The sequence below is a fragment of the Desulfosporosinus sp. genome, from assembly GCF_014237355.1.
Lineage (GTDB): Bacteria > Bacillota > Desulfitobacteriia > Desulfitobacteriales > Desulfitobacteriaceae > Desulfosporosinus.
Map to the genome: position 1 here is coordinate 1 of NZ_JABZFS010000042.1, position 57,671 is coordinate 57,671.

The window sequence follows — 57,671 nt, forward strand, 5'->3', positions numbered from 1 at the left end:
GTTCGACTTGCATGTGTTAGGCACGCCGCCAGCGTTCGTCCTGAGCCAGGATCAAACTCTCCAAAAAAAGTTATTTCACTTCTTCTAGAAGAAGATGATTGACTCATGATTTATTTTGAGACTCTTGCGAGTCTCTCTCATTGGCTGTCCTTGTTGTTTAGTTTTCAAAGACCAAAGACCATCATTTTTTCTTGCCCCGTTTGGGCCGGAATCACATCTTAGCATTTTCAACTTATGTTGTCAATAGCTAGTTTTGCTTTGGATTCGATTAAAGATCCTAAGTATTTATCTTATAACCATTTAATCCCTACGTGTCTTGTGACACTCAGTTATAATACCATTTTCAGCGCTTGCTGTCAACAAGTATTTCACTGTTTCCACATTATCTCTTCCAAGGTTTTACCCCCCCAAGAGCGACATTTGTTATATTATCACGTTCCTATGAAATGGTCAATACCTTTCTTCTCGAAAAGTGTCATTAGAAATCGAAAATACTTCAGTGTCTTACACAGAATCAACACATATTTAATTCTGCCAATAAATTATGGAGTTATGAAGCTTTTCTTGTCTTAATCGGAAAGAACAAAACTAGGATGAAACTTAAGATTGCAATAATAAAGATACCATAAAAGACATACTGAAGTGATATTGTTAAACCTGATGTCATTAGGTTAATAACCTTATCTGGAAGTGTTCCTTTCTTAACTGGGTCAAGTAAAACGTTAATAACATCAGTATTATATGATCCTTCACCGACACTCTTTAAATAACTTGTCAGTTTGGTATTTAAAACTCCACCTAAAAGAGCTGCACCCATTGTATTTCCTAATATGTTCATAAACATATTAGAAGCTGTCGCTACTCCACGCATTTTCCACTCCACGCTGTCTTGAATACCGACTATAAAAACAGTTCTAGCTAATCCCATTCCAATACCAATTAAAAGCGAGCCTGCTCCTGCCCAGAGCCAACCTCTTTCAGGTCGCATTGCTGTTAAAAACAGGGTACCCATCAGAACCCAAAACCCTCCTGCGATGGCGATACGTCTAAATCCGAATTTAAACATAACCTTACCAGCTAACATTGCACCAATCAGCCAACCCATTGTCATAAAAGCAATCACAAAACCAGAAATGATTGGAGACTGTCCCATTACACCTTGAATGTAGGTGGGTAGAAATGATGAGATGCCAATGATCACAATACCCGTCGTTAAAGTTGCTACGTTTGAAACCACAAGTAAAGAATCGTTCCAAATCTCCAAAGGCATAATTGGCTCTGCGGTACGTCTTTCCTGCAAAATGAAAAGATAAAATCCAACGATAGAAACCCCAACTAAAAGAATCACTGGCGCAGAGTACCATCCCCATACAGTTCCCGCTTGGATAAAGACAATCATCAAGGCACTGATCGAAACGAAAATAAGTCCCGAGCCTATATAATCAATGCTATGTTGTCGCTTATGTACAGTCTCCCCTAGGAAGAACCATATCCCCGCTACCGCGAACACACCAATCGGCACGTTTACCCAAAAAATCCACGCCCAATGAACATACTGAACAAAGAAGGCTCCAAGGGCTGGGCCAATAATTGAAGAAACTCCCCAAACACTAGAGACATAACCTTGGATCCGAGCACGTTCAGAAAGATTAAAAATATCCCCAATAATTGTGGTGGCAATAGGCTGCACCGCTCCTGCACCTAAACCTTGAATCAATCGGAAAACTATGAGCATATTCATTGTTTTAGCTAAACCACAAAGCATAGACCCAATCAGGAAAACTATAATTCCGAAGGTAAAAATGGGTTTTCTTCCGTACAAATCAGCAAGTTTCCCATAAATCGGGATTGTGACTGCTTGAGCCAAAAGAAAGGACGAAAAAACCCAACTAAATAGAGAAAAACCGCCAAGATCTGCTACAATACTAGGAATCGCCGTAGCCACGATCGTCCCTTCTATGGCAGCTATAAAGATAGCTAGCAAAACACTTGCTAAAACAACAGATCGGTTTGTCTTCATAGACTTATTAATATGAACTTGATCACTTTCTTGCATGACACGGAAACTCCTTCTATGATATGGCTCCAACTACTACTTAGGGAATCAAACTAAATCCTTCCCTCGCTCTCACACTTTAGCGAAAGAAGGATTTTAAAGTTACTGATCACTACCTCCTACAACTTTGTGCTTCTCTAAAACAGCCCGAATCGTAAACCACTCGACTTCATCTGAGAGAAGATCTTTAATAGGACGTAATCTCTCTCCACCCACTTGCTGGATTGCTTCCAAAATTTGAGGTTCCTGTTCAACCGGAATAAAGTCATCCCACGGTACAACCTGCCCATCAAGACCACAACGCACAAGATGGTTTTGAATTGTAATCGGGGTAACCTTTCTAATGTTCGCAATTTCCTCTAAAGAGTGTCCTTCTCTGTACATAAACAATGTTTGTAGATGAGAAGGTTGGTTATTTTTCGCCGGCGGTTTCTCTAATTCATTAATCTCAGAACGAGTCTCTTCAGCTTCCTGATTCTTACAAGCATTTCCTATTACAGCTAGAAATTCATCCCCGTATTTTTCTAGCTTTCGTTCTCCCACTCCACTGATTCGAATCATAGCCCGGTGATTTAATGGACATATTTGTGCCATTTCCCTTAAGGTACTATCTGCAAAAATCATATATGGCGGAAGGTTTTCGCGAAGGGCTATTTCTCTGCGCAGCGCACGCAAACGATCAAATAAACTAACCTCTTCTGATTCCTGTCGAGAAGGCTTCGGCGATACTTTTCGAGTCACCTTAGCTTCCCCTTTCAGAACAGAAACTGCGTTAGGCAAGAGTTTTACTACTGGATATTCTCCATTTGATAATTGCAGATAGCCCTCGGCTACTAAACAGTTGATAAGATCTTTGATATCCTGAAGGGCGACTTCTTGCATAATTCCATGTGTTGATAGTTCATCAAAGCGAAGTTCTCTGATCTTTGCTTTGCGTGATCCTTTTAATACCTCAGCCACTAAACCGATACCAAACCGTTCTCTCATTCGATAAATACAGGAAAATACTTTTTGGGCCTCTAAGGTAATATCAACAGTATCCCGCTCGTCATTACAACTACTACAGTTATTGCATTCTTCCCGGACATCTTCTTCTCCGAAATACTCTAGAATCGACTTGCGTAAGCACCGCGGGGTATGACAGTAATCCACCATTCCTTGAAGTTTCTTAAGTTCATTCATTTTCCGTTCCGGTTGGAAAATGCTTTGTTCAATTAAATATCTTTGCAACACCACATCTTGAGGTGAAAATAACAAGAGACATTCTCCCGGTTCTCCGTCACGTCCGGCACGCCCCGCCTCTTGATAGTAGGCTTCCATATTCCTCGGCATATTATAATGGATTACATAGCGTACATTAGATTTATCAATTCCCATCCCGAAGGCATTGGTCGCCACCATCACAGTTATTTCATCAAACAGGAAATCCTCTTGGCTTTTTTTGCGATCTTCATCCGTCATACCCGCATGATACTTTCCAACCTTTAAGCCACTCTTCATTAAAAAGCTCTGGAGATTGTCAACTTCTTTACGGGTCCCTGCATAGATAATCCCAGGCTGGTCAGCATGAGTTTTAGTATATTCAAGCACAAAATCCTTTTTATTTTCCCCTCGAAACGTAGAAAAGGTAAGATTGGGACGATCAAATCCAGTCACAAATATCCCCGGTTTACTTAACCCTAACAGTCGTATGATATCCGATTGGACCTCTTCAGTTGCTGTTGCAGTGAACGCTCCGATCAGTGGTTTCTGAGGAAGGGACTTAAGGAAAGGCCCCAACTGAAGGTAACTTGGCCGGAAATCATGCCCCCACTGAGAGACACAATGCGCTTCATCGATGGCTAAAAAGGTAACCTGCAATGACTCTAAAAGGCTACGGAAACTATCCGACTCTAAGCGCTCAGGAGCAACATACAGAAGCTTATACTTCCCATGTGCAGCCAGCTCAATCCGGGACCTGACTTCCTTGAGAGATAGTGAACTATTGATAAAGGTTGCCGGGACTCCATATTGTTGCAGGGCATCTACCTGATCTTTCATTAAGGAAATTAGGGGTGATATGACAAGAGTTGTTCCTTTAAATAAAAGAGCTGGAATTTGATAGGCGAGGGATTTCCCGGCTCCTGTCGGCATAATAGCTAAGGTATCCGAACCTTGGAGTAAACTAGCGATCACTTTTTGCTGGCCATCTCGAAATTGCGTATAACCGAAATACCTTTGCAATACCTCCAAGGCTTTCTTTATCATAATAACGAACATCTCCTTAAAGTTATTATACTTTCTAAAGCTGTCCCTATTATATCAAAAAAAAGCTGGGTAAAGGGATTTAACTAAAGTTTCCTACATCATCTTGGTTCCAACCCTTTGTTCCAATAAGAGGAACAAAACGCACTGCTCCTAAATTATCTTCTATTAATTCACCGTCAATCGTTTTCTTAACACGTAATAAGTGTTGTTCCCCCTGATCTCCTACCGGAATCACCAAGCGACCTCCAAGGGCTAGTTGTTCTATTAAAGGAATAGGTATCTTCGGCCCTCCTGCAGTAACCAAAATGGCATCAAACGGTGCCTTTTCAGACCAACCAAGAGTGCCATCACCAACAAGGACGTCAATATTATTATACCCTTGGCTCCTGAATCGTTCTTTAGCAAGCTCAGCTAATAAGTCGTGCCGCTCGATTGTAATGACTTTCCTGGCCATGCGGGATAGTATCGCTGCCGAATAACCGGAACCCGTTCCTATTTCTAAAACTTTGTCATTTGCTTTCAACTCTAAAGCCTGAGCCATAAGAGCAACTATATACGGCTGACTGATGGTTTGTTCTTCCTCGATTTCTAGGGCTGTGTCATAGTACGCTAACTCTTGCTTATCCTCCATAACAAACTTATGTCTTGGAACAGACAGCATACTATTAATGACGGCTTCATTCGTTATGTCACGACTCATAATTTGTGTCCGAATCATCCATTCGCATTCTGCCTGTCTATCATTTGAAGTATCTTTCATATAATAATCGTTTGCCACTATCATCTACCTCTCTTTATTTATGTAAATATCAGTTTTCCCAAACAGCTTTAAATTTACTAAACAAAAAACTCGTAGGGGCAATTCATGAATTGCCCCTACATACTTTAAGATATTGTTACAAAGAAAAAAGGGAGAGCTCTGTTTTTGAACTCTCCCTTTTTGCCTTTGGGCGAACCACACTTCCAGCACGACACCACACTAGCTCTTCTCAATCTTCGCTACAACCTTTATGATCTCAAGCAGTAAATTTGTTGTCTTATACAAATCCTCTTCCTCGATCCATTCCTCAGTGGTATGAGGCTTGTGCATCCCCGTTCCTAAAACCGCGCAGGGTACACCATAGCGATTAAAATAGTTAGCATCACTACCACCGCCAGTTACCCCAGTGATGACATTTAATCCAGCAGACCTGGCTGCCTGGCTAGCAATAGCTACCACTTGAGAATCCTCAGTCAGCGTAAAGGGTTCATATAAACGGATGACCTCAATTTCTGCAACAGCGCCCATTTCCTCAGCGCATCGCTGGAACGTTTCGCACATATGAGCTGTTTGATGTTCTAGTTTCCATAAGTCTCTGCTTCTTGCTTCACAAGTTATGTCAACTCTGTCAGCCACGATATTCGTTGCTCTACCGCCCTGAATCGTTCCGATATTTGACGTAGTTTCCTCATCAATCCTGCCTGTTGACATACTCGAAATTGCCTTAGCTGCGACGACAATTGAGCTGATTCCATCTTCTGGGGCAAAACCAGCATGAGCCGCCCTGCCCTTGATCATCACGTTGAGACGATCTTGACCTGGGGCAGCTAAAATTATTTCTCCTGGTCCACCAACACAATCCATGACAAATCCAAGGTCGGCTTTCAGCAGCGCTTGATCTAGGTTCTTAGCGCCCTTGAGACCCCCTTCTTCTGCTACACTAAAAATAATCTGAATATCCCCATGTGGGACATTTTGCTCTTTGATGGTTCTTAGTGCTTCTAAAATCGGTGCTATCCCTGATTTATCGTCAGCTCCTAGGATTGTTGGCCCTTTCGAAGAAATTACGCCTTCATGCAACACGGGTTCAATATTTAGGCAAGGGTCTACTGTATCCATATGGGCCGAAAATAAGATGATCGGAGCTTTTGGCAGGTTGCCTTTTAAGTAGGCAAAAACATTACCGCTGTTGCCCCCAATCCTTTGGCCTACATTGTCCTCTGTTACGGCCAGACCCATGCTTTGGAGACGGCCTTTAAGTACATCCGCTATTTCACGTTCATTCTTTGTCGGAGAATCAATTCTAATGAGCTCGAGGAACTCGGCCAACAACCTTTCCCGGTTGATCATGCTATGAATGCCACCTCACAGTTCCTGCATCTCCATTGTAACGAGGAATGACATGTATATGCCAATGAAATACTGTCTGACCAGCAGCAGTCCCTACATTAGCTCCCACATTATAGCCATCAGGATGGAACCTCTCATCTAACAATTCTTTAACTTTGGTAAGAAGTTCACCGACACTAGCCATTTCTTCTGCAGTCGCATTAAAGAAACTTGAAGCATGCCTTTTGGGAACGATTAGGACATGTCCCTTGCTGACTGGATACTTGTCATAAAATGCCCGGGCTAGTTCGTTTTCTACAAGGTTGACGGTCTCTGGTAGTGTGCAAAATACGCATTCGTTCATCCGTATTCCTCCTACTAGTTGATCCTTACAAATGCCTTTAGTTTAATCTTGCTTATTTTCCTCTTAAAGTCAAGTAACTAGTTACGTTTTTACAAATTAATTACCTTACTTTTTTAGTTCTGCCATACACTGCCCAACCAAACAGCATAGCTGTTACGATAATAAATGCCGGGTGGATATTAGCCAAATAAAGCAGCGCCACTGTCACAACAGCAATTCCCCAAGTACTGCTGGATGGGAAAGCCTTCTTACCCATATCATACGCTGTCTCCGCAACAAGCACAACTACTACAGGCCGAACGGCTTTGAGCATCGCTTGAAGTTCTGGAGAATTTGAATATTTCACAATTAGACTTCCTAGTAAAACTACAACGATTACGGTAGGAGCAACAGTTCCAATTGTGGCTGCTAAAGCACCTAACCAACCCGCGACTTTATATCCAATATAAGCTGCCATCTTAGTGGCGATTGGCCCTGGTAAAGCATTACCAATAGCAAGGGCATCCGCAAACTCTTCGTTATCCATCCAATGATAGCGATCCACCGCTTCGGCTTTTACGAGAGGAATGAGTGAAGGACCACCACCAAACCCCAGGTTTGAAGCTCGGGTAAAGCCAATAAATAGGTCCCATAAGTTTCTAAACACGAAGAGCCCCCCCTTTCAAAGGTTGATATACTACGTAAATTACTCCGAAATATAAGTCATTAGGTATTTAGCAGGATTCTAAGATTTAACGAAAAACTAATAATCCAAAACCCATAGAAGCTAAGATAATAAGTGCGGGATGCAATTTTAACCAGAATACAGAAACAACGGTCGCCAAAGCAATTCCCCAAGTCGTAAGGTCGGGGAAGGAGCCAATACCCATATCATAGGCGGTTTGAGCTATTAAAACGACTACAACTGGACGTACTCCCTTAAGCATTCCTTTTAAAACCGGAGAATTAGAGTACTTCATTAAAAACCGGGCCAGTAAAATGACGGCAAGGGAGGTTGGTAAAATAACACCGATATTCGCCACTAAGGCCCCTAACCATCCGGCTTCTTGATAACCAATATACCCTGCTAATTTTGTGGCGATTGGGCCTGGCAAAGCATTTCCGACGGCAAGTGCATTTGCAAATTCCGCGTTAGTCATCCATTGATACCTCTCTACGACTTCAATCTTGATGAGAGGAATGACTGCGGGTCCGCCACCAAAGCCTAAGTTACTTGCCCTAGCGAAAGCAATTAAAAGATCCCAAAGCTGTGTTAACATTATGCATTTCCATCTCCTTTCTCTAGGTATTTACAAACCCCTTGGCCAAGCATATATAGAAACTAGATGACATAGTGCTTAAGATGCTTTCTTAGCAATGACAAAAGCGTACTGGATTTTTCGTTCATCAGTGGTGCCGCGCAGCGGAATGGGGGTCTGGTAGTACCACTTACTCTTGAGAGTTTTCTTACGTAAAGTATATAACCTTAGACTCTGTAATTCAATAGATTTGGTATACCATATGATTAATTTTTGTATACCAAAATAGTGTAATTGAACCATTAAGGCTTAATATCGTCGGCCAAGAAAGCCATTTCCAAATAAGCCTTACATGAATTTTCCGCGTGGCTTTTGGCAGCGACTTCGGCTGCAGAACTGTCATGTTTACGTAAAGCCTCGATGATAGCATTATGCTCCACCCATACTTCTTCTGGCCGACCAGGTTTAGAATAGGCAACTTGAGTGAACTTAGATATATACTCATGTAATGTATTAAGAAAACTATATACTCGTGGGCTTTCTGCCGATCTATATATTATTTCATGGAACTTATCGTTTAATTGATTGGACTTTTTAAGGTTTCCTTTCCCATGTTCATCTGAAATTTGCTTAGCTAATGACTCCAAACGCTTTAATTCCCGTGGTTTTATTTTATTAGCCGCAATACTACAAATAAGCGCTTCCAAGGATGTTCTAATGAACAGGATCTCTACAATATCTGCTTTAGTAAATCCGGATACTACTACTCCCTTACGTGGTATATGAGTTACCAGTCGTTCCAATATAAGCTTGTTTATTGCTTCACGAACCGGGGTCCGACTAATACCCATTTGTTCTGCAATAGTACGTTCTACCAGCCGCTGTCCTGGTTCTAATTTCTTATCTAAGATTGCATTTCTCAGAATGGAGAACACCGAATCTCGGATATGGCCATTATCATCGAACTTAATAGGTGAAAAATGATGCGCCACTTTCCTTCTCCCCTTTGCATTATTATAAGTCTACCGTGCAAGGCAATTATAATTCTTTCTATAAGATAAAGGCAAGGTTTTTGGTATACCATATTCCAAAACTGATTGTGGTTTTCCTAAGACCACTAGCACGAGTATAAATACCATAAAATTAGAGCAAGTCTGTTTCTTGAATTGAAACAGACTTGCTCAATTAAACTCAGAACTAATAATTTTTTCATCCCATATCACAACTCGGTCGTTTTTATTGATTGTATTGGGGTTCCTGACTCTTAATGTATTGTTCCCTACCTTTTAACTCATTGAGAGCCGTGTCAAAGGTTTGCGCGAGTTGCTCAAATGTTTTTTTAGCCTGTTGATCCTGAGTTTCTAAAGAAAACGTCTTCATCGTGGCTGCTGCATTTTGCACTGTAGCAATAGCTTGTTGCATTTGTGTTCCAACGGTCATATTTTTCACCTCCTTAGCAAAGTAGTTTAAACGTTTTAACCTTTGGGTTTAAATATAAGCGCTCCAATAAACCCAAAGATGATGGCTGAAGATATGCCACCACTAGTTATCTGGAAAATACCGGTCAAGACTCCTATCGGACCAGTCGATTCGTATTCCTGTAATGCACCCTTGACCAAGGAATTGCCAAAACTGCTAATCGGCACGGTAGCTCCTGCACCAGCAAATTTCACAAGAGGTTCATAAAGGCCAAATCCTCCAAGAATGGCGCCTGCTACAACTAAGGTACATGTCGTATGGGCAGGAGTTAGTTTAAGACCATCGAGCAATAACTGTCCAATGACGCAAATCAAGCCGCCTATTATAAAAGCCCACAACAATTTCTCCATTTTAAGACAACTCCTTTAAATCTCGATGCTGACTGCATGGGCAATAGCAGGGATACTTTCTTTCTGTTGGTAGGACATGGGGGACAATAAGGCGCCAGTCGCAACAACTAATATTTTCTTTAGCTCTCCCTTGCGCATACGATTAAGAAAATGCCCAAAGGTTGTTACTGCACAACAACCACATCCGCTTCCTCCAGCCAGGACAACCGGTTGATCCTTACTGTAAATTAAAAGCCCACAGTCTGTTAGAAGCTCTTCTGGAATATTTAGGCCATGTTTTTTCAGTAAATCTCCTGCAATCCTATGTCCTACACGTCCCAAGTCGCCCGTTGCGATTAGGTCATAGTAACTAGGGTCCCGACCTAGATCTCTAAAATGGGCTTCAATAGTATCTACGGCTGCCGGAGCCATTGCTGCCCCCATATTGAAGGGATCACTAAGGCCCATATCAATAACTCTTCCGATAGTTGAGGCAGTTACTTTAGGCCCCTCTCCCTGATCAGCAACCAAAGCGGCACCAGATCCTGTCACAGTCCATTGGGCAGTGGGTGGTTTTTGGGAACCATACTCAGTCGGATACCTGTACTGCTTTTCCGAAGCTGCATTATGACTGGAAACGCAAACTAAAGCATTTTTAGCAAATTTACTTTCAACAAGAAGAGACGCCAAAGATAATCCTTCCATAGAAGTAGAACAAGCACCATAAAGTCCCAGAAAAGGAATCGATAAAGTACGAGCCGAAAAACTGCTAGGAACAATCTGATTGATCAGATCTCCACCAAATAAAAACTGAATATCTTCCTTTTTCAGGTTAGCTTTTTTTATTGCGGTCTCACAGGCCTGTTCCTGAAGCTTTTGTTCTGCTTTTTCGAAGCTATCTTGTCCAAGTCGGATATCCCCATGAAGAAGATCAAAATCGGAAGCTAAGGGACCCTTTGCCTCATAAGGTCCCCCTACAGCGGCTGAAGCGATAATGGTTGGTTTTGTCTCAAAAACCCATGTTTGATGACCTTTTAACAATTACATCACACCCAATGCTCTTAAACTTATTACGACTAGGGAAACGACAAACGCAGAAAAAACACCAAAAACGATAACCGGGCCTGCAATTTTAAACATATTCCCTCCAACTCCCAGAACATAACCTTCGGTTCGATGTTCAATAGAGGCTGAAGCTATGGTATTAGCAAAACCGGTAATTGGAACAACTGTACCTGCTCCGGCAAATTGAGCAATGTGGTCAAACACGCCCAAACCTGTGAGTATGACAGTAATGATAATTATAACCGCCACCTCAGGATTTCCTGAACTTTCTGTAGAAAAATGAAAATACTTAATAAAGAACATCTGTAAAACTTGTCCAAAGGTACAGATGAGGCCTCCTACAAAAAAGGCCTTAATACAGTTCGATAAAATAGGTCGTTTCGGTTCTCTTGCTTGGGCAAATTGTTGATATTCTTGTTGAGTAGGGGAAAGCTTCTTTTTCTTTTTGATCGACATTCCAGCACCTCTTATCGTAATAAGTAAGGACGTAATCTAAGGAGGAGGTCTTCAAGTCTTCTGGAATTATTAGAAAACATAGCTTTGGCTTCTGCATCCTCGGTTTGTAGCGCATAGGTTGCAAGGTCAGCCTGGCTTTTTTCAAGGGTAGCATAGAGCATTTCTTTTACTTTCGGCTGAGGTAGTTCGACGGCATCGTCAAAGAGGTCAAGATATAAATCCCCCGATGAATCAACTTGAGCAAGAAATACATTTTCTAAGGAAACCCCGATCTTATCGAGCTCAGTAGAAAGCCACTGTGGGTTTAGGCCTAAAGAGGCGAGTGGCTCTTCCAACATATTGCCGTCTAAAACGATGGTTTGAGGTTCAGCCTGAGGAGCAACCTTAATTCCAAGGTCATGTGGTGTAACCGGTTTTTTGTCTGACTTTAAGTAAGGATTGATAGTACCATTTGTTTCCATTACCGCAAATTCTACATCTGCTATATTGAAGGCGTTTTTAGCACGTAGTTGAGCTAAGAGGTCCTCTCCTGTCATTCTTACACTCATCAAGTTTTCTTCCATGATCTTGCCATGTTTTATTAACACGGCTTCTTTACCGTTGATTAACTCATGCATTACTTTGCTCTTGATTGCCAGATAATCTAAGGCTATAGGAAATGCAACCCATACTAGTAACGCTGTAAAACCATAGATTAAGTTGATCATATTAATTGACATTAAAGCTGCCACAATGGCAATGACAATGTAACTTATAAAACTAAAGGGACTGATCTGGCTCATAGTTCGTTTGCCCATTATCCTGGTAGCCGCCCATATGATAAAAAACAGCGAAATTGATTTAAAAAGTATTTGTGCCGATACCTGCATATATACACCTACCTTTAAACCTTTTAATTTCCTTTATACTGAGGTTCTTCAAACTCGAGAGTCTGCAACCTTTTTTCCAGATCCTCGATAATTGAATTAGTTTCTTCGAGTGCACCCTCAAAAACAGATCGTGTCTCATTATCTCTAGTTTGACTACTATATACCCTTAAGGTTCCACGAGCTCCTTTTAAACTTGCAATGGTTTGTTTAACCTGAGAAGCAACAGTCATATTATCAACCTCCTCGTACAGTCGGTATTATGCCTCTTTCAAAAATATCAATTCTCGTAAGATTAGGTAAATTAAGGAAATTAGCCATCCTAAGGAAGGTTCGAAAATTGTAAGTATCTAAACCAAAGCTAAAAACAAGTTCCTCACCAGATACAATAAAGAGGAACCAGAAGTACCTTAATACTATCTAGTTCCTCTTTAATTTAACCGGTTAAGATATCGATGTGTTCCGATGATCTTTAGTACAATGACTTTTTATAATTCACTCACACGTTCTAAGTCTTTGTCTTTAGCCAATTTATCCTTAATTTGTGATTGTACGGCTGATTCAAAAATCAAAGGATATATCTTCTTTACTAAGTCAGTGGGGAGTTGTAACTCCATGGCCTGGTTCACTAAACGCTGAAGAATCTCTTTTTCCCGGTTAGTATCCTTAACTCGATCCAGACGTTTTTGGTCCCCAACTTTTCTGACAATCTCCATCCGGGCAGCCAGACTTTCAATAATTGCTTGATCGATACTATCAATTTGAGTGCGCAAGGATTCAAGGGTGTCCTGACCACTTTTTAAGCTCTTCGCGAAAACCCTATTCACTGATTGAGCAACTACTCCAAGTTCTCCCGCGAGTTGGATGAACTGCTCTGGGGTTAAAGACTGAGGTCCATCGCTGACCGCCTCGGCAGGATTAGGGTGAGTTTCAATCAACAAACCGTCTGCTCCCATGGCAATAGCGGCCTTTGATAAGGAAGCAATCAGATCTCTTCTGCCCGCTGCGTGACTAGGATCAACAATCACCGGAAGGTGAGACAATTCTTTGGCTACTCCAACAGCACTTAAATCTAAAGTATTTCTAGTACTGGGTTCGTAGGTGCGAATCCCTCGTTCACAAAGAATGACCTGAGGATTCCCAGCCGCTAAAATATATTCGGCAGCCAACAACCACTCCTCTATGGTTGCCGATAAACCTCTTTTAAGGATGACCGGTTTTTGAATTTTACCGGCTAATTTTAGCAGCTCAAAGTTCTGCATATTCCGGGCGCCAATTTGAATAATGTCCACTTTGTCAATCACTAATTCCAAACTTGGAGCATCAATTACTTCCGTAACACAGAGAAGGTCCTGTTCTCGAGCAGCTTGAACCAAATAGTTAAGCCCTTCTAGGCCCAATCCTTGGAAACTATAGGGAGAAGTGCGGGGTTTGAAAACTCCACCGCGCAGGATCTTTCCGCCTGCCTTTTTTACCGTAATAGCGGACTGACTCATTTGAATACTTGATTCCACCGCACAGGGTCCACCCATAAGAATAATCTCTTTACCGCCTAAAGTTACCCCGTTAATCTCAATAGAACTCCGTTCTGCCTTTAGTCCTGCTAATTTTAAATCTTTCATAGTAAATGCCTCCCTTTAATTTTGTAAATAAAAAAAGTCCACGGCACATCCCATTTAACAGGGACGAAAGCCGTGGACTTCCGCGTTACCACCCATTTTGGCCAAATTGGCCCACTCAACAAAAGGTACAGCATATCAAACTCGTGTTTGCCAAGTTAAAGTCAGATCTACAAAATAAAAAACTTCTCATCCCTTGCAGGGACGAGAAGTTATATCTCGCGTTACCACCCAACTTAAGCCAAAAAGGCCACTCGACAAAGGTACGGGAATTGATATCCGATACCCCCTTCCTTCTAACGGTGAAGAACCGTCCTAGCCTACTTGATTTCGTTCAGCCGGCAGCTCGGGAGGGAACTTCATCTATTACTACACATAGAAGAGTTTACAGTCGAGACTCTTCCTCCCTGAAAGGTAATACATAGACTACTTTTCTCCGTCTTAGCCTTTAAAGATTTAATTAACTGTATTATAACACATCACGTATCTTTGTCAACTCTAATCATTTTCCGCAATTTCCGATTTACCTTTGGTCGGTTGGTTACGTGTTGCTTTAATGATCAGATAAATACCTCCTAGGATAAGCAAGAAAGGAATAAAGCTTGCTCTGAGAAAGTTATAATAATCCCAGTTCCCAATCAGTCGGGGCAAGAAGGAATATCTGTCTATTTGCCGCAGAAGACTGAGAATACCTATGACGATTATTGTGTATCCGATTGCACGAGGATTCTTGAGCAGTGGAGTATAATCAAACATTTGATGGTTGAAGAGATCCTGATCGACAATAGTCTGCCCTTTTTCAACCTGTCTTCTTAAGTGATGGCTTTCAAAGAAGCTGAAGAACCATGCTGGTATTACAATGAAAGGAATGAGAAAATCTAAACCAATAAAATTGATTAGGGCAATTCCGCCAAAGGTGATAATCATTAATTGTAGACCACGTCGAAATAATCCTTGATGCATGTGTGCGGCTCCAGGAATCAGACTGAAGCATAAAAACAGCAATTTCTCCAGAAAGGTTTTCCTAGGTAGGCTCGTAGGCAGAGCTGATACTTGGTTGGAACTTAAGTTTTCTTCAAGGCACTGGCGGCAAGCTGTTTTATCGTTTATTTTGACTGTACATTCTAAACAAATTGGATTTTTACATTTAACACATATGGCTTGGGCTTCTTGATGTGGGTGATAGTTGCAATTCATGAGTAGTCCTCCTCGTTATTTGGTCAATCCACCTTTGATTTTGTCAATGTCAGATTCGATTTTTTCAAACGTGTCGTTAGCTAGTTGACTTATTTTGTTGATAGGAATAGTCATTTGCTTACTTAGTATTGATGGCAATTCGATCATCTTACCGCCTTCAAAATTGGGATTTAAGGCGGCTAGGTTTAGGGCGAAAAGGAAGATTCCTGTAGCTATCATGCTAAAGCCCCAGGTTTTCAACTCAAATAGGCGAAAGGAGTTGAGGCTAACTAGGTTATTTAGGTATAGGCTCTTGTCGATAGCCTTCATAACGTTCATTTTGAGATCAGCAGGAGGATTGAGGATTACTTGTTTTTTGGTCAAGTTGTCTAAGGTTTTCTTAATAATTGCAACGGTACTGCGGCATTTAGAGCAATGCGCTAGATGAGAAGCCATTTCGTCTAGTTCCGCCTTACTCAAACTATGCTTAACGTAGCTATGCCAGTTATCCCGGCTTCGATAACAGGTCATGCCCTTCACCTCCAGAAGACATAGAATGGAGTTTTTCTCTTAACATTTTTCGACCCCGAAACAACCGAGTTTCCACCGTTCTTTTGGGAGCGTCAGTTATCTCGGCAATTTGTTGGGGACTGAAGTCTTGAAAATAGTATAGGATAAGGACCGTGCTGTAGATTGGTGGTAGGCTAGCGACTGCTGTTTGTACCTCAGAGGCAATTTCCTGCTGTAGAAACAAGTCTTCGGGGCTATCTTCCTCAGTGCAAAGATTATCAAAGCAGCTGGCCTCAACATATTGAGGTTTTTTCTTCCGACACCAATCAAGGCAATGATTGACAGCAATTCTGTAGAGCCAAGTGGAAAACGCCGACCCCTGTCTGAATACGGTAAGATTATTGTAAGCTTTAATGAAAATATCTTGGGTAAGGTCCCGGGCGTCTTCAACATTTTGAGTATAATAATAGGCGGTCCGGAATAATCCCGTCTGATAACGCTCCACGATATCGGCATACCCCTCGCCATTTCCTGCTAGGATAGCTTGAATTAATTCTTCATCCCCTTTGATGATGTTCTGAGCTTCATTGTCATGCAAATATCGTTCACCGCCCTTGCTATCCTTTAGACGTATGGATGCTCGTTTATACTTCAAAGAATATATTAGTTTTGCAAAAATATCTTGCCTTTACTCATAAAAACAGAGCCCAACTAGGACTCTGTTATGAGCTTTGCTTAGTAAGTAAATTCCCAATGCAAATGCAAAACTAACTGGGTTCCCATGAGCCGGCGGCGGCCTTAGTATTGACACTCAGGACATTCCCGTTGGCATCCAGGCTGTACGTGGCCAGGTTTCCGGCGTTGTCGGTGACGGTATTTAGTCATGGCGAAATAAGCTTATGGTTCCGCGATAGAAGGACCGAGGCGCAAATTTTGCCTCGGTTTTCGGTACTCTGCCCCTTTTTAGTTGCTCGTATTAATCCTTAAATTTGTCTTGATAGCAGGAGGCCATTCTTTCACCATATTGGCCATGTTTTGAAGCATCTCCTGGGCGGCGGCCCTGTTTATTTCCTTTTGCACCGGGTCCGTTTTGGCTAAGGCGGTAAGAGTTCTCAGTAACTCATCAAAAGCCTTGCGGATGTTTTCACGGTGAATGGAAAATTGGGCATCGGAGGATATGCTGGAGGTTTTGGCTTGTACCGTTTTGAGTTTTTCTTCCAGCTCGCTGATTTTCTCGGCTGAGGGGGCAGCTTCTGCAACTTCTTTCAGTTCCGGCTGCTTTTCAGTGACTTTATCAAGCTCCTGTTGATACTTTAGTTTAAAGTCCTCTACCTGTTTCTCCAGATCTCGGGCTTGTTCGGTTAAGCTGGCAATTTCCCTGTCTTTGCCGTCCAGTTCTTTTTTAAGGACTTCTTTCTCCTCAATGACCTGAGTTTTCTCCACTTGAGCTTTATCTCTGTCCTCAATCGCCTGGTTCTTTTCATTAACCGTCTGCTGCAGCTCCCGGGAGGACATGTTTTCAATATCATTGTCTTTAACGAGTTCCTCTCGCTCTTCCTCCGGGACACCTAAGAGAATAAGGGCTTGGGAGTAAGTCAAATTGTGCAACGTTGCATAATTTGAGCTGTCGTCTCCTTCGGATAAGCCGAGGAGTTTAGGGCCGTACTCCTTATAGATTTGCATTAGTCTTGTGGCGGTGCTATGGGAGTAACTGACTGATTCTTTCAGCCACTGACCCCATTCCCCATGCTTAAGCAATGCCTTGGCTTCCGTCAGGCGCTGGCCGATCTCAACAGCGTTGGTAAGCACGGTTTTCTGGGTGTGATGTTTAATCATATTGATCTCCGCTGCAATCACCTGGGGCGTACGTTCGTTGACCACATTATTCATCTTGGTTTTCCATCCTTTATTTAATAACCATATTAATAGAATATGTGGTCGGGCCTTTGAAGGTGCCGGCATATGCCGAAGCTTAATTTTTTGCCTGCCTGGATAGCATTGTTTCCTGCCAGCTTGCCGCCGGACATATGGAAGATATGCGACATCCGCTAGAGACCCGGCCGGAGGATGCTCAGGCGGAATGGACCTGTCGGGATGATATAATAGTAATTGTAATAGTCCCCGACCGGGCGGTAGATATAGATCGAAAGCAGTTTTCCTTCCGGTGTTCGGGTATAACGGGCAGTATATTTTTCAGGATACTGATCGGAGGTTTCGTACATCAGCTGACCTTTAAAATAATGTCAGATCCCACGGTTTTGGTGAGGCGCTGGCCATCCCCATCATAGGTGTATCTGGCAATGACGGTACCTGCTCCGGCGCCTTCTTTAACGGTGGTTAACCGATTAGCCGCATCATAGACGTACTGCTGGGTTTTGCCATTAACTGTCAGCTTGGTGAGATTCCCGTTGGCATCATAACTTACATTGCCAGCCGACCCGTTGATGGCACTGATCTTATTATTCCTATCATAGACGAAGGTATTTGTTTGCCCAGAGGGTACGTTCATGGACTGAATGTTTCCTGCCGGATCATAGCTGTAATTAAAGGTCTTATCCCCAGAGCCATCGTTAATAGTGGCCTTGGTGAGACGGTTTAAGTTTTCAGTTCCAGCAACATCGTTGTAAACATAGTCTGCCGATGGACTTCCCGGGCCGTTACCGGTGATGGTTTTAAGTCGTCCATCATCATCATAAACATACTTGCTCGACCACATCTTTGTCCCACAGGAATTAACGGTCGAGGTTTCGGTAAGCTGATTACCCTCATTGTAGTCGAAACGATCTTGGACGCCGTTGGCATTGGTCTGGATTTTCAGCTTGCTGCCCTCATCGTATTTAAAGAGGGTGTCTTTGCCCGCCGCAGAGACTTTTTCGACTAACTTGTTCGATGAATAGAAGAAGGCATAAGGGATCGCAGTGCTTGTTTTATACTTTATGTTAAAGCCGATGAGTTGATCCGTCTTGGAATACATTCCTCCCGGTGAAGGTTCCGTGATACTCCCCAGAATATTCCCACTGCCATCTTTTTCTACATAGCTGATGAGATTTCCTACCTCATCATAACCATAATCGAATTTATAAGTGATGGTAGGACCATTAGCGACCGTTGCTTCCTTTCGCCGTCCTTCTAGATCATAGTTGAAGCCGTAGGTTTAATTGCTCGAGAATCTGAGAGTTTTCAGCAGTCCTAACGGACCATAATCTAAGCTGACTGTGCTTCCGCTGGCATTTGTTTTCTGGGTAAGCCGCCCATTCAAATCGTAAGCATAACTGCTAACGATCGTGTTAGAAGCGTCCTTTTCTTCTTTGAGATTATTCTTATCATCATAAACAAAGGAACTTTGGTTGTAGATCGTGCCGCTGGGAGCCTGGGTGTTGACACTTAAGACATTTCCGTTGGCATCTAGGCTGTACGTGGTCAGGTTTCCGGCGTTGTCAGTGACCGTGCGCAAGCGCTCTTGACCATCATAAGCGTATTGAATGACTTCTCCGGTCGGAGAAGTGACCTGCTTTGCTTGTCCATAAGCGTCATTTACATAGCTTACGGTTTTGTTAAGCTGATTCCTGGTTTCGACGACATAATTATTCGATGAATCATACGTTGAGGTGGCTGCTTCACGACCGTGACCAAAGCGAATATTATCAAACTTGGCCATCCCTTTAGCACTGGTCATGTTTAAGCGGACCTTAGCGGTTCCGTTAACGGAGGATTTAAAAGGTACGACGTATTTGGTCCAGTAAGAGTTTTCATAAACAACTTTGGATTTAAAGGTTTCTATGGGTGTCCCTGATTCATTGTAGATTGTAACCTTTAGCGAGGCTCCATTGCCTGAAGCCGCGCTCATTTTTTCGGTGGTAAGATTTCCGCTTAAAGTATAGTCTTGGTTTTGTTTAACCGGAATCACGGTTTGAGATTCCAGGTAAGAGCTTCCGGTGGAGGGGAGATTGATAACCCCTACTTGGGATATGACATCTGCGTAGCTATTGGAGCGAATCCATTTAGAGAGTCCGTTGACAAAGGAGGAGTTTTGCAGTTGGTTATACCCTCGGATTTGAGGGCTTTGTTCAAATTGGATGTTGTCAAAATAACCCGTCGTTCCATTATAGGTGATCGCCATGATACGGGCGTAAACAGCATTGGCCGGAGGTTGAATATCCATAGCTGTATAACGCTGCCAATCTTCGTTTTTAACCTGAAAATACAAGTTTGAGCTTGGACTTCCGGTGGGCTGTTTTGAGACACAACATTATTCGCTTTTATTAGTAAATTCCTTTTTTTATCATATATGTAAGTTATTCCAATTGCATATGCTTTTCCGTAAAGTGTACTTACAACATTGTTCAGGAGTATATCTTAGTGAGTGTTTGGTCTAATGAATTCTTCTGCTCGCTCATTTCTCTTTAAGATTTAATGCTTAGTTGAAATAAATAAAAGAAAGGGGATGTAACAAAACAAAGTTACATTCCCCTTTATATAATCTCTGAGACTTCTTCCTAAGTCGCATATATTTATACATAGTTTAAAAGCCTACATCATAACAATACATGCCAATTTAAGTTTACGTATGCTTAAACCTGCCTGTACACATAAAAACAGAGTCCAATCAAGGACTCTGTTAGATGACTTATTCACGTTCTACTTAGGATTTGGACCAAGCCAATATGGCTATAGCTATTGTAATCAATGCCAAGGCAGTAATATAACTTGTCAATCAGTCTGAATTTGCCATGAACTTCATCTCAACAAATAGCATATCCTATTCATTCAAGTTTTATACATGAGCTCCAAAAGTTTTTTTATCCTACCCTAACTCATGAATAAACAATCCACTTCTCAGTTTAGGTTCAAACCAAGTCGATTTTGGCGGCATCAATTGTCCTGCATCAGATACTGCAAACAACTCATCAATTGAAGTGGGAAACATGGAGAATGCAAGTTTCATATCACGATTAGCCCGTTTTTCAAGTTCTTTAAGCCCACGTATACCACCAACGAAGTCTATTCTTTTATCTGTTCTTATGTCTTTAATGTTGAGAACGGGAGTTAACAGCTGATTTTGAAGCAATGCTACATCAAGTCCCTCTACAGGATCCGTTGAGCGGATTTCATCCTTTGCCGTGAGCTTATACCATACGCCTTCTAAGTACATTCCAAATGTACCCTTTTCTGAGGGTTTAAAAGGCTCTGCTCCCATTTCTTCTACTAGAAAGGAATTAGCTGCTTGTGTTAGAAACTCTTCTTTGCTATGCCCATTTAAATCTTTCACTACGCGGTTATAGTCTAAAATCATCAATTGATCATGGGGAAAAAGAACGGATAGGAAGAAGTTAAATTCCTCGTTTCCTGTATACCCTGGGTTTTCCTCTCTTCTTTTTAAGCCGACTTTTACTGCCGAAGCCGTTCTATGATGCCCATCTGCAATATAGATGCTTTGTATCGATTTGAACCCAGTATAGATCGTTACTAAGTCACTTGTTTTATCTATTTTCCAGACGGTATGCTTAACTCCATCAGGAGCAATAAAATCATATAATGGGGGCTCTTTTTTTATCCCCTCTACCACTTGATTGATAGTTTCTTGTGAACGATAGGCTAAGAAAATTGGTCCAGTTTGAGCATTGCAGATATCGACGTGCTTAATTCGGTCGATTTCCTTATCCTCTCGTGTTTTCTCATGCTTTTTAACAACATTATTTAGGTAATCATCGATGGCCGCGCATCCTACTAAACCGGTTTGGGAGCGGCCATTCATTGTTAGTTCATAGACATAGTAGCAGTCCTTACCTTCTTTAACTAATATTCCTTCTTCGATCATTTCTTGAAGAAGATCTTTTGCTTTCTCATAGACTTTGGCATCATAAGGGTTAAAGTCCATATCAAATTGTGTTTCTGCTCTATCAATTTTTAAAAAAGATAAAGGTTCCTTTAACACTTCTTGTAAAGCTTCTTCGCGATTATACACATCATAAGGAAGTGCTGCCACTTTACTTGCGACATCTTCTCTCGGTCTTAAGGCATTAAATGGTCTTATAGTAGCCAAATGCTCTTCCTCCACTCCAAAAAGTTCTCCTAAGACTCCTTTAGATCATTTCATGTTTCATGCCGCCTAGAGCATGAAGTATAACTAGGGAAAACAAGGTTTCTGCCCCTATCAAAAGCATGTGGCCTTGTTTAACCTCATCGGTGATTTTTGCTTAAACACCTTATGACTGATGTGAAACAAGGTTCCTGTCCCCGCGTTTTCCCGCGTTTCAGGTTCCCTGAAACAGGGAACCTGTCCCCCTGTTTCATCCCCCTGTTTCACTTAATCACTCTGACTTTTAGAACTCCGTCGATTTCTCTTAGTCTCTTGATTATTTCTTCAGTGGAGGGGGGTTCAATATCGAGCAAAGAATACGCCCATTGCCCTTTACTCTTATTTGTCATGTCCGTAATATTAATATTCTCCTTGGCAAAGGTTGCCGTGAATTGACTGATCATGTTGGGGATATTTTTGTGGAAAATAGCAATCCGTCCAGCCTGAGTACAAATCCCCATATCACAGTTCGGGAAATTGACCGAGTTCTTAATATTTCCATTTTCTAAGTAGTCCATTACTTGTCTTACTGCCATGATCGCGCAGTTATCTTCTGATTCACTGGTTGACGCTCCTAAATGGGGAATGGTGATGACTCCTTCTACGCCACATACGTTAGGATTGGGGAAATCTGTTACGTATCGATGAACTTTTCCAGACTTCAAGGCTTCAATCATATCCTCATCAACTACCAAAGTATCTCTTGAGAAGTTAAGTATTTTAACTCCATCTTTCATGATTGCAAAGGTTTCTTTGTTGAACATGCCCTTTGTTGAGTCGGTTAACGGGATATGAACCGTGATAAAATCACACTCTCTGAAGATCTCGTCTAAAGACTTTATTTGTTTAATAAATTTGGAAAGTTTCCAGGCCGCATCTACTGAAATAAATGGGTCATAACCGTAGACTTCCATTTCAAGTTTATTCGCCGCATTAGCAACTAAAACTCCAGTCGCACCAAGTCCAATAACTCCTAGTTTTTTCCCTTTCACTTCTGTCCCAGAAAACTTTGATTTATTTTTTTCAACAAGTTTAGCAACCTCTGGATCTTGCCCACAAGAATTTACCCAGTTAACTCCTCCTACAATGTTGCGCGCAGCAATAATCAAGGCAGCGATGACCATTTCCTTTACTCCATTAGCATTTGCGCCAGGAGTATTAAAGACGACTATTCCACGTTCAGCACATTTATCTAGAGGAATATTATTGACTCCTGCTCCTGCTCTTGCAATTGCATCTAAGGTCGGAGGCAGCTCTAAGTCATGAACACTTGAACTTCTTACAAGTACAGCGTTGGCATCAACGAAATTATCTACCATTTTATAATTATCCGTAAAAAGATCTAATCCCACATTGGCTATCTTATTTAAACAGTTTATTTTAAACATAACTTATCCACCCCTTAATCTTTTTTAGTTATTTTCTGCTTCAAATCTCTTCATGAAATCAACTAAGTCCTTAACCCCTTTAATTGGCATAGCATTGTATATACTTGCTCTCATACCACCAACAGTTCTATGTCCTTTTAAATTTTCAAATCCAGCAGCTTTTGCTTCTTTGATGAATTTCGCATCTAATTCATCGGATCCCGTAACAAAGGGAACATTCATTAACGACCGATCCTTCTTTACAACAGTTCCCTTAAATAGCTTACTGGAATCGAGATAATCGTATAAGATAGCAGCCTTTTCTAAATTGATTTTCTGCATTGCCTCGAGCCCGCCCAGTTTCTGAACCCACTTAAAGACCTTTCCGCAAATATAGATCCCATAAGCTGGAGGGGTATTATAAAGAGATTTGTTGTCTGCGTGAATTTTATATTTCAACATTGTTGGAGTACCCGGCAAGACGTCATCCGTAATTAGATCTTCACGGATGATAACCACAACTACTCCTGCAGGACCAATATTTTTTTGAACACCGGCAAAAATAAGTCCGTATTTTGTTACATCTACTGGTTCCGATAGGATATCTGAGGACATGTCAGCGACTAAGATTTTCTCCCCAGTTTGAGGTAATTCGTTATATTTGGTTCCATAGATTGTATTATTATGGCAGATGTAAACATAATCAGCATCCTCAGAAATCGTCAAGTCCTTTAGATCCGGAATATATGAAAACGTCTTATCTTCAGAGGAAGCTATAACATTGATCTTCCCAAATAATTTACCTTCTGAAATCGCCTTTTTTGCCCATTGTCCCGTGTTAATATGATCGGCTACTCTATTTTTCATTAAGTTCATAGGAATCATGGCAAACTGTTGCGAGGCTCCACCTTGAAGGAACAGAACCTTATAATTATCCGGAATCTTCATAAGATCCCGCAATGTTTTTTCGGCATCCGTAATGATTTGTTCAAAGGCTTTTGAACGATGGCTCATCTCCATAACGGACATGCCTGTGCCCTGGTAATCTAGCATCTCTTCAGCAGCTTCTTTAAGAACCTCTTCTGGTAATACAGCTGGACCTGCAGCAAAATTGTAAACTCTTTTCATAACAAATCCTCCCTTTCGTTCTTTATCCAATTATCACGACTCTCACTTGACGGCGAAGGAGGTAGTCCCCATCCTACGTTGCGGTAGTATTCGGGCTAACATCCTAAATTATCAATATTTATATAAATATTCCTCCTTTTATAATTTAATAATAAAATGTATAATTTTGGATTTCAAAAGTAAAAAACAAAACCCACCCCATCATTGGGGCGGGAATTCCGCGGTGCCACCCAAGTTCTAACCAATTATCGGCACATGAAAGTAGACGCATTAAAATAAATAAAACCCCTCATCCCAATTAGGGACGAGAGGTTATTCCCGCGTTGCCACCCATGTTGCCTTATCGGCCAACTTATGTCCGCGTTATCGGGCGGAACCCGTCACAATTCATCATTGGCCACTCCAGGATGGAATCCTTCGACTCATTAGACTGACTTTCACCAACCGTCAGTTCTCTTAACTCTATAAGCCGGGGACTTCCCTTCATCGTGTTTGGACCGTTTTGAATTATTTAGATTCTAATCGATTCCGAGCATAGTGTCAAGCATTATTTTTGAATTATTTTCTATTATTTGTTTTAACCTTCCCACCGTTTACCCTTATCATATTCAATGCTGAATTGGTCTAATATCTTCATAACATGATGGTTGATGATATCTTCGATGCTCTGGGGATTATTATAAAAAGCTGGCATAGGCGGAACGATTCTCACTCCAAGTCTTGATAACTTAAGCATGTTTTCTAAATGGATAGGACTTAGAGGGGTTTCTCTAGGACTTAATATTAGTTTTCTTCCTTCTTTGAGCATGACACCCGCTGTTCTTGAAATGAGGTTGTCATCATAACCATTGGCAATCGAACTCAAGGTTTTCATACTACAAGGCACAATGACCATTCCATCAGTAATGAACGATCCGCTCGAAGTTTTTGCACCCAAGTTTTTATTATCATAGACTACCTCAGCTAATCGTTCAATATCTTCCAGCGAATACTTCGTTTCAATCTTCAAATTTTCCTTGGCCCAATCGCTCATAATGAGATGAGCGTTCACCTTAGGCGTGTCTTTCAAAGCTCTTAATAATCTCATTGCATAGATCGTTCCCGTTGCCCCAGTTACTCCAACTACAATTTCCATTGTTCATCCCTCTTCATATAAATGTTCATAGGTCATCATGCAAAACCTTAACCTTTTGATATTCACTATATTACCACAGTCTTGGACGTCCATCTGAAGTTATTTTAATCATGTGTTAATTACTAGCTTTATTATAGTCTACAAGTTACGAGGGGCTAATTCTTTGTTTTTCGATATTAAGATAATTATTTTACTGATTGTCAGAAAAAATCAGGTATGATATCATCATATATAACATATTTTGGCAAACAATATAAAAGGGGAAGTGTTTATGGAAACTATACTAGCTTCCAAATCTCTATACACCTACCAAGACTACCTGACTTGGCCCTCAGATGAGCGATGGGAACTTATTGATGGTATTGCTTATAACATGACACCGGCACCCTCATCAAACCATCAAAGGGTAATTAGAGAACTCTCTACAATATTTAATATTTTTCTAAAAGGAAAAAGCTGCGAAATCTTTCCTGCACCCTTTGACGTCCGCCTCCCTAAACAAGGCGAGGATGAACAGCTCGCCAAGACTGTAGTACAACCAGATCTTACCTTGATTTGTAACAAGCAATTTGTTGACCGAAATGGCTGCACTGGCTGTCCTGACTTAGTCATTGAGGTTACTTCTCCCTCAACCATGCAATTGGATTTAAAGGTTAAATTTCGAAGATATGAAATAGCTGGTGTTAAAGAGTATTGGATTGTTCATCCTGAAGGTAGAACGATTGTTGTCTATATTCTTGGTTCAGATGATAAGTACGGTCGACCAAATGTCTATACAACTAACGATCAGCTTCCAGTCAACGTCGTTCCCGACTTAATTATAGATCTTAAGGACATCTTCCAAGTTATATCCGATGAATAATCGGACGTAATTATCATGAATACTTAATTCTTTATATTTATCCCTTGCATTGTGGTTTGTTTTTGGGATACTATTATAATGAATAGACTTAATTCACCTTGCATTTCAGCAATTATAACGCAAAGCAAAGGCGCTTTGGATTTACTCGACACGCACGAGTATTTCTGAAGCGCCTTCCTTTTATCTTTAGTTGAACTAGTTCACTCACCATCAGCAGTCCTTAGCAATTAATTACAAGGAGGTAATTAATATGGAAAATTCCCAAAAAGCGAGTACTGGCTTTACAGCATTAGATGACGTGATCCAACATCTGCGAATGGGAGATAACGTCGTTTTCCAGGTTAGGGACATTGATGTATACAAAAGATTCGTTAAGTCTTTTATCGAAGAAAATAAGGTAAATGCCAAGAAAATCATCTATATTTGCTTTACACAAAACGCCCCGCTTATAAAGACTATGGATGAAGTTGAGGTTTTTTCGGTCGATGCCAATAATGGGTTTGAAGAGTTTTGTTTCCAAATCCACGAAAAGATCACACAGGAAGGACAAGATGTTTTCTACATTTTCGACTGCTTATCTGAGCTATTAGATGGTTGGGCTACAGATTCAATGATCGGAAACTTCTTCAAGGTAACCTGTCCCTATCTATATGAACTCAATACCATCGCCTATTTTGCAACCTTCAAAAATCACAACTCGTATCATAGTACCGCTGTAATCCGCGATACAACTCAAGTATTATTTGACGTTTTTGAAATCGAGGATAAAACCTATGTACATCCATTAAAAGTCTGGGATCGCTACACTCCAACTCTATTTCTTCCCCATGTGATGTACCAAGATCAATTTTTACCTATAACCAACAGTGGAGATGTTGCAGCTCTCTATTCTCAACTTGGTGAAGACGACGAAAATCCTGAAAGAGATCTCGATTATTGGGATCGTCTATTTATCAAGGCTGGCAAACTACTTTCTTCCTCCTCTTCTACTTCCGCCGAAGTAAAAGAACGACTCCGTCAATTATCTCTAATATTTCTAACACGCGACAAGAAAATCCTTGAACTAATCTTTAAATATTTTTCTCTCCAAGATATCTTGTCCATAAAATCACGTTTAATTGGCTCTGGATTTATTGGTGGTAAAGCCATAGGAATGCTTCTGGCACGAAAAATATTAACTCAGTCGGCTGGAACCTGGAACAGAATTCTTGAACCACATGATTCGTTCTATATCGGCTCAGATGTTTACTACTCTTTTCTTGTGGATAATAATTTGTGGAAACTTAAGCTAGAGCAACGACGATCACCCGATTTATATCTAGAAAAAGCTGCTTATCTTCGAGATAACATTCTCAAGGGAAGGTTTAACGAGTCTATAAAAAACAAATTTCTCAGGATGCTGGAATATTTCGGTCAATCTCCGATTATTGTTCGTTCTAGCAGCCTTTTGGAAGATGGCTTTGGAAATGCCTTTCCAGGTAAATACGAAAGCGTTTTTTGTATCAATCAAGGGACCCTTGAGGAACGTTACCACAACTTCACAGAGGCGGTTCGAAAGGTCTTTGCGAGTACATTAAGCGAAGAAGCGCTGGCTTATCGTGAAAAACACGGTCTAACCAAGACAGAAGAACAAATGGCTCTCCTTGTCCAAAGGGTGTCTGGATCAAATAAACAGAATTACTTTTTTCCTGATCTAGCAGGGGTAGGCTTTTCGCACAACATGTATGTTTGGGATTCTCAGATGAATCCCCACGCTGGAATGATTCGGCTTGTCCTTGGCTTGGGCACCAGAGCCGTTGATCGGCTTGAAGGGGATTACGCCAGAATTGCCGCTTTAGATCGGCCCCAATCAATGCCCTACGATGGTCTTCGAAGTTTTAAAGCCTTTTCCCAGCAAAAAATGGATGTCTTAGACATCCGCGGAAACCGCCAAGAGTGTCTTGCGATTCAAAATCTCATGGATCAACAGATTGATTTACACCAAACAAAAATCGCCGAGCGAGACCTTGAAACAGAACAAAGAATGAAACAACTCGGCTTAAATCGCAAAGAGTCCTGGGTTTTTAGTTTCAACCCCTTATTCTCCGAAACTGATTTTGCCTCGACCTTTTCAAAACTTCTTAGAACTCTTGAAACAGCCTATAATCATCCGGTGGATATTGAATTCACTGTTAACTTTAAAAACAATGGCAAGTATCGAATAAACCTTTTACAATGCAGGCCTTTACAGGTTCAAGGTTTTAAGGACCACGTGGAATCTCCCCAAGAAATTCCGCCCGACCGAATTCTTTTTAAAAGCAAAGGACACTTCATGGGTGGCAATATATCTACAAACATTCACAAGGTCATCCTTGTAGAGCCACACGCCTATAACCAACTCAGCCAATCTGAGAAATATGAAACTGCTAGGATCATTGGGAGACTGAATAAGCAAATCCATAAAGAAACTACCAACGTCCTGCTCCTCGGTCCAGGAAGATGGGGCTCGAAGATTCCTTCTTTAGGAGTTCCAGCTGCATTTGCAGAGATAAATCACATTTCTATTTTAGGCGAGATCGGCTACCATCAGACTGGATTCCTCCCTGATGTCTCGTTTGGAACTCACTTTTTTCAGGACATGATCGAAAGTGAAATAGTCTATCTGGCCCTTTTCCCCGAAAAAAAAGAAACTATTTATCAGTTAGATTTGCTAGATAACTTCGCTCAGATCTCACTTGATATAGTTCCGGAAAAATCTAATCTAAGAGAGGCTTTAAAGGTCTATGACCTCGTACCTTCGCAACTAAACTTACAAGTAATTTCAGATATTACTAAACAAGAGATTCAATGCTTTTTCTACTAAACTCAAAGGGGTATCCGGCCTTAATGCCAGATACCCCTTTAAGTCAACGTTGATAATCTCGACTAAAATAGGATTCACTTCACCTACCAAACTATATGCTTACTCGAACTCCTTTATAATCTCTTCCGCGACTAATGCTTGCGAGAGACGCATGTCCATCGCTCTTTTCTGAATAAGACGAAAGGCTTGGGGCTCACTCAAGTTTAGCTTTTCAACAAGGGTCCATTTGGCTTGTTCAAGGATCTTACGCTCGTCAATCCGCTTCTTTAATCTGTCCCGCTCATTGATTAATTCCGTCATCGAATTCCTCACAGTTAGCGCGAATCGGGCAGTCTGAAGCAAGGTTAAACGGTTTATTGGCTTAGGCAAAATCAGGGCACCAATTTTCTCAAGACTGCATTGCATGTCTAGCAACTGCTCCGGTCTTGAGATCACTATAATACCAGCAGATGTTTTTTCACGGGTATCAAATACTAAATCCGTTCCTTGTTCATCGGGTAGAGGAGTGCTTATAATGACTAAATCCAATGACATATTTAAAAAGGCTCTTCTTGCTTCATTGGCTGAATGAGCGCAACTTACCGGATAAAACCCTTCCTTGATAAGCATTGCCTGTATGCTGCTTGCCATTTCAGCTTTTCCACAAACAATTAAAACACTCCCTGCGCTCATTACAATCACCCCTTTGTGCAGGGTAAAGAAAACTTAACGGTGCCCACTAGCAGCGATGCGAAGACTTAATAAGATTTTAAATACTTTTCAACTTCCCACTTGTGTATTGAGTTATCGTAGGATTCCCATTCTAAAGCCTTAGTCGCTAGGTATTTATTAAACGTATGCGCACCAAGTGTCGAGAGAATTAATGGATCTTTTTTCATCTCTTCAAGAGCGAATAAAAGATTTGAGGGCAGCCGCTCAAGCCCGAGCTCTTTCTCCTGTTCCGCCGTCAAAGTATAAATATTGACATTAATAGGATCTTCCAATGGCAGACGCTGGTGTAACCCATCAAGGCCCGCCTCTAAAACTAAGGCTAAGGTCAGATAAGGATTACAGGTAGGATCAGGACTTCTGAGCTCAAGCCTTGTTCCTTCTCCCCGGGGCGCCGGAACCCGCAACAAGGGACTGCGATTCATGTGGGACCAGGCGATATGCACAGGTGCTTCAAAGCCTGGTTTTAAACGCTTATAAGAATTCACAAGTGGATTAGCGATGGCGGTAATTCCTTTAATATGTCTCAACAAACCAGCAGCAAAAAATTTGGCAGTTTCAGATATATCGGTTGAACTATTTTCTCCCTTAAAGAGGTTGATTCCATTTTGGGTTAGTGACATATTAATATGCATTCCCGAACCATTAACGTTGGGGAGGGGTTTGGGCATAAAGGTGGCATGAAGCCCATTTCGTTGGGCGATGATCTTAACCACCATTTTAAAGGTCATGATATTATCTGCCGCGGTGAGAGCATCTGTGTATTTAAAATCAATTTCATGTTGCCCTGCGGCTGTCTCATGATGTGACGCTTCAATTTCAAACCCCATTTCCTCTAAGATCATGCACATCTCACGCCGGGTGTTTTCCCCCTGATCGATGGGTGCTAAATCACAATAACTGGCTGAGTCATGGGTCTTCGTGGTTGGCTGACCTTCATCATCATTGTAAAACATAAAAAACTCACATTCCGGACCGACTTGAAAGGTATAACCTGAGTCTTGCGCTTTTTTCAAGGTTCGTTTTAGAATATAGCGGGGATCTCCTTCAAACTGAGAACCATCGTGGTTTTTTACATCGCAAATGATTCTTGCCACCTTGCCCTGTTGCGGTCTCCAAGGAATGATTGCAAAGGTAGATGGATCGGGGAAAAGAAACATATCAGAGGATTCGATGCCGGAGAATCCTGCCACGGCCGAGCCGTCGAACATGACTCCATTATCGAAAGCGCTAGCAAGCTGTTTATCCATGATCGCGATATTCTTCATATTACCGGCAATATCCGTGAATTGGAGACGAATAAATCGAACATCATTTTCTTTAACATAGTTAAGACAATCTTCTTTAGTAAAAAACAATTGAGGTGCTCTCCTTTCTCAAGTAAAGAAATGAACTAAGCATTATTTTAGCCTTATTATATCCTAAAAAGTCTGATCCGCCTGCCTTTAGTTCGAAAATCCTTTACCAGCCACAATAAAGATTGCCATATGGTCGTTTATTATACGGAATCAGTTTGGAAAATGGTTTTGCTAGAATATCTTCATAACTTCCTCCAAAATAACCTACATAATCTTTAACATAGCGATTGATCTGCTCATGATCCTTCTCCGTAAGCGCTACCACTTTGACTTCTTTTCCGAGTTTGTAGCCATCTACTTCACCACGGATATACATAACTCCTCCATGCATCCCCGTACCGCAATAGGATCCAACAATTTCCTCACTTTCTTCTAAATCTAGACCGAGCACAACAATCACTCCGCCAGCCATATATTCTCCTAAGAAATCTCCTGCCTTTCCTCCTAAGACAATAGCCGGAATCGTTTCTTGGTATTCCTTCATATGAATTCCGACCCTATATCCACCATTCCCCCGAATGTAGATTTCTCCACCCCGCATGGCATAACCGACAGTATCCCCTGAACTTCCGTGAACTACAATCCTTCCATTATTCATTGTGTTACCGATACTATCTTGGGTGTTACCTTCCACAAATAACTCTAAGCCATTCATAAAGGCTGCCATATCATTGCCAGGAGTTCCTTTAAGAGTTAAACGGGCCTTACCTGTGATTCCATCTCCGATATAGCGTTGACCATTCACATTTTTGACCACAATATCTTGCGAACCTGTAGCGATCTCCTCACGAATCTTACTGTTCAGTTCTCGATAATAGAGTCCTTTGGCATTGAGTACAATCATTTAATTCACTTCCTTAGGGAAAGTCTTTGGCTGCGCAGTTCCTTTGGAAAATGGATATAACCAAAATCCTCTTTTAAGAGATGTTCCTGAAAAGGCGTCACATCAACTTCTTGGTCCATAAGTCCGGTAAGAATTCCAGCCCGATCCACAGTATTTAGGGCGATATACCCAACAAGTTTTCCAGCCCTCAGGACGATCTTCTTATAATTTTGCTTCCCTGGATCGAGTCGAATATATTCTTGAAAACCGGGAGTAGTTGGTTTAATAATCCCTGCTGTGAGCATAGGAAGATCAAAAAATCCGATGGCGTTCATGGCAAATCCACCTTGGAATTCTGAGCTTCCTCCAGCCATGTTTACCCCTGCTGTAAATCCCTGCTTATAGGCGTTCGGCAAAATCGGCAAGACACGATTCTCTTGATAGATCTTGTCATAACCTTCTGAGACATCCCCCGCAGCAAATACGTCATCCACACTTGTCGCCATGTGTGAATTGACCAGGATACCCTGATTGAACTTAAGTTCGGTATCTCGAACAAGGTCTAGGTTTGGTCTAACCCCGATGGCTAAAATTACTTGATCACACTCTAGCTCTTCTCCATTCTGGAGACGAACCCCGGTGACCTTACCCTCTTCACCTAAAATCTCGGCTACCGTATTATTTAACTGAAACTTCACACCTTGTTCTTCAAGATGAGTCTGAACAATTCTGGCCGAATCTTCATCAAGAATGGCGCTCAAGATGCGGTTTGATAGTTCAGCCACTGTCACAGTCGCTTCTCTTTTTACCAAGGCCTCTGTTGCTTTAAGACCAATAAGGCCCGCCCCAATAACCACCACTTTGATTCCTGGAAAGAGTTCTTCTCCTAAATCCTTCGCATCGTCCCAAGTTAAGAAGGTTGAAACTCCAGAATACTCTCTGCCAGGAATCGGGGGGGTAATAGGTTTACCGCCAGTTGCGATTAAAAGACGATCAAAGGGCACCTTATCCCCAGTCGATAGTTCTATTGTCTTATCTTCAAACTTTATCGCTTCAACTTTTTTTCCAAGAGAAGTTTCAACTTGCAGGCGCAGGTAAAAATCGGGATCTCGGTAATACATCGTTTCTGGGGCAACTTTACCTGAAAGATAATAGGAAATAAGAGGACGGGAATAGGCAGGATACGGTTCCCTGGAAAAAAGCGCTATTTTTCCTACTCGATCTACACTACGGATGCCTTCCACTGCACCAATCCCAGCAGCGGAATTGCCGATGATTACATAATCCATGCTACTCCTCTCCCTCTACAACGCTATCCATAAACTGTAGGGCACGATTAGGACAATTTTGAACGCAAACCGGCACATTTGAGAAGCTTTCCGTATCTGTTTGGTCTGCCACATTAGAACAAAGGTCACATTTAGAAGCCACTTTGTGTCCCTGGTTATCCCTCCCAATCGCACCGAAAGGGCAGACAAGGATACAAGTCCAACACCCTACACATCGACGTTCATCATTGCTTACAATTCCCGTTACAGAATCTTTCTGCATAGCTCCAGTTATACATGCTTTGGTGCAGGGTGCCTCATCACAATGCCGACATTGGAGCGCAAAGGATATGGATAAATTGTTCTCTACCAAAATTCTTGGCAAGGGCTTCATCTTTTGTTTCAAAAATGCTTTAACAAGGTCCAACGGATACTCCGAATGGGCCGTCGCACAATATACTTCACAAAGTTTACAGCCCATACATACTTCTTCCCGGGCATAAACACGTTTCATCCGAAATCCTCACTTCCTCTCCTTACTCGCCAGCGGCTAAGACTCCCAGGATATTTAACTCACGATCAGATAATCCTATTCCTCTAAGCATCAGGCGATTTCCGCGCAAACTTTCAATGGCATTAATGCCCATACCGCCTAGGATTTCTTTAACCTCATGTTCCCAAGCTTTTAGAAGATTCGTTGCTCTTTCTGCTCCAATCTCGGGATTCAGTCGTTTGACTAATTCTGGTCTTTGGGTGGCAATTCCCCAGTTGCATTTTCCGGTATAACATTTCTGACACATATGACAGCCAAGAGCGAGCAGTGCCGAACTAGCTACATAAACAGCATCTGCGCCCAACGCAATTGCCTTAATGATATCCGTGCTATTCCGGATACTTCCTCCAACAACGAGTGAGACCTGATTCCGAATTCCTTCTTCGCGCAGACGACTGTCTACGGCAGCTAAAGCAAGTTCAATAGGAATTCCGACTGAATCACGAGTCCTAAGGGGAGCGGCTCCAGTACCGCCACGAAAACCATCAATGGCAATGATATCGGCGCCCGCCCGAGCAATCCCTGAAGCAATTGCCGAGACATTATGAACAGCAGCAATCTTTACAATCACCGGTTTTTCATAATTCGTAGCTTCTTTTAACGAAAAAATAAGTTGAGTTAAATCCTCGATGGAGTATATATCATGGTGGGGAGCTGGTGAAATAGCATCGGATTGTTCTGGAATCATCCGGGTTCGGGATACTTCTACACCGACTTTTTCGCCCGGTAAATGCCCGCCAATTCCTGGTTTAGCTCCCTGACCAATTTTTATCTCGATTGCTGCACCCGCATTCAAATACTCTGAGTGAACTCCAAACCGACCAGATGCCACCTGTACAATTGTATTTTTCCCGTATTTATAGAGGTCTTCGTGGAGACCTCCTTCTCCAGTATTATAGAAAGTCCCTAGAGTTTCTGCCGCTTGTGCTAAGGACTTAGCTACATTGAGACTAATAGAACCAAAGGACATTGCCGAGAACATGATCGGTAGGTCAAGTTCAAGCTGGGGTGGGAGAGCCTCTGCAAGCTTTCCATTTATCACGCGAAGTTGCTCAGGTTTTCGGCCTAAAAAGGTTTTCAACTCCATGGGTTCTCTAAGCGGATCAATGGAGGGATTAGTTACTTGGCTAGCGTTTAGTAACAATTGATCCCAATAAACGGGGTAAGGACGATCCGTCCCCATACCTGTCAGCAAGATTCCTCCAGTTTCCGCTTGCTTGTAAATTGCTTTCATTGTACTTGCAGTCCAATTGGCGTTCTCACGAAATTCCAGAGGAAATTTTCGAATGGAGAGGGCATGGGTGGGGCACATTGTCACACACCGATGACAATTGACACACAAGGCGTCCTGGGAGAAAACCTTTTCTTCTTCGGCATCCCAACCATGGGCCTCATTGGCACATTGTCTTACGCAAACCTGACAATTAATACAACGCTCTTTATTTCGTTCAATAAGAAAGTCCGGCGTATTCATACTCAGTGTCATACCCTTGTACTCCCCTCTTCTCGAGTGTTGCAATCACAGGTTCTCCACCACGGGGAGCCCAGACCTTTTCAGGCTGAGGACAAACTTCCCGGATAGCAGATTCTTCAGATGCAAGATAAAGGAATTCTCCTTTCGTTGCCGCAACCATCGATCGCAATTTAAGTCGATCATTAAGTGCGATCAAGCCTTGACTTGAGCCCAAAATTATTGAAAAAGGACCATTCATTAATAAATTCCCATACATGGCACGCACTGCTTTAAGAAGTGCCCGTTTCTCAGAGTTCATCCGTTCGATATCTCTCCAAAAGGGTGCTGCTAAGGTTGCTATAGCTACATCCATAGGCAATTGCTGCTTACGGACCAAATAGTCAAAAGCATAGGTAATTGCCTCAGTGTCTGTTTGCATAGATAACTTATAACCATACATTTCTAAAAAACGACGATTTGCCCCATAGGATGAAATTTCACCATTATGCACGATTGACCAGTCAAGTAGGGTAAATGGGTGTGCTCCCCCCCACCAGCCAGGAGTATTGGTGGGGAATCGTCCATGGGCCGTCCAGCTATACCCATGATACTTATCTAAACAAAAATACTCTCCAATATCCTCAGGGTAACCCACCCCTTTAAAAGCCCCCATATTTTTGCCGCTTGAAACAACAAAGGCTCCCTTACACTCGGAATTGATGTACATAACACTGCGTACCACAAACTCATCTTCATTTTCTTCTTCCAGTAAATAGCTTGGTTTAGGTCGGACAAAATATCGCCAAGCCAGCGGAGGATTCTTAATTGACCGGGTTTTCTTCGTCGGTATTTCCCCGCTTTCCGCAACATGGAAAAAGTAATTAAGATAACTCTCTGTTTGTTCTCTTCCTTCTGCCCCTTCGTAATACAAGTGAAAAGCATAATAATCCTCATACTCCGGATAAATGCCATAAGCGGCAAATCCTCCACCTAAGCCATTGGAACGGTCATGCATCAAGGCAATGGACTGAAGTATATCTTCTCCGGAAAAAACCTGTCCGCTGCGATTGATAATTCCACTGATCGCACAACCAGACGGGATTCGAACGTCACCTTCTCTAAGCATCTATACGTCTCTCCTTTCCTCTCATCACATAGGACTCTTCGAGTGGGAGTTAATAAGAAAAAGACGCTCCTAAGAAACTGTACTTTTATCAAGTACAAACTTCCTAAGAGCGCCTTTGCTCTATTCGTATTGGTTTATATTTAAATTAACATAGAGACTAGCTTACATTCAACCGTTTCAAGCAATGTATACAATATTAAATTTTCCAAAGGCATTTAATCAAACTTTTTTAAAACTCTAAAGTTAATTGTCACTATTGTGTAACAATTGATTACTTATGTCTATATCCAAAAAATCGTATATGATTATGTTTTTAGTAAATACAATTGTTCAATGATGGCCGAAAATGCTACCGGAAGAGGAATTGCCCTTAAATCTTTAATAGAAACCCAGCGTTCTTTGTCTAATAGATATTGCTCAGACAAATCGACGACTGTCCAGATGATTTTCCAACGTCGGTGGCTAAAGGTATACCAAACAGGGCCCTGCCAAAGTAGCCCTCGCTGGAATTGGTCCTTTACTCGATTATCAAAAAACACCTCTTGCGGGACCGCTTTTTGAAAAAGATCAAAGGATTCCTCACTATCAATAAGAGGAAGATCGTCGTGTAAGCTATGGCTATCGCCCTGACTTAATTCTACACCCGGAAACTCCCAGAGATCAGCCAATAACCCCCTGGAAGAGCGTTTTTGTAAATAAACCTGGTTCCCTTTGCGCAGGACAAAGGTTAAGCGCGTCACGACTTGGCGCTGTGCCTTAGGCTTCTTTACAGGGTAACGCAGGAAGTCTCCCTCTAAGTGCCCCTTACAAACGTCAGCGAGAGGGCAACGCAGGCAGGCTGGTTTGGTGGGAGTACAAACCAAAGCTCCTAGTTCCATTAGGGCTTGATTAAAGTCCCCTGGTTGTAGAGCTGACTGCCACGTCATTAAGGTGTCTCTAAGGTGACGATAACTGCGAGCAGTTTCTACAGGTTCGGACCAGGCTAGAAGGCGAGAAACTACCCTCTTTACATTTCCATCGATCGCTACTACGTTCTGTCCGAAGGCAATACTAGCTATGGCTCCGGCAGTATAATCTCCTATTCCCGGAATCCGTAATAGAGCATCGTAATTCCTAGGGAATTCCCCCTTAAGTTGTTGAAGAATATAGTTAGCCCCTTCCCACATACGGCGGGCTCGAGAGTAATACCCTAGTCCACTCCAAATGGTTAAGACATCTTCAAGGCTAGCCTTTGCCAGTTGTTCAACACTGGGAAAACTATGCAAAAATCGTTCGTAATAAGGAATCACAGTCTTTACTTGGGTTTGTTGTAACATGACTTCGGATACCCAAATGGCATAAGGATCTCCCGTCTTCCGCCAGGGCAAATCTCTTTTTACATCTGAAAACCAGTGTAATAATCGATCAGACAGACTCTGTTCCGAAGCTGTATCCTTTAAGCTATCCCTTAATAAATCCATCTTATGTCTCTCCTAATGCTGCAATTTGCAAGTAAATGGACTCAACGAACAGGACGTTCATAGTGCATCTGTAATGATTACTTGTTTATTAGCACCAATCCCACCAAGCAAAAAACCACTCCAATTATTTGGTTAACCGCAAAGCCCTCTTTGTATAGGAGTATACCTATAGGGATAAGCATGATAGCAAGAATAATATTTGCCACTAACGATCCGACACTGATATTCCACCCCACTCTATATGCCAGCAAATAACCCAATTCAAGGCCTACTATGGCAAAACCTAAGGCAAAACTAGTCCAATTTAAGTCATTGAAGGATTGAAAAAAGCCCTTATCCGTTTTATAAAAAGGAAATGCCACAAGGGTTAGAATAGCTGCCGTTAAATATGTCATTAGCAATGCCGAAAAAGGATTGGCACTATGAGGTGTGGATTTCTGACATACATTATAAATAACGTTGGAGGTTACAACGAGTGCAATTGGGAAAAAATACATAAACATATTAAGACCTCATTAATTCTTTTATTATTTTTAAAATATTAGAAACAAATGAGAGACGAAGGGCTCTTTGAGGCTCTTTTAGGTTCTTCCAGGATAAATTTCACCCATATAGTAAATTCTATTAAAGCACAATAAAAGGGGGGGAATTTTAGATGGCCGAAAAGAATATTATTGCTTACTTTAAAAGTCCAGAAGAAGCTAATAAAGTTGCGGATCAAATGAAAAGCCTAGGAGTTGAGGATATACAAATAGATCGTTTTGGCAAGTATCCCCTAGGAAGTGCTGACCAATTATCGAGCCCTGGAACCGGTGAACTATCTAGCCAAGCAACATTAACTCTAGGTGCAAGTGAGGGTCGAGATACTGGGATCTTAGCATCTGCAGATGTTAGTGCCAGTGGCATGAGCGACGGGGGAGAAAACCCAATTTCTGGGCGAGACATTGTTTTAGCTGCGATTGTCGACCAGTCTGTCTTTGATAAAGCAAAACAGTTTATTAAAGATGCCGATGGATTAGTTTAATTTACCCAGAAGCTTTTTATGGTGGTTGTGATACTATCATTAGTTCTACCTAAGAGAACTTTTGTCCATTCTTTAGGAAATAACCTTCGATAGGCTTGTTTAGAGAAGCGCTCATCAATCAGTATCACAATTCCTCGATCCTTTTCTGTTCGAATCACTCGCCCAACCGCCTGTAAAACCTTGTTCATTCCAGGGTACAGATAGGCAAATTCAAAACCCAGATAACTTGTTGTTTCATAGTATGAACGAATAATTTCTCTCTCCATGCAAACTTGTGGCAAGCCAACTCCTACCACAACTGCGCCAGAGAGCCTATCCCCAATAAGATCGATACCTTCGCCAAAGATCCCGCCCATTAGTACAAACCCTACTAACGTTCGTTGTGGATTGTGTGAAAACCTTTCTAAGAAATCTTCCCGTTCTTCCTCCTCCATACTGGAGCTTTGACAAATTACATCGACTTCTTGGTTCTGAGCGCTAAACCTTAGATAGACTTCATTCATATAATGATAGGATGGAAAATAGACCAAATAATTTCCCTTTTTACACAGAATAACTGCAGAGATCGATTCTACCACTTGGTCATAGGTTTTAGCTCTCAGCTTATAGTTAGTAGATACCCGATCATTAATCAGCAGACAAAGATTTTCCTCGGGAAAAGGAGAGGGGAGCTGGAGTTTATAAGATGTTTCCTCGCCCCCCAGAAGGTTCATGAAGTAGTCCATTGGACTCAAGGTTGCGGAAAAAAGTACGGCTGACCGCCCCCTTCCCAAAGCTTCCTTCAGACGCATAGAGGGATCTAGGCAGAACAATTTTACTTTGAAATCCTCTCTTGTCAAGTACTTATAAGTAACATATCGCTCATTATAGCTTTCTGCTGTTCTAGTAAAACTTAAGGCCTGAAAATAGTGTTCAAGAAGTTGCTCATGCCAAGAAAAGGATTGATCGTTAGTTTTAAGGAAATATTCGGTTTCTTTAATAAACTGCCTTAAAGCTTGGATCAGTTTACCAGGCAACTCCTTGCCAACACTCTCCCCACTTCCCTCGGATTCTGTGCAGCCCTTTTTTTCTTTGACTAAGGCTGTATTTACTTTTGTTAAACTTTTAGCTAACCTGGCGTTGTCCTCTTTGGTCAATTTCTTCAATTTCAACCAAGATTCCTTTCCTAGCTCAGCAGAAAACATATCCCTTGCTCGATCCACCAAGTTGTGTGCTTCATCCACCAAAAAGGTGTATTCCCCTCCTTCGAGGAAAAAGCGCCTCAAATATACTCTTGGATCAAATACGTAATTATAATCGCAAATAACCACATCTGCCCAATTTGCCATTTCTAAGGAAAATTCAAAGGGACAGATCACATGCTTACGAGCATATTGCTCTATTAATTGTCGCGTCCAAGCCCTTTCCATAAATAGATCCTCTACAGCCTCTCTCACCCGGTCATAATACCCACGAGCATAAGGACAATCCTCTGGCAAGCAGGATATTTCGGAAAGAAAACAGAGTTTACTTTTAGCAGTTAGTGTCAAACGCTTAACTTCCAGCCCTGTTTTTTGCAAATCGGACAGGGCTTTTTCAGCGACTGTTCGAGTAATCGTTTTAGCTGTAAGATAAAAGATCTGGACTGTCAATCCTTCCGCCATAGCCTTTAAGGCAGGAAACAGGGTGCCCATGGTCTTTCCAATACCAGTAGGAGCTTGGGCAAATAACTTTTGACTTTGTTTAATCGTCTGATATACGGCTACCGCCAATTCTCGCTGACCGCGTCTATAGGTATCGAAAGGAAATGGGGTAGTACGGATACTATCGTTTCTCCGCATTACCCATTCTTGTAGTTGACAAGCCCAACTAAAATAGCATTGGGCTAAGCCCATAAAAAACCCAGTTAGCTCATCCAGAGAAAATTTCTTTTTAAAAATCTTAGTCTGAGCTGTATCAAGCTGAAAATAGGTAAGCTGGACTTCCAAAGTTTCTAGTCCTTCTTGAATCCCGTACATGAAAGCATAACACTGAGCCTGCGCCCAGTGTAAATTATTAAAGGATTCATCGATAAGTTCTAAATCGAGAGTCGTGGTCTTAATCTCATCGATACAAGCCATCGATTCGTTTCTAATGACTCCATCAGCCCGTCCCTTAATTTCCAGTAAGAGCTTATCACTTAAGCCCTTGCCTTCCCTCAAACTAGGAACTTCGGAATAAAGATAACTCAGGGGCACTTCTGGCAAATAGTCAACTCCGCTTGTTTTCTGAACATATTGATGAGCTTTAATGGCCTCTTGGGCCCGAGAAAGGTTAATTGAACCCGCTTGCAAATCTCCCCGTCTGAGAACAAATTCGACAAGACTACGTACAGATAGTTTAATGGTAGTCATTGCTCATTAGATCCTTCCCGTAAAGTGGTTATGACCCATTATAACACTTGCCATGGAATATATCCGTCTAAAACATGTCCTTTTTCGTTAGAAACATAATCCCACCAAAGCAAAGAATAACAGACATCCCTACGACGATGGCAAAACCATACTCTGAAGTCTGCAAAGGTATTTTTACATTCATTCCAAAGAAGCTGGCTAACATAGTGGGTAGGGCTAGGATAATCGTAATTGACGCCAAAAACTTCATGACCATATTTAAGTTATTCGAAATAATTGAAGCAAAGGCATCCATCATACTACTTGAAATGTTACTATAGGTTTCTGCCATTTCAACTGCTTGTTTATTCTCGATAATGACATCTTCCAGCAAATCCTGGTCCTCTTCATATATCTTCAGTCCTTTTGTTCTTAACATTTTTTCCATGACTTTTTCGTTGGATTTTAAGGAAGTTGTAAAATAAACAAGACTTTTTTGAAGGTTTAGCAACCTAATTAATTCCTTATTCTTCATTGATTTGTGAAGTGCCAACTCAATTTCGTTTGTCTTTTTTTCTATTTCTCTCAGTAGAGTTAAGTATAGAGTTGCACTTTTATAAAGAATTTGAAATAAAAACCGCGTCTTTTTATAAGTTTCCATTCCACGGACTTTACCATTAACAAAATCTCTGAGAACATCAACATCTTGCAAGCAAACTGTTACAATATGACGATCAGTCAATATGATTCCGAGAGGAATGGTTTCGTAGATCACTGTCGCATTTTGAATGATCGGCACATTAATAATAACCAATATTTGATTGTTCTCAGTTTCAATTCGAGGTCGTTCTTCGTCGTCTAAAACATCTTTAATAAAATAATCTTCAATCTGAGTCGCCTTTCCAACAAGGGCAATTTCTTCCTCAGTAGGATTTATCATATTTATCCAAGAACCTTTTTCTTCAAGTTTATCCGTTTTAACAATCCTACTGTCGACGGTATTATACACAGCTAGCATTTCATGCCCTCCACTTTTGGATCTTCCATACCATTCTATCCCCGTAAATTACTACAGTATATAGGTTACCACTTACTAGTGTTCTTTACAATTTTCTTAGATTTTAACCAATCCTGAGATTACTTCCACCTTTACAATCGGGGAGTAGTACTATTACCGAGACACTTTCCCAGTAGAATAAAGAGAGGGCCTACAACACCAATTTTAGTGTTGTAGGCCCTCTACCCAAGTTACTTAATGATACTTTTACCCATTAGGTATTTATCTACTTCACGTGCAGCAAGCTTTCCTTCTTGAACAGCCCAGACGATAAGGCTCTGACCTCTTCTCATATCTCCTGCGGTAAATACCTTATCCACATTAGTCCTAAAAAGCTCATATTCAGCTTTCACATTACTTCGAGAATCTCTTTCAAGCTTAAGCTCATTTACAAGGGTATCTTCTGGTCCTAGGAATCCCATGGCAAGAAGTACTAGGTCTGCCTGCCATACTTTTTCGCTCCCGGGAACTTCCTGTGGGAGCATTCTTCCCAACTCATTTTTGACCCATACAATTTCCACGGTATGAACTTCCTTAACCTCACTGTTCTCATTTCCCACAATCTTTTTAGTCGATATAAGGTAATTTCTTGGGTCCTTTCCGTACAGGCTTATGGCTTCTTCCTGACCGTAGTCCACCTTAAGTTTCTGCGGCCACTCCGGCCAAGGGTTCGAGTCATCTATTCTCTGCCTAGGCGGTTCTGGCATAATTTCAAACTGGTACACACTCCCGCAGCCATGCCGTAGGGAGGTAGCAACGCAGTCCGTTCCTGTATCCCCTCCACCGATGATAATGACATTCTTACCTTTGGCACTTATGAACTTGCCATCCTGAAGATTCGAATCTAAGAGACTTTTAGTATTAGCCCCTAGAAAATCGACTGCAAAATGAACACCCTTCAGTTCTTTTCCACTAACATCTAGTCCCCGCGCCTTGGTTGCGCCGGCACACAGTACAACTGCATCATACTGGTCAACCAATTCCTGGGCAGGAATATCTTTGCCCACCTCAGTGTTAAGCACGAATTGGATCCCTGATTCCTTGAGCAACGCGAAACGTCTTTCCACGATGCCTTTTTCAAGCTTCATGTTGGGAATTCCGTACATCATTAGGCCGCCAACTCTATCGCTTCTCTCATAGACAGTTACGTCATGCCCCACGGCGTTTAAATAATAAGCAGCCGATAATCCTGCAGGGCCTGACCCGACAATAGCAACTTTCTTTCCTGTGACTTTGCCTTTCCTAGGCTTTACCCATCCTTCAGCAAATGCTTTTTCAATGATCTCATATTCAAGACTATTTATGGTAACAGATTCCATGATATGCCCTTCTGTACAAGCACCTTCACAGGGTGCAGGACACACTCTAGAGGTGAATTCCGGAAAAGGACTGGTTCTAGTCAGCCTCTGGTAAGCTTCTTCCCACTGACCCTTATAAATAAGCTCATTCCACTCTGGAATCAGATTATGCAGGGGACATCCCGAGGCCATGCCATTTAACAGTACACCGCTGTTGCAAAAAGGAACTCCGCAGTTCATGCAACGAGCACCCTGAGTTTTAATGATTTCAGGATCCCGAGGCAATCTTATTTCATTCCAGTCATTGATTCTTTCTTCAGGAGAACGTTTCTTCGGATTAATCCTCTTATACTCTAAAAATCCAGTTGCTTTTCCCATTTTAGTCCCACCTCACCCCTTAAGTCCTGGAAACATCTTTGAAATTCTCTTCAAATGCGGCCATCAAGGCCTCTTCGCCGCTTAAGCCTGCTTTGTGAGCCTTATCAATGTTCTCAAGCATACGTTTGTAGTCTATAGGAATGACTTTGGTAAATTTCTGCGAATAGTTTTTCCAGTCATCAAGAACTTTACGGCCCTGAGGGCTGCCGGTATACTCAACATGTTTTTGAATCATTTCGTGGATTTCGTTAAGTTCTACGTCAGATTCTAATTTCTCCAGTGACACCATCGACTTGTTGCAGTTGACTTCGTCAAAGTCCAGCAGGTAGGCTATTCCACCAGACATTCCGGCGGCAAAGTTTCTTCCCGTTTTACCTAGGACAACAACTTTCCCTCCTGTCATATATTCACAGCCATGGTCACCCACACCTTCGACGACTGCTTTTACCCCACTGTTCCTTACACAGAACCGCTCTCCTGCTATCCCATTGATATAAGCTTCCCCTGAGGTTCCTCCATAGAAAGCAACATTTCCGATCAAAATGTTTTTCTCAGGCTTAAAGTCAGATTTTTTAGGAGGATAAACTACAATTCTGGCGCCCGAAAGGCCTTTCCCTAAATAGTCGTTTGAATCTCCTTCCAGTTCCAAGGACAGTCCTTTCGGAGTAAAAGCCCCAAAGCTTTGTCCAGCCGATCCTACAAAGGTAAGCTTTATTGTATCCTCAGGAAGCCCTTTTTCGCCGTATCTCTTAGAAATTTCACTTCCGATGATGGTGCCGACAACTCGGTCTACATTATTAATCTGGAGTTTAGCTCGTATGGGCTTTTGATTCTCAAGTGCCGGTTTACAAATCCTAAGAAGCTTTTTTATATCCATTGATTTTTCAAGAATATGGTTCTGAGCCTGAGTGTTGAATCGCTTGACATCAGCACCAGCATAGGGTTGATAAAGAATCTGGGATAGATCCAAGTGTTTGGCCTTCCAATTCTTTATTGTTTCCTTGGTTTTAAGTCGATCCGAGCGTCCGACCATTTCATTGATTGTCCTAAAGCCAAGTCTAGCCATAATTTCACGCATTTCCTGAGCAATAAATCTCATAAAGTTTTCAACATACTCAGGTTTACCTTTAAAGTTTTCCCTTAGCTTTTTATCTTGAGTGGCTATCCCTACCGGGCAAGTGTTCAGATTACAAACTCTCATCATCACACATCCCAGGGCAATGAGTGGTGTCGTCGCAAATCCAAATTCTTCAGCCCCAAGCATTGCTGCAATGACAACATCCCTACCTGAAAGCAACTTACCATCCGTTTCAACGACAACCCTATCTCTCAGCTTGTTCAGAACTAAGGTCTGATGAGTTTCAGCAAGTCCAAGCTCCCAAGGAAGTCCTGAGTTTCTGATACTTGTTCTTGGAGAAGCTCCAGTTCCTCCATCATATCCACTGATAAGAATGACGTCCGCTTTTCCTTTTGCCACTCCTGCAGCAATTGTCCCTACCCCGACTTCAGAAACAAGCTTAACATTAATTCGAGCATCTCTGTTGGCATTTTTCAAGTCATGAATCAGTTCAGCTAAATCTTCGATGGAATAAATATCATGATGCGGAGGTGGAGAAATAAGGCTGACACCTGGAGTTGAATGCCTTTCCTTGGCAATCTCCGGGTAAACCTTCCTTCCTGGAAGCTGGCCCCCTTCACCGGGTTTTGCACCCTGAGCCATTTTTATTTGAATCTCCTGGGCATTCACAAGGTAGTTGCTGGTAACCCCGAAACGTCCTGAGGCAACCTGCTTAATAGCACTATTTTTCGTGTCTCCGTTGGCCATGACCTTGAATCGTTCGCTGTCCTCTCCGCCTTCACCTGTGTTGGATTTACCACCTAATCTGTTCATAGCAATAGCAAGACACTCGTGGGCCTCCTTGCTAATGGATCCGTAGGACATAGCTCCGGTCTTAAACCGTTTGACAATTGACTCCACCGATTCTACGTCTTCAATGGGAATGGTGTCGCCTGGGTTAACTTTAAAATCAAGAAGATTCCTTAAGTTGTAGATTTCGTCTTCGTTGATCTTTTTGGAGTAATCCTTAAAGAGAGGGTAGTTTCCTTCTCTGCAAGCTCGTTGAAGCATGTAAATGGTTTCAGAATTGTAGAGGTGGATTTCCCCATCATCCTTACTCTGGAAGTAACCGCCTATTTCCAGAGAGTCGGTATAGGGTGAACTTTCATCATAAGCGCTCTCATGCCGCATTTGATTTTCCAGTGCGATTTCTTCAAGTCCTATTCCTTCCAGCCTGGAGGGTGTCATAGTGAAATACTTATCTATTAGCTCTTTTTTCAGACCGACTGCCTCAAAGATTTGGGCTCCATGGTAGCTTCTCATGGTAGAAATGCCCATTTTGGTGAGTACTTTAAGTACCCCTTTAACGGAAGCCTTAATAAAGTTCTTTTTTGCCTCTTGGAAACTTAGTCCGTCCAAAAGATCTTTTTCAGCAAGATCTTGAATCGTTTCATACGCCAAATACGGATTGATTGCCGTGACTCCATACCCGATCAGCGTACAAAAATGGTGGACTTCTCTCGGCTCACCAGATTCAAGTACAATTCCTAAGTTAGTGCGTATTTCTCTTCTGATCAGGTGGTGGTGAAGTCCAGAGGATGCTAAAAGCGCGGGGATTGCTGCAAGCTTTTCATTAGCACCCCGGTCTGAGAGAATAATAATATTAGCTCCCTCATTAATCGCCTTATCCGCTTCTTTGAAAACTCTATCTAAGGCCCTTTCCATGGATTTTACCCCATCTGAGGCGTTATAGAGTATGGAAAGGGTAGCAGCTTTAAGCCTGCCATCGTTTAGCTGCTTAATAGTTTTAAGCTGTTCATTGGTTAGTATCGGGTGCTCAAGGGATAGGCTAGCCGAGTTTCTTTGATCAGGATCCAAGAGATTTCCGGTATCCCCAAGCAGCATACTTGCCGAAGTGACTATCTCTTCCCTTATTCCGTCAATTGGGGGGTTGGTAACTTGGGCAAAGAGCTGTTTAAAATAAAGGTACAACATTTGGGGTTTCTCAGATAATACAGCAAGGGGTGAATCCATACCCATGGCTCCAATAGGATCTATACCCTCGATTGCCATAGGCTGAATGGTTTTAGTTACATCCTCAAAGGTATAGCCAAAGGCTTTCTGCTGCTTAATAAGGTCTTCTCTTATCCTCTCTTCTTTCACATTCTCAACAGACAGATCACTAAGCTTAACAATATGACGGTTGTTCCATTCATCATAAGGATACATCATTGATACAGTTTGCTTAACTTCTTCATCTGAAATAATTCTCTTCCCTCGTGTATCGATAAGCAGCATTTTTCCGGGTTCCAGCCGACCTTTATACTCAATATTTTCTGGTTTGATGTCAATTACCCCGACCTCTGAAGCTAGGACAACTTTGTCATCTTTCGTGACGTAATACCTTGATGGCCTAAGTCCATTTCTGTCCAGTACTCCACCGATGACCACACCATCCGTAAAACCCATGGCAGCGGGACCATCCCAAGGCTCCATTAAGAAGTCATGGAATTGGTAGAAGTCCTTCTTCTCCTTAGACATTTGATCATTTTTTTCCCAAGGTTCGGGAATCATCATCATTACAGAGTGTGGAAGAGACCTTCCAGTAAGGTGAAGAAATTCCAGGCTGTTGTCGAACATCGCGGAATCACTGCCTGACTCGTCGACGATGGGGTAGACTTTTGAGAGATCATCAAACAACGAAGAATCGATACATTTTTGTCTCGCCTTCATCCAGTTTACATTCCCTCTAATGGTATTAATCTCACCATTATGAACAATATATCGGTTCGGGTGGGCTCTCTCCCAGCTGGGAAAGGTGTTAGTGCTGAACCTTGAATGAACCATTGCCAATGCAGATACATTATCCAGATCGGAAAGATCAAGGTAGAAATTTCTAAGTTGTTCTGCGGTAAGCATACCTTTGTAAACGATGGTTCGAGAGGAAAGGCTGGCAACATAGAAGGTCCCTCCCTTATCCTCGCACATTGGAACAATGGCTTTTTCGGCTTTTTTTCGAATGATATAAAGCTTTCTTTCAAAGTCCATTTCCTTGACTAGGCTGATATCCTTTTCGATAAAAACCTGAATAAATCTGGGCATTACAGCTTTTGCACCTTCGCCGACTGTCGTTTTATCGATAGGAACTTCCCTCCAGCCAAGGATCTTCTGACCTTCCTCCTGGACAATTTTTTCGAAGGTTTCCATCTGGGTTTTTCTAAAATCGTCATACTTGTGTGCAAATATCATACCTACACCGTAGCTTCCTGTTTCCGGTAATTCGAAGCCTAATACTGCACATTCTCTTTTAAAGAATTCGTGAGGTATCTGAATAAGAATCCCGGCACCATCGCCTGTATTCTCATCTGCTCCGCTTGCCCCTCGGTGACTGAGGTTCTCCAATACAGTTAAGGCTTCATCTATAATGTCGTGTGACTTCATACCCTTGATATTCACAACGAATCCCATACCACAGGCATCGTGTTCTAATGCTGGATCGTAAAGACCTTGTTTCTTTGGTAAACCATATCTTTGCATATTACTCACCTTTCGTTGCGAATTGATTATATAAAACAAAAAGCGCTCTCCAAAGAATGTACCTTAACTAGAAAGTACAAAACTTTTTCGAGCGCCTTTGCTCTATTATTTAATTTACTTTGTATAATTTAACTTAACACAAGAACACCAATGATTCAACCGTTTATATCTGGGATGAACAATAAATAACGACAAAACGTTCGATAATACAAAATACAGTGTCTCCATTCCTAATTGATCAGACGTAGAGGGGTTCTATGATTTATAATTCAATTAATTGTTACAGTAAGTAAAATAACGATACTTTTTTTATTCGTATGAATAAAAACCCTTTTTCGTCTTCCTACCCCATTCGCCCTTGACATATTTTTCAACGATTAAGGGAGACGGCCTATCTTTAGGATCACGAGTGTCTTGATATCGTTCCATAGCTATACAGTACGAAAGATCAATTCCTGTAAAATCCTTCAACCGGAACGGTCCAATGGGATGACCTAAAGCATTCGTAACTGCCATATCAATCTCTTCAGGAGTGGCAATCCCCATATCAGCGAGAAACAGTGCCTCATGACTTAGTGCGGACAAGATCCTATTTACTAAAAAGCCGTAGATTTCTTTCTTTAGCCAAACACCATGTTTACCCATTTTATCACATAAATCCATCGAAATTTGTGCTGTCTCCGTGGAAGTATGTGGGCCTTGCACCACTTCAACTAATTTCATCATTAAAGCAGGATTAAAAAAATGCATATTGCACACTTTTTCAGGACGTTTAGTGAATCCAGCGATCTTCGAACTGACAATAAACGAACTGTTCGTCGCCAGTATTGTATGAGGAAGAGTAAGTTTATCTAGTTCAGCAAAAAGCTTGCGTTTAACTTCAATTTTTTCTACAGCGGACTCTATGACAAAATCCGCATCTCGTGCAGCATCCTCTAAGTTTTGCGTAAAAGAACAATTATGAATGGCCTGATCAACTTGATCCTGCGTTAATTTTCCTTTAGCAACTCGATCTGGAAAATAAGTGTATGCGAAATTTTGAGCTTTGTTCAGCATCTCCTCGCTAATATCCATACAACTAACCTTAAATCCTGCTAATGCAGCAGAAAACGCAATCTGATGACCCATACTGCCTGCCCCAATTACACAGACCTTTTTGATGTCTTGAATGTTCATATTCATCCCCCCATTTTAATCAAAGATGCAATAACCGTGCCAATTATAGAAGAAAAACCCTCTAGACTGGTGAATAAACCAATCTTTGAGGGTTGTGTAAATTTTAAGTTTCACTGCGAAGGACTTGTTCTTACTCAGGATTGGCTGGCTGCGGCTGCCTGAATTTTTGCCTTTTCCTCTTCTACAAGCTGTCGGCGCAAGACTTTTCCTACGATAGTCCTAGGTAATTCAGCTCTAAACTCTACATGTCGAGGGACTTTAAAAGCAGCCATCCTAGACTTGCAAAAGGTGATAAATTCCATTTCGTCAGCTTCAGTATCAGGCTGTAAAACAATATAGGCTTTGACGGTTTCCCCACGATAGAGGTCGGGCACCCCTGCTACAACAACCTCTTTAACCTTAGGATGTTCATAAAGGACTTCTTCTATATCACGGGGATAAATATTATATCCGCCAGCAATTATGATGTCTTTCTTGCGGTCAATAATATAGCAGAAACCGTCGTCATCCATTTTACCTATATCACCAGTATGCAACCAACCATTACGTAGGGTTTCAGCCGTCTCTAGGTGCTTTTGCCAATACCCTTTCATCACCTGTGGGCCTCTAATACATAATTCCCCTATTTCACCCACAGGGACTTCATGATCCCCTGTTTCCAAATCCATTATTACGTAATCAGTATCAGGGAGCGGCAATCCTATAGAGCCGGGAAGCGTAGGTCGATCGAGTGGATTACAATGCGTAACAGGGGAAGCCTCAGACAAGCCATAACCTTCGACTAAAACTCCTTCGCCATGCGTAACTTCGGCAAACTTTTGGGCCACCTCTAGGGGCAATGGTGCCGAGCCACTTGTGCAGGATTTGATCGCCACGATACTTTCTCGATATTCGGCGATCTTGGGATGACTGTTAATTGCCATAAACATAGTTGGCGCACCTGGAAAAAAAGTAGGCTTATGGATGCGAATGGTTTCAAGCAATTGATCAACATCAAAGCGCGGCAAAATTATCTGCGTAGCCGCAATAGCCACGGCAAAATTTAGGCAGTCTGTCATGCCATATACGTGAAATACCGGTAGGATCGTGAGAATCCGATCTTGACCATACCTTATGTTAGGATCCCATTCAAGAACTTGGAGGGTATTGGCGATTAAATTAAAGTGAGTAAGCATTACCCCTTTGGATACACCGGTAGTGCCACCCGTATACTGTAAGACGGCAAGATCTTCGACGGGATTAATAGCTACCTTGGGATATACAGGGTCATGTTTGATTAATTCATCATATGAATATATCCCCTCTGCAGGTATAACTGGTGCCATAAAATTAAAAACAACTACCCGCTCTAATGCAGTTTCTTCTAATACATTCTTAACCCTTGGATACATCATCTCTAGAACAATGATTGTCGTTGCTCCAGAATCGTTCATTTGGTAGGCTATTTCACGTTCGATATACATTGGGTTTGTTTGCACAACAATTGCACCTAGTTTGAGTATAGCGAAAAAGGCAATCTCCCATTGAGGACAGTTTGGACCCATGAGCCCAACGCGATCCCCTCTTTTAACACCTATACCAGCTAAAGCACCGGCAAAACGGTTGACCTGATCTCCGAACTGTTTATAGGTAATAGTCTGACTTCCAAAAATCATAGCCGTTGTGTCCGGCATCTTTTCCACAGTTTCATCAAAAAATTGACCAAGCGATTTAAAAGGATAATCTATATGATATCTAACATCCTTTGGGTAACTCTTTAACCAAAGTTTCTCTCTTCTCGGCATCCTTTCATCCTCCCTTTTCCTAGTTATCCAATCCTTAAGGCTCCCACTTTATCACTCATATGAATAAAAACCTTTTTTTGTTTTCTTGCCATATTCCCCTTTAGCAAATTTCTCTATAATTATGGGGGAGGGCTTATCTTTAGGATCACGGGTTTCTCGATATCGTTCCATACCGATATAATAAGAAAGATCGATACCTGTAAAATCCATGAGTCGGAATGGTCCCATAGGGTGTCCTAAAGCATTAGTTACTGCCAGATCAATTTCTTCCGGGCTCGCAATTCCCATATCAGCCAGAAATAAGGCCTCTTGATGTAGCGCCGATAAAATTCGATTCACTAAGAAACCATAGATTTCTTTCTTTAGCAAGACGCCGATTTTACCAAGTTTCGCACATAAATCCAAGGTTATTTGTGCGGTTTCTAGGGAGGTATGCGGTCCCTGCACAACTTCAACAAGTTTCATAACTAAGGCTGGATTAAAAAAGTGCATATTGCACACTTTATCTGGTCGCTGCGTTGCATCAGCAATCTTTGAGCTGACAATAAATGAACTATTGGTGGCTAGAATTGCATGAGGTGGAGCTATTCGATCCAGTTCAGCAAAAAGCTTCCGTTTAATATCCATTATTTCCACAGCTGCCTCAATTACATAATCTGCATCTTCAGCAGCTTCCTCTAAATTCTGGGTAAACCGAAGATTTTTGAAAGCTTGGTCTGCTTGGTCTTGCTGCATTTTCCCTTTAGCAACCCGCTCGGGCAAATAAGTTCGTGTAAAATCTTCGGCTTTATTCAACATTTCTTGACTAATATCAGTACAGCTTACTTGATAGCCTGCCAAAGCTGTACATAAGGCAATTTGATGACCCATGTTACCAGCACCAATAACACAAATTTTCTTAATGTCATTAATTACCATTATTAACCTCCTGATATATTTTTCCATTTATACTTTTAAGATAACAATACTAAAGGTTATCTGATAATTTCTCTCCCTCTTGAACTGGGCTTATTAAGATAGAACTGCTGGTAAACACCAATTCCCCTGCAAAATCATGACCAGTGGTCTCAATCACTATAAAAGTTAACTTTCCGCTCTTACCCATGCGTTCATAGACATCCTTAACACGACGCTTATAAGTTAGGCTGTCTCCAATAAATAGTGGTCGATGATAAATAATCGTTTGTTCTCCATGAATCATTCCGGGTATAGGTAACTCGATTCCCCCAATATTAGACTGAATTAAAGTTCCAACAAACGTTGCAGGCACTTGGTTATTACACTGGATTCCTGCGGCCTCTGCGAACCTACGCACTTCCTCAAGCTTTATTTTTAATAAAACTGGCTCACTTTCCCGGCCAATTAATTCTTTGCCAATCATAGGCTGCGTCTTTTCCTTTCTACAGATCTAATTCGAGTAAGAAAATATCATTATTCTTTAATTTAGAATTTTCTGAATAATTTTCTTAAAATTTTTTGCTTTTTCCCGGTCTATAGCCCACTTTGCACGATAAAATTCTAACAGTTTTAATAGGTAAATAATCTTATGGCATCACCTCTTTTTAAATATTCTTAAATATTCTGATAATATAAATTGCAAGATTTATGCCATTCGCATTTGTCTTCTTTAAACCCTATAAATAACGTAATGCCGACTTCGGAAACATATTATTGGTGTATGAAATCAGTACAGAATTTTCAAACTTTTGTGTAAATACTATACATGTTTTTCAATCTCTGAAGAATGATATTTCAACCAACAAGAAGGGGCGTAAAGACTCATTTTCATTACGCCCTTTCAAAATTTCTGGTCTTTATTTTAGTTCTAAGATTTTGTAAATAATGAAATCGGAATTACTTAGCCGCTGGGTTTTTAATCGAGAATGGCTTGCCGTATTTCTGGTTTTCTACCATGATCCCTGTTCCATCTGTCAACATGCCTCCACCTGCATCGACTCCAGGTAAGGGAACAACGAGATTAGGATCATCAAAAGGCATGCAAGCTTTGATTCCTTCAAAAATCTTGGTTGCATCCGTTACGCTCCCAGACTTTTCAATCCCTTTCGCTACGAGCATCATGACTTCATAGTTCCAAGTAGGTTCCCATGCAGGTATTTTATTATATTTAGCTTTGAATCGATCCACAAAGGCCTTTGTACCTGGACCCTCGTATAGATAGACTGGCACAACACCTACAACTCCGTCCAATTCTGCTAAAGGAACCACTTCAGCCATTTGTTCTACTTTGGCTTGGTCCATGACTAAAAATCCACCCTTGAACCCTAGTTGTCTTGCTTGTTTAATAACCATAGCTGTTGGTTGGGAAGGCCCACCTACGAACAATACGTCTGGCTTACTATCTAAGGTTTTGCTGATGTAGGTATTGAAATCAGCTTCTTTATTATAGTCCACTGGATTATTAGCTACAACAGTACCACCTAGCTTTTCCCAGGTCGGAAGGAGCACTGAAGTCCAATCTTTTCCATATTGACTTGTGGTTGGAATTAACGCAATTCTCTTACCGTATTTTTCCATTACTTTCTTGGAGAACTCTTCTGGATATAGACTATAAGGGGGAGGAATTCGAAGTGTTAATTTATTCCCCCCCGAAGTAACTTTCGGTTCGCTGGTGTAAGCCGCGAGCAAAAATCCATCAGTTTCATTGAATTGTTGAAGTGCAAAAGCACCCCCACTGTGTGGTGTAAATATGACAGGTGTATTGTACTCCGCCTTTAATCTTCGTGCATTTGTCGCAGCTTTGTCTGGTAAGTATTGGTCATCTAATTTAACTAAATTGAGTTTATACTTTTGTCCACCGACAATCATTCCTTTGGCATTAATTTCATCTACAGCCATATCCAATCCATCTGTATTATCTTTACCATATAATGCAGCGCCGCCACTTAAGGGCCCAGTATAACCGATGTTAATCGTCTTTATCTCCATACTAGTAGAGGAGGTGGTGCTAATAGGAGCAGTTTTGGTACTACACCCTGTAATAACCAACAGTATGATTAGGGTAATTACTAGACCTATACAATTCTTACGGTTCATTTATTGCACCTCTTTCTTTTTTTACCACCTTAAAAAGTGATTAACCGTTACTGTCTATGTCTTTGCTTTTCCCCCTTTCATGTCTGAATTATTTGAATATTATTAATACACTGACTATTGTATGCAAGTTTTATTCCATTCGTTATTTACCTATATCTTACTATTAATCAAAAATATGTGTACTCTCTATACACTTTAAGACTATTTATGTATAACTATACGCACATTTCTATGCGTACATATAGATGACGATTATTGAAAAGGCTTAGCATCTACGCATTAAACAGAGAGAAGGACCAAACAGATGTTTAGTCCTTCTTTTATTGCTTATCTTCAAATGTTATCTTTCAAACCCATGTTTACATTGAATTGACTTTCCTTTAAAAATTGCATCGACACATTTATTGCAGGACATACATTTTGCTTTCTTGGTTTGATTAGTGTTCCAGGCATTAATGAGTCCTGGTTCACAAATAAGGGGCCGGCATATCGAAACAAGATCAGCCTCTTCACTTTCAACAATCTCCTGCATAAGAGAAAAACTTCTTAAACCACCGACCATCATGATAGGAGTATCTGTACTGTTCTTGATTTCTCGGCACCAATTACGATAGTAAGCCTCTTTGTGAATGCTATTGATATTAGTTTTGTATTCGGTTCCAATATATCGTTTTCCCCTTAAACCTTGACTAATTTCTAAAGAATCAAATCCAAAATCAGCTAGTAGTTTGGCCGCTTGTTTTCCCTCATTAAACTCTAGTCCACCCAAAAAACCGTCTTCTACTCCAAGTTTAATGAATACTGGATAATCTTTGCCAACTTTTTTCCTAATGTCCCTATATATTTCGAAATGTAACCGAAGACGGTTTTCTAGATTTCCGCCCCATTGATCCTGTCTTCGGTTTGTATACGTGGAAAGAAATTGACTTAACAAATATGCATGAGCGCCATGAAGTTGTACAGCATCAAAACCAGCTTCCTTTGCTCTTTTAGCTCCGTCCCCAAAGGAATGAATTATCTCCCAAATTTCTCTTTCGGTTATGGCTTGATGCTGACCTAAATAATATGGATCATTTTCAATGATTGACGGGGCAAGGGGTAGGTTATTTTTTGTTTTCACATAGTTTGCTTCTCTCCCGCCGTGAAAAAGTTGAAGAGCAATTTTGGCACCACGTTCATGAACTATACTTGTTAGTTTCTTAAAGCTAGATATATCTTCATCCCCTGCGATTGAGTTTTGAAATGGTGATACCTGACCAGAATGATGAACATAGGCTATACCCGCTATAATTAATCCGACCCCTCCTTCAGCCAGATCAGAGTATAGCTTGATTTGTTCTTCAGATACATGACCATTGGGTTCAGCATAACCATCATACGTAGCAGATCTGACAAACCGATTTCTAATTTCTAAATTCCTAATACGATAAGGCTCAAATAAAACGCTCATAGTTCCCTCCATCATCTAATCTAATCCCACTGACTAGCCAGATGTTCAAGATGAAACACAGTGTCTCCAAACATAGCTTCAGAAGCCAGCGCACGCTTATAATATAAGTGGATGTCATGCTCCCAACTAAAACCTATACCTCCGAGTATTTGGAGCGTGGCGGCAGCTGCCTTTCGATACATATTCCCTACGTAGGTTTTAGCAAGAGAAGCCGATTTACTTTCTTCGTGAGGATTACCGTCTACCGTCCATGCAGCATACTCTGCGATAGATCTAGAGCTTTCTACTTGCAAAAGCATCTCAGCACATTTATGCTTGATCGCTTGATACGAACCAATGGGCTGTCCAAACTGAACCCTGACTTTAGAATACTCGGTTGCTATTTCCAGAACTTTTTCACCGCCACCCAGCATTTCAAGACCTAAGGCAATATTAGCCCGGGTTAACATTTTCTCAAGAATAATCCATCCTTTTCCAACCTCCCCCAATATCTCATTACTGGAAACAGTCGTATTTAAAAAAGATACTGCACACTGTTTCCTTCCATGGTCCATGGTTGGTAAACGTTCAATCTTGACTCCTTCCGCCTGAGGATCAACTAGGAATAATGAAATTCCCTCATTTACGTCAACGTGTTTTTGAGTCCTTGCTGCGACGATGATTAGATCCGCGCAATGAGCATCTGGCACAAAAAGTTTCGTCCCCAGTAAAGAATAGCTTTCACCGTTTTTAGTTGCTGAAAGTTTGATTCCGTCCGCTCCCCACTCAACCTCCTCTTCATACAAGGCAACAGTAGCTATTAACTTTCCCGAGGCAATCTTTTCTAAGAGATTAGACCTTTGGGCTTCACTTCCCGCCATTTTGATCAACTCCGTTGCCAATACTACCGTTGAGAAAAAAGGTCCTGGCATAACGACCCGTCCCATTTCATGTAAGATAACACCCAAGTCCCGAAAAGTGAGACCTAAACCTCCGTACTCTTCGGGGATAGTCAAACCCATCCACCCTAGATCAGCTATTTTCGTCCACATCTCTGGTTCATAGCCCTGAGTGTTTTCCCACATCTCCCGAACATAATCACTCGTAAAGTTTGTATTCAAAAATTTTCGGGCACTTTGTCTTAACATCTCTTGTTCTATAGTCAAGGTAAAATCCACTGATTTCCTCCTCCTTACTTTCTGCGAACTGCATCTTTAGGTAGGCCGAGTACCCTTTCACCGATAATGTTCTTTTGAATTTCAGTTGTACCGCCTTCAATGGTATTACCCCTAGCTCGCAAAAAATCAAACGTCCACTTACCGTTATCTTTAGCAAACTTCGACCCTTTGAGTAATTGACTGTAGGGACCCATAATCTCTAAAGCGGTTTCCTGCATTCGTTGGTTTAACTCACTCCAGAATATCTTGCCGATACTACCTTCTGGACCAGGCATTTCTCCTTTTAGTAGGGTAGCTAGGTTCCTGTACTGGTTCAGGCGCATAACTTCTACATCTACTTGTAACAGTGCAATCTTTTGCCGATAAACTGGGTTTTTAATAATAACCTGACCGTTACGGATAGTATTACTTGCAAGGTCTATCAGCCTATCAAGGGACTTTTGGAGCTTTGGCAAGATACTAACCTCATTCATAATTCTTTCAAACATCAAGGTGGTTATCGCGATTAACCAACCCTCATTTTCTTTACCCACTAGTCTGTCTAAAGGAACCTCAACGTTGTCAAAAAAAAGCTCGTTATATTCTGCTTCACCTGTTATTTGTTTTATAGGCCTTACTGTAACTCCAGGACTCTTCATATCAACCAGCAGATAACTTAGACCTTTATGCTTACTGGCTTTGGGATCAGTTCT

The 57,671-nt window shown here is 41.5% G+C and carries 49 protein-coding genes, 1 rRNA gene and 1 other annotated feature (1 of these 51 running past the window's edge); of the genes, 3 read left to right on the forward strand and 47 right to left on the reverse strand.

Annotated features, from left to right (window positions below; genetic code table 11):
• The 26 genes from HGJ98_RS08910 to HGJ98_RS09035 form a co-directional block, all read right to left on the reverse strand.
• A 16S ribosomal RNA gene (locus HGJ98_RS08910) occupies positions 1-67 on the reverse strand; the annotation flags it as partial.
• A 483-nt stretch (positions 68-550) separates the two neighbouring features.
• The gene (locus HGJ98_RS08915; RefSeq protein ID WP_291350715.1) at positions 551-2,056 is read right to left on the reverse strand and encodes an MDR family MFS transporter; all 1,506 of its coding nucleotides are present in this window, start codon (positions 2,054-2,056) and stop codon (positions 551-553) included.
• Positions 2,057-2,158: 102 nt separating this feature from the next.
• Complete coding sequence (gene recQ / locus HGJ98_RS08920) at positions 2,159-4,303, reverse strand: DNA helicase RecQ (RefSeq protein ID WP_291350716.1); 2,145 nt, start codon at positions 4,301-4,303, stop codon at positions 2,159-2,161.
• A 79-nt stretch (positions 4,304-4,382) separates the two neighbouring features.
• Positions 4,383-5,081, reverse strand: a complete 699-nt coding sequence (locus HGJ98_RS08925; protein WP_291350717.1) for a protein-L-isoaspartate(D-aspartate) O-methyltransferase — start codon at positions 5,079-5,081, stop codon at positions 4,383-4,385.
• Positions 5,082-5,282: 201 nt separating this feature from the next.
• Entirely contained in the window at positions 5,283-6,413 is a 1,131-nt protein-coding gene (locus HGJ98_RS08930; RefSeq protein ID WP_291350718.1) for a M20/M25/M40 family metallo-hydrolase, read from the reverse strand.
• Position 6,414: 1 nt separating this feature from the next.
• The gene (locus HGJ98_RS08935) at positions 6,415-6,756 is read right to left on the reverse strand and encodes an HIT family protein (RefSeq protein ID WP_291350719.1); all 342 of its coding nucleotides are present in this window, start codon (positions 6,754-6,756) and stop codon (positions 6,415-6,417) included.
• Between the two features lie 100 nt (positions 6,757-6,856).
• A complete protein-coding gene (locus HGJ98_RS08940) occupies positions 6,857-7,402 on the reverse strand; it encodes a chromate transporter (protein WP_291350720.1) in 546 nt (181 codons plus the stop codon).
• An 85-nt stretch (positions 7,403-7,487) separates the two neighbouring features.
• A complete protein-coding gene (locus HGJ98_RS08945) occupies positions 7,488-8,015 on the reverse strand; it encodes a chromate transporter (protein WP_291350721.1) in 528 nt (175 codons plus the stop codon).
• 281 nt (positions 8,016-8,296) lie between these two features.
• Positions 8,297-8,986, reverse strand: coding sequence for a GntR family transcriptional regulator (locus HGJ98_RS08950; RefSeq protein ID WP_291350722.1), 690 nt, complete (start codon positions 8,984-8,986; stop codon positions 8,297-8,299).
• A gap of 244 nt (positions 8,987-9,230) precedes the next feature.
• Entirely contained in the window at positions 9,231-9,434 is a 204-nt protein-coding gene (locus tag HGJ98_RS08955) for a DUF1657 domain-containing protein (RefSeq protein WP_291350723.1), read from the reverse strand.
• A gap of 35 nt (positions 9,435-9,469) precedes the next feature.
• A complete protein-coding gene (gene spoVAE / locus HGJ98_RS08960) occupies positions 9,470-9,823 on the reverse strand; it encodes a stage V sporulation protein AE (protein WP_291350724.1) in 354 nt (117 codons plus the stop codon).
• Positions 9,824-9,838: 15 nt separating this feature from the next.
• Positions 9,839-10,843 carry a stage V sporulation protein AD gene (spoVAD, locus tag HGJ98_RS08965; RefSeq protein WP_291350725.1) on the reverse strand — a complete coding sequence of 335 codons (1,005 nt, stop codon included), beginning with the start codon at positions 10,841-10,843 and terminating at the stop codon, positions 9,839-9,841.
• Positions 10,844-11,323 (reverse strand): stage V sporulation protein AC, encoded by a 480-nt coding sequence (gene spoVAC, locus HGJ98_RS08970; protein ID WP_291350726.1) that lies wholly within the window; start codon positions 11,321-11,323, stop codon positions 10,844-10,846.
• An 11-nt stretch (positions 11,324-11,334) separates the two neighbouring features.
• Complete coding sequence (locus HGJ98_RS08975; RefSeq protein WP_291350727.1) at positions 11,335-12,192, reverse strand: DUF421 domain-containing protein; 858 nt, start codon at positions 12,190-12,192, stop codon at positions 11,335-11,337.
• A gap of 23 nt (positions 12,193-12,215) precedes the next feature.
• On the reverse strand, positions 12,216-12,422 hold the full coding sequence (locus HGJ98_RS08980) for a DUF1657 domain-containing protein (RefSeq protein WP_291350728.1): 207 nt from the start codon (positions 12,420-12,422) through the stop codon (positions 12,216-12,218).
• A 255-nt stretch (positions 12,423-12,677) separates the two neighbouring features.
• Complete coding sequence (locus HGJ98_RS08985; protein ID WP_291350729.1) at positions 12,678-13,811, reverse strand: bifunctional 3-deoxy-7-phosphoheptulonate synthase/chorismate mutase; 1,134 nt, start codon at positions 13,809-13,811, stop codon at positions 12,678-12,680.
• A 194-nt stretch (positions 13,812-14,005) separates the two neighbouring features.
• Positions 14,006-14,260 (reverse strand) — a binding site (T-box leader).
• 46 nt (positions 14,261-14,306) lie between these two features.
• Complete coding sequence (locus HGJ98_RS08990; RefSeq protein WP_291350730.1) at positions 14,307-15,005, reverse strand: hypothetical protein; 699 nt, start codon at positions 15,003-15,005, stop codon at positions 14,307-14,309.
• A gap of 15 nt (positions 15,006-15,020) precedes the next feature.
• Positions 15,021-15,515, reverse strand: coding sequence for an anti-sigma factor (locus HGJ98_RS08995; protein ID WP_291350731.1), 495 nt, complete (start codon positions 15,513-15,515; stop codon positions 15,021-15,023).
• A complete protein-coding gene (locus HGJ98_RS09000; protein ID WP_291350732.1) occupies positions 15,490-16,149 on the reverse strand; it encodes a sigma-70 family RNA polymerase sigma factor in 660 nt (219 codons plus the stop codon). Before HGJ98_RS09000 ends, HGJ98_RS08995 begins: the two co-directional genes overlap by 26 nt.
• Positions 16,150-16,457: 308 nt before the next feature.
• On the reverse strand, positions 16,458-17,384 hold the full coding sequence (locus HGJ98_RS09005) for a DUF3102 domain-containing protein (protein ID WP_291350733.1): 927 nt from the start codon (positions 17,382-17,384) through the stop codon (positions 16,458-16,460).
• Positions 17,385-17,715: 331 nt separating this feature from the next.
• Complete coding sequence (locus tag HGJ98_RS09010) at positions 17,716-18,468, reverse strand: RHS repeat protein (protein WP_291350734.1); 753 nt, start codon at positions 18,466-18,468, stop codon at positions 17,716-17,718.
• A 180-nt stretch (positions 18,469-18,648) separates the two neighbouring features.
• Positions 18,649-19,701 (reverse strand): hypothetical protein, encoded by a 1,053-nt coding sequence (locus tag HGJ98_RS09015; protein ID WP_291350735.1) that lies wholly within the window; start codon positions 19,699-19,701, stop codon positions 18,649-18,651.
• Positions 19,702-20,298: 597 nt separating this feature from the next.
• Complete coding sequence (locus HGJ98_RS09020) at positions 20,299-21,537, reverse strand: DUF1015 family protein (RefSeq protein WP_291350736.1); 1,239 nt, start codon at positions 21,535-21,537, stop codon at positions 20,299-20,301.
• A gap of 260 nt (positions 21,538-21,797) precedes the next feature.
• Positions 21,798-22,961, reverse strand: coding sequence for a phosphoglycerate dehydrogenase (locus HGJ98_RS09025; RefSeq protein ID WP_291350737.1), 1,164 nt, complete (start codon positions 22,959-22,961; stop codon positions 21,798-21,800).
• Between the two features lie 24 nt (positions 22,962-22,985).
• Positions 22,986-24,068 (reverse strand): 3-phosphoserine/phosphohydroxythreonine transaminase, encoded by a 1,083-nt coding sequence (gene serC, locus HGJ98_RS09030; protein ID WP_291350738.1) that lies wholly within the window; start codon positions 24,066-24,068, stop codon positions 22,986-22,988.
• Positions 24,069-24,645: 577 nt separating this feature from the next.
• Entirely contained in the window at positions 24,646-25,203 is a 558-nt protein-coding gene (locus HGJ98_RS09035; protein ID WP_291350739.1) for a UbiX family flavin prenyltransferase, read from the reverse strand.
• Between the two features lie 271 nt (positions 25,204-25,474).
• Between HGJ98_RS09035 and HGJ98_RS09040 the strand changes: the two genes are divergently transcribed.
• Both HGJ98_RS09040 and HGJ98_RS09045 read left to right on the forward strand, forming a co-directional pair.
• The gene (locus tag HGJ98_RS09040; RefSeq protein WP_291350740.1) at positions 25,475-26,065 is read left to right on the forward strand and encodes a Uma2 family endonuclease; all 591 of its coding nucleotides are present in this window, start codon (positions 25,475-25,477) and stop codon (positions 26,063-26,065) included.
• A 250-nt stretch (positions 26,066-26,315) separates the two neighbouring features.
• The gene (locus HGJ98_RS09045; protein WP_291350741.1) at positions 26,316-28,907 is read left to right on the forward strand and encodes a PEP/pyruvate-binding domain-containing protein; all 2,592 of its coding nucleotides are present in this window, start codon (positions 26,316-26,318) and stop codon (positions 28,905-28,907) included.
• A gap of 99 nt (positions 28,908-29,006) precedes the next feature.
• On the opposite strand, the gene HGJ98_RS09050 is transcribed toward HGJ98_RS09045, so the two are convergent.
• From HGJ98_RS09050 to HGJ98_RS09090, 9 genes are all read right to left on the reverse strand, one after another.
• A complete protein-coding gene (locus HGJ98_RS09050; protein WP_291350742.1) occupies positions 29,007-29,579 on the reverse strand; it encodes an ANTAR domain-containing response regulator in 573 nt (190 codons plus the stop codon).
• 65 nt (positions 29,580-29,644) lie between these two features.
• The gene (glnA, locus tag HGJ98_RS09055) at positions 29,645-30,973 is read right to left on the reverse strand and encodes a type I glutamate--ammonia ligase (RefSeq protein ID WP_291350743.1); all 1,329 of its coding nucleotides are present in this window, start codon (positions 30,971-30,973) and stop codon (positions 29,645-29,647) included.
• A gap of 103 nt (positions 30,974-31,076) precedes the next feature.
• Positions 31,077-31,817, reverse strand: a complete 741-nt coding sequence (locus HGJ98_RS09060; RefSeq protein ID WP_291350744.1) for a hypothetical protein — start codon at positions 31,815-31,817, stop codon at positions 31,077-31,079.
• A gap of 5 nt (positions 31,818-31,822) precedes the next feature.
• Positions 31,823-33,085: an FAD-dependent oxidoreductase gene (locus tag HGJ98_RS09065; protein WP_291350745.1), complete on the reverse strand. Its 1,263-nt coding sequence runs from the start codon at positions 33,083-33,085 to the stop codon at positions 31,823-31,825.
• A gap of 1 nt (position 33,086) precedes the next feature.
• Entirely contained in the window at positions 33,087-33,578 is a 492-nt protein-coding gene (locus HGJ98_RS09070; protein WP_291350746.1) for a 4Fe-4S dicluster domain-containing protein, read from the reverse strand.
• Between the two features lie 22 nt (positions 33,579-33,600).
• Positions 33,601-35,103, reverse strand: coding sequence for a glutamate synthase-related protein (locus HGJ98_RS09075; RefSeq protein ID WP_291350747.1), 1,503 nt, complete (start codon positions 35,101-35,103; stop codon positions 33,601-33,603).
• Positions 35,066-36,196, reverse strand: coding sequence for a glutamine amidotransferase family protein (locus HGJ98_RS09080; protein ID WP_291350748.1), 1,131 nt, complete (start codon positions 36,194-36,196; stop codon positions 35,066-35,068). The genes HGJ98_RS09075 and HGJ98_RS09080 overlap by 38 nt, the downstream gene beginning before the upstream one ends.
• A gap of 305 nt (positions 36,197-36,501) precedes the next feature.
• Complete coding sequence (mutY, locus tag HGJ98_RS09085; RefSeq protein ID WP_291350749.1) at positions 36,502-37,656, reverse strand: A/G-specific adenine glycosylase; 1,155 nt, start codon at positions 37,654-37,656, stop codon at positions 36,502-36,504.
• Between the two features lie 77 nt (positions 37,657-37,733).
• Positions 37,734-38,159, reverse strand: a complete 426-nt coding sequence (locus HGJ98_RS09090; protein WP_291350750.1) for an EamA family transporter — start codon at positions 38,157-38,159, stop codon at positions 37,734-37,736.
• Between the two features lie 152 nt (positions 38,160-38,311).
• Here HGJ98_RS09090 and HGJ98_RS09095 point away from each other — a divergent pair, with 152 nt between their 5' ends.
• On the forward strand, positions 38,312-38,680 hold the full coding sequence (locus tag HGJ98_RS09095) for a hypothetical protein (RefSeq protein WP_291350751.1): 369 nt from the start codon (positions 38,312-38,314) through the stop codon (positions 38,678-38,680).
• Here the strand turns inward: HGJ98_RS09095 and HGJ98_RS09100 are convergent.
• The 12 genes from HGJ98_RS09100 to HGJ98_RS09155 all read right to left on the reverse strand — a co-directional run.
• Positions 38,677-41,052, reverse strand: coding sequence for an ATP-dependent DNA helicase (locus HGJ98_RS09100; protein ID WP_291350752.1), 2,376 nt, complete (start codon positions 41,050-41,052; stop codon positions 38,677-38,679). The genes HGJ98_RS09095 and HGJ98_RS09100 overlap by 4 nt on opposite strands.
• A 67-nt stretch (positions 41,053-41,119) precedes the next feature.
• Positions 41,120-42,049 carry a magnesium transporter CorA family protein gene (locus HGJ98_RS09105; RefSeq protein WP_291350753.1) on the reverse strand — a complete coding sequence of 310 codons (930 nt, stop codon included), beginning with the start codon at positions 42,047-42,049 and terminating at the stop codon, positions 41,120-41,122.
• Between the two features lie 230 nt (positions 42,050-42,279).
• Entirely contained in the window at positions 42,280-43,764 is a 1,485-nt protein-coding gene (locus HGJ98_RS09110; RefSeq protein ID WP_291350754.1) for a glutamate synthase subunit beta, read from the reverse strand.
• Positions 43,765-43,783: 19 nt separating this feature from the next.
• Positions 43,784-48,358 carry a glutamate synthase large subunit gene (gltB, locus tag HGJ98_RS09115; RefSeq protein ID WP_291350755.1) on the reverse strand — a complete coding sequence of 1,525 codons (4,575 nt, stop codon included), beginning with the start codon at positions 48,356-48,358 and terminating at the stop codon, positions 43,784-43,786.
• A gap of 309 nt (positions 48,359-48,667) precedes the next feature.
• Positions 48,668-49,534, reverse strand: a complete 867-nt coding sequence (locus HGJ98_RS09120; protein ID WP_291350756.1) for a 3-hydroxyacyl-CoA dehydrogenase family protein — start codon at positions 49,532-49,534, stop codon at positions 48,668-48,670.
• Positions 49,535-49,668: 134 nt separating this feature from the next.
• Positions 49,669-51,318 (reverse strand): long-chain fatty acid--CoA ligase, encoded by a 1,650-nt coding sequence (locus HGJ98_RS09125; RefSeq protein ID WP_291350757.1) that lies wholly within the window; start codon positions 51,316-51,318, stop codon positions 49,669-49,671.
• Positions 51,319-51,369: 51 nt separating this feature from the next.
• Complete coding sequence (locus HGJ98_RS09130) at positions 51,370-52,236, reverse strand: 3-hydroxyacyl-CoA dehydrogenase family protein (RefSeq protein WP_291350758.1); 867 nt, start codon at positions 52,234-52,236, stop codon at positions 51,370-51,372.
• Between the two features lie 49 nt (positions 52,237-52,285).
• Positions 52,286-52,699 carry a MaoC family dehydratase N-terminal domain-containing protein gene (locus HGJ98_RS09135; RefSeq protein WP_291350759.1) on the reverse strand — a complete coding sequence of 138 codons (414 nt, stop codon included), beginning with the start codon at positions 52,697-52,699 and terminating at the stop codon, positions 52,286-52,288.
• 473 nt (positions 52,700-53,172) lie between these two features.
• Complete coding sequence (locus HGJ98_RS09140; protein ID WP_291350760.1) at positions 53,173-54,372, reverse strand: ABC transporter substrate-binding protein; 1,200 nt, start codon at positions 54,370-54,372, stop codon at positions 53,173-53,175.
• A gap of 340 nt (positions 54,373-54,712) precedes the next feature.
• Entirely contained in the window at positions 54,713-55,822 is a 1,110-nt protein-coding gene (locus HGJ98_RS09145; protein WP_291350761.1) for an NADH:flavin oxidoreductase, read from the reverse strand.
• A gap of 20 nt (positions 55,823-55,842) precedes the next feature.
• On the reverse strand, positions 55,843-56,979 hold the full coding sequence (locus HGJ98_RS09150; protein ID WP_291350762.1) for an acyl-CoA dehydrogenase family protein: 1,137 nt from the start codon (positions 56,977-56,979) through the stop codon (positions 55,843-55,845).
• A 14-nt stretch (positions 56,980-56,993) separates the two neighbouring features.
• Positions 56,994-57,671, reverse strand: the 3' portion of a protein-coding gene (locus HGJ98_RS09155; protein ID WP_291350763.1) for an acyl-CoA dehydrogenase family protein. 531 nt of this gene lie beyond the right edge of the window; 678 of the gene's 1,209 nt are visible here — the last part of the coding sequence; its start codon lies beyond the right edge, outside the window; it ends in the stop codon at positions 56,994-56,996.

What these genes read in the sequence shown, in the direction of transcription:
- HGJ98_RS08915 (WP_291350715.1), bottom strand. Translation starts at nt 2,056, where the DNA reads ATGCAAGAAAGTGATCAAGTTCATATTAATAAGTCTATGAAGACAAAC.
- recQ (WP_291350716.1), bottom strand. Translation starts at nt 4,303, where the DNA reads ATGATAAAGAAAGCCTTGGAGGTATTGCAAAGGTATTTCGGTTATACG.
- HGJ98_RS08930 (WP_291350718.1), bottom strand. Translation starts at nt 6,413, where the DNA reads ATGATCAACCGGGAAAGGTTGTTGGCCGAGTTCCTCGAGCTCATTAGA.
- HGJ98_RS08935 (WP_291350719.1), bottom strand. Translation starts at nt 6,756, where the DNA reads ATGAACGAATGCGTATTTTGCACACTACCAGAGACCGTCAACCTTGTA.
- HGJ98_RS08945 (WP_291350721.1), bottom strand. Translation starts at nt 8,015, where the DNA reads ATGTTAACACAGCTTTGGGATCTTTTAATTGCTTTCGCTAGGGCAAGT.
- HGJ98_RS08955 (WP_291350723.1), bottom strand. Translation starts at nt 9,434, where the DNA reads ATGACCGTTGGAACACAAATGCAACAAGCTATTGCTACAGTGCAAAAT.
- spoVAE (WP_291350724.1), bottom strand. Translation starts at nt 9,823, where the DNA reads ATGGAGAAATTGTTGTGGGCTTTTATAATAGGCGGCTTGATTTGCGTC.
- spoVAC (WP_291350726.1), bottom strand. Translation starts at nt 11,323, where the DNA reads ATGTCGATCAAAAAGAAAAAGAAGCTTTCCCCTACTCAACAAGAATAT.
- HGJ98_RS08975 (WP_291350727.1), bottom strand. Translation starts at nt 12,192, where the DNA reads ATGCAGGTATCGGCACAAATACTTTTTAAATCAATTTCGCTGTTTTTT.
- HGJ98_RS08980 (WP_291350728.1), bottom strand. Translation starts at nt 12,422, where the DNA reads ATGACTGTTGCTTCTCAGGTTAAACAAACCATTGCAAGTTTAAAAGGA.
- HGJ98_RS08985 (WP_291350729.1), bottom strand. Translation starts at nt 13,811, where the DNA reads ATGAAAGATTTAAAATTAGCAGGACTAAAGGCAGAACGGAGTTCTATT.
- HGJ98_RS08990 (WP_291350730.1), bottom strand. Translation starts at nt 15,005, where the DNA reads ATGAATTGCAACTATCACCCACATCAAGAAGCCCAAGCCATATGTGTT.
- HGJ98_RS08995 (WP_291350731.1), bottom strand. Translation starts at nt 15,515, where the DNA reads ATGACCTGTTATCGAAGCCGGGATAACTGGCATAGCTACGTTAAGCAT.
- HGJ98_RS09005 (WP_291350733.1), bottom strand. Translation starts at nt 17,384, where the DNA reads ATGAATAATGTGGTCAACGAACGTACGCCCCAGGTGATTGCAGCGGAG.
- HGJ98_RS09010 (WP_291350734.1), bottom strand. Translation starts at nt 18,468, where the DNA reads ATGTATTCCAAGACGGATCAACTCATCGGCTTTAACATAAAGTATAAA.
- HGJ98_RS09025 (WP_291350737.1), bottom strand. Translation starts at nt 22,961, where the DNA reads ATGTTTAAAATAAACTGTTTAAATAAGATAGCCAATGTGGGATTAGAT.
- serC (WP_291350738.1), bottom strand. Translation starts at nt 24,068, where the DNA reads ATGAAAAGAGTTTACAATTTTGCTGCAGGTCCAGCTGTATTACCAGAA.
- HGJ98_RS09035 (WP_291350739.1), bottom strand. Translation starts at nt 25,203, where the DNA reads ATGGAAATTGTAGTTGGAGTAACTGGGGCAACGGGAACGATCTATGCA.
- HGJ98_RS09040 (WP_291350740.1), top strand. Translation starts at nt 25,475, where the DNA reads ATGGAAACTATACTAGCTTCCAAATCTCTATACACCTACCAAGACTAC.
- HGJ98_RS09045 (WP_291350741.1), top strand. Translation starts at nt 26,316, where the DNA reads ATGGAAAATTCCCAAAAAGCGAGTACTGGCTTTACAGCATTAGATGAC.
- HGJ98_RS09050 (WP_291350742.1), bottom strand. Translation starts at nt 29,579, where the DNA reads ATGAGCGCAGGGAGTGTTTTAATTGTTTGTGGAAAAGCTGAAATGGCA.
- HGJ98_RS09060 (WP_291350744.1), bottom strand. Translation starts at nt 31,817, where the DNA reads ATGATTGTACTCAATGCCAAAGGACTCTATTATCGAGAACTGAACAGT.
- HGJ98_RS09065 (WP_291350745.1), bottom strand. Translation starts at nt 33,085, where the DNA reads ATGGATTATGTAATCATCGGCAATTCCGCTGCTGGGATTGGTGCAGTG.
- HGJ98_RS09070 (WP_291350746.1), bottom strand. Translation starts at nt 33,578, where the DNA reads ATGAAACGTGTTTATGCCCGGGAAGAAGTATGTATGGGCTGTAAACTT.
- HGJ98_RS09075 (WP_291350747.1), bottom strand. Translation starts at nt 35,103, where the DNA reads ATGACACTGAGTATGAATACGCCGGACTTTCTTATTGAACGAAATAAA.
- HGJ98_RS09080 (WP_291350748.1), bottom strand. Translation starts at nt 36,196, where the DNA reads ATGCTTAGAGAAGGTGACGTTCGAATCCCGTCTGGTTGTGCGATCAGT.
- mutY (WP_291350749.1), bottom strand. Translation starts at nt 37,656, where the DNA reads ATGGATTTATTAAGGGATAGCTTAAAGGATACAGCTTCGGAACAGAGT.
- HGJ98_RS09090 (WP_291350750.1), bottom strand. Translation starts at nt 38,159, where the DNA reads ATGTTTATGTATTTTTTCCCAATTGCACTCGTTGTAACCTCCAACGTT.
- HGJ98_RS09095 (WP_291350751.1), top strand. Translation starts at nt 38,312, where the DNA reads ATGGCCGAAAAGAATATTATTGCTTACTTTAAAAGTCCAGAAGAAGCT.
- HGJ98_RS09100 (WP_291350752.1), bottom strand. Translation starts at nt 41,052, where the DNA reads ATGACTACCATTAAACTATCTGTACGTAGTCTTGTCGAATTTGTTCTC.
- HGJ98_RS09105 (WP_291350753.1), bottom strand. Translation starts at nt 42,049, where the DNA reads ATGCTAGCTGTGTATAATACCGTCGACAGTAGGATTGTTAAAACGGAT.
- HGJ98_RS09110 (WP_291350754.1), bottom strand. Translation starts at nt 43,764, where the DNA reads ATGGGAAAAGCAACTGGATTTTTAGAGTATAAGAGGATTAATCCGAAG.
- gltB (WP_291350755.1), bottom strand. Translation starts at nt 48,358, where the DNA reads ATGCAAAGATATGGTTTACCAAAGAAACAAGGTCTTTACGATCCAGCA.
- HGJ98_RS09120 (WP_291350756.1), bottom strand. Translation starts at nt 49,534, where the DNA reads ATGAACATTCAAGACATCAAAAAGGTCTGTGTAATTGGGGCAGGCAGT.
- HGJ98_RS09125 (WP_291350757.1), bottom strand. Translation starts at nt 51,318, where the DNA reads ATGCCGAGAAGAGAGAAACTTTGGTTAAAGAGTTACCCAAAGGATGTT.
- HGJ98_RS09130 (WP_291350758.1), bottom strand. Translation starts at nt 52,236, where the DNA reads ATGGTAATTAATGACATTAAGAAAATTTGTGTTATTGGTGCTGGTAAC.
- HGJ98_RS09135 (WP_291350759.1), bottom strand. Translation starts at nt 52,699, where the DNA reads ATGATTGGCAAAGAATTAATTGGCCGGGAAAGTGAGCCAGTTTTATTA.
- HGJ98_RS09140 (WP_291350760.1), bottom strand. Translation starts at nt 54,372, where the DNA reads ATGAACCGTAAGAATTGTATAGGTCTAGTAATTACCCTAATCATACTG.
- HGJ98_RS09145 (WP_291350761.1), bottom strand. Translation starts at nt 55,822, where the DNA reads ATGAGCGTTTTATTTGAGCCTTATCGTATTAGGAATTTAGAAATTAGA.